The sequence below is a fragment of the Streptomyces sp. ML-6 genome, assembly GCF_030116705.1.
Classification (GTDB): domain Bacteria; phylum Actinomycetota; class Actinomycetes; order Streptomycetales; family Streptomycetaceae; genus Streptomyces.
Genome location: NZ_JAOTIK010000001.1, coordinates 1,500,747 through 1,556,956, shown reverse-complemented (window position 1 = coordinate 1,556,956; position 56,210 = coordinate 1,500,747). Strand labels below are relative to the sequence as shown.

49 protein-coding genes, 3 pseudogenes and 1 riboswitch (2 of these 53 cut by a window edge) are annotated in these 56,210 nt (G+C 72.8%); of the genes and pseudogenes, 20 read left to right on the top strand and 32 right to left on the bottom strand.

The window, feature by feature from the left end:
• Both OCT49_RS06890 and OCT49_RS06885 read left to right on the top strand, forming a co-directional pair.
• Positions 1-284, top strand: partial view of a DMT family transporter gene (locus OCT49_RS06890; RefSeq protein WP_283851003.1) — the 3' portion only. It extends 37 nt beyond the left edge of the window; 284 of the gene's 321 nt are visible here — the last part of the coding sequence; the start codon falls outside the window, past its left edge; the stop codon is at positions 282-284.
• Positions 284-820, top strand: coding sequence for a TetR/AcrR family transcriptional regulator (locus tag OCT49_RS06885; RefSeq protein WP_283851002.1), 537 nt, complete (start codon positions 284-286; stop codon positions 818-820). Before OCT49_RS06890 ends, OCT49_RS06885 begins: the two co-directional genes overlap by 1 nt.
• Positions 821-932: 112 nt before the next feature.
• Here the strand turns inward: OCT49_RS06885 and OCT49_RS06880 are convergent, their stop codons facing one another.
• The gene (locus OCT49_RS06880) at positions 933-1,820 is read right to left on the bottom strand and encodes a winged helix-turn-helix transcriptional regulator (RefSeq protein ID WP_283851001.1); all 888 of its coding nucleotides are present in this window, start codon (positions 1,818-1,820) and stop codon (positions 933-935) included.
• 81 nt (positions 1,821-1,901) lie between these two features.
• Positions 1,902-2,060: a hypothetical protein gene (locus tag OCT49_RS06875; RefSeq protein WP_283851000.1), complete on the bottom strand. Its 159-nt coding sequence runs from the start codon at positions 2,058-2,060 to the stop codon at positions 1,902-1,904.
• On the opposite strand from OCT49_RS06875, the gene dapD reads away from it, so the two are divergent.
• Positions 2,059-3,048 (top strand): 2,3,4,5-tetrahydropyridine-2,6-dicarboxylate N-succinyltransferase, encoded by a 990-nt coding sequence (dapD, locus tag OCT49_RS06870; protein ID WP_283850999.1) that lies wholly within the window; start codon positions 2,059-2,061, stop codon positions 3,046-3,048. The genes OCT49_RS06875 and dapD overlap by 2 nt on opposite strands.
• Before the next feature lie 35 nt (positions 3,049-3,083).
• Here the strand turns inward: dapD and dapA are convergent, their stop codons facing one another.
• A complete protein-coding gene (gene dapA, locus OCT49_RS06865; protein WP_283850998.1) occupies positions 3,084-3,974 on the bottom strand; it encodes a 4-hydroxy-tetrahydrodipicolinate synthase in 891 nt (296 codons plus the stop codon).
• 153 nt (positions 3,975-4,127) lie between these two features.
• Between dapA and OCT49_RS06860 the strand changes: the two genes are divergently transcribed.
• Positions 4,128-4,817 (top strand): DUF4232 domain-containing protein, encoded by a 690-nt coding sequence (locus tag OCT49_RS06860; RefSeq protein ID WP_502963341.1) that lies wholly within the window; start codon positions 4,128-4,130, stop codon positions 4,815-4,817.
• Positions 4,818-4,838: 21 nt separating this feature from the next.
• Here OCT49_RS06860 and OCT49_RS06855 read toward each other — a convergent pair whose 3' ends face one another.
• The gene (locus OCT49_RS06855) at positions 4,839-5,972 is read right to left on the bottom strand and encodes a lipid II:glycine glycyltransferase FemX (RefSeq protein WP_283850997.1); all 1,134 of its coding nucleotides are present in this window, start codon (positions 5,970-5,972) and stop codon (positions 4,839-4,841) included.
• Between the two features lie 135 nt (positions 5,973-6,107).
• On the opposite strand from OCT49_RS06855, the gene OCT49_RS06850 reads away from it, so the two are divergent.
• A complete protein-coding gene (locus OCT49_RS06850) occupies positions 6,108-6,818 on the top strand; it encodes an antibiotic biosynthesis monooxygenase (RefSeq protein ID WP_283850996.1) in 711 nt (236 codons plus the stop codon).
• Positions 6,819-6,863: 45 nt separating this feature from the next.
• On the opposite strand, the gene OCT49_RS06845 is transcribed toward OCT49_RS06850, so the two are convergent.
• The gene (locus OCT49_RS06845) at positions 6,864-8,711 is read right to left on the bottom strand and encodes a DUF8508 domain-containing protein (RefSeq protein ID WP_283850995.1); all 1,848 of its coding nucleotides are present in this window, start codon (positions 8,709-8,711) and stop codon (positions 6,864-6,866) included.
• Between the two features lie 282 nt (positions 8,712-8,993).
• Here OCT49_RS06845 and OCT49_RS06840 point away from each other — a divergent pair, with 282 nt between their 5' ends.
• From OCT49_RS06840 to OCT49_RS06825, 4 genes are all read left to right on the top strand, one after another.
• Positions 8,994-10,454, top strand: a complete 1,461-nt coding sequence (locus OCT49_RS06840; protein ID WP_283850994.1) for a hypothetical protein — start codon at positions 8,994-8,996, stop codon at positions 10,452-10,454.
• A 295-nt stretch (positions 10,455-10,749) separates the two neighbouring features.
• The gene (locus OCT49_RS06835; protein ID WP_283850993.1) at positions 10,750-12,216 is read left to right on the top strand and encodes an alkaline phosphatase PhoX; all 1,467 of its coding nucleotides are present in this window, start codon (positions 10,750-10,752) and stop codon (positions 12,214-12,216) included.
• Positions 12,217-12,724: 508 nt separating this feature from the next.
• On the top strand, positions 12,725-14,305 hold the full coding sequence (locus tag OCT49_RS06830) for a TROVE domain-containing protein (protein WP_283850992.1): 1,581 nt from the start codon (positions 12,725-12,727) through the stop codon (positions 14,303-14,305).
• 91 nt (positions 14,306-14,396) lie between these two features.
• Entirely contained in the window at positions 14,397-14,627 is a 231-nt protein-coding gene (locus tag OCT49_RS06825; protein ID WP_283850991.1) for a hypothetical protein, read from the top strand.
• An 82-nt stretch (positions 14,628-14,709) separates the two neighbouring features.
• Here the strand turns inward: OCT49_RS06825 and OCT49_RS06820 are convergent, their stop codons facing one another.
• The 3 genes from OCT49_RS06820 to OCT49_RS06810 form a co-directional block, all read right to left on the bottom strand.
• Positions 14,710-15,933 (bottom strand): TerD family protein, encoded by a 1,224-nt coding sequence (locus tag OCT49_RS06820; RefSeq protein ID WP_283850990.1) that lies wholly within the window; start codon positions 15,931-15,933, stop codon positions 14,710-14,712.
• Positions 15,934-16,093: 160 nt separating this feature from the next.
• The gene (locus tag OCT49_RS06815; RefSeq protein WP_283850989.1) at positions 16,094-16,324 is read right to left on the bottom strand and encodes a hypothetical protein; all 231 of its coding nucleotides are present in this window, start codon (positions 16,322-16,324) and stop codon (positions 16,094-16,096) included.
• 82 nt (positions 16,325-16,406) lie between these two features.
• Complete coding sequence (locus OCT49_RS06810; RefSeq protein ID WP_283850988.1) at positions 16,407-17,216, bottom strand: NAD-dependent epimerase/dehydratase family protein; 810 nt, start codon at positions 17,214-17,216, stop codon at positions 16,407-16,409.
• 343 nt (positions 17,217-17,559) lie between these two features.
• On the opposite strand from OCT49_RS06810, the gene OCT49_RS06805 reads away from it, so the two are divergent.
• Positions 17,560-18,519 carry a 5-dehydro-4-deoxyglucarate dehydratase gene (locus OCT49_RS06805; protein WP_283850987.1) on the top strand — a complete coding sequence of 320 codons (960 nt, stop codon included), beginning with the start codon at positions 17,560-17,562 and terminating at the stop codon, positions 18,517-18,519.
• Complete coding sequence (locus OCT49_RS06800; RefSeq protein WP_283850986.1) at positions 18,516-19,694, top strand: hypothetical protein; 1,179 nt, start codon at positions 18,516-18,518, stop codon at positions 19,692-19,694. The genes OCT49_RS06805 and OCT49_RS06800 overlap by 4 nt, the downstream gene beginning before the upstream one ends.
• A gap of 51 nt (positions 19,695-19,745) precedes the next feature.
• Here the strand turns inward: OCT49_RS06800 and OCT49_RS06795 are convergent, their stop codons facing one another.
• From OCT49_RS06795 to OCT49_RS06775, 5 genes are all read right to left on the bottom strand, one after another.
• A complete protein-coding gene (locus OCT49_RS06795) occupies positions 19,746-21,197 on the bottom strand; it encodes a peptidoglycan D,D-transpeptidase FtsI family protein (RefSeq protein ID WP_283850985.1) in 1,452 nt (483 codons plus the stop codon).
• A 64-nt stretch (positions 21,198-21,261) separates the two neighbouring features.
• Positions 21,262-21,936 (bottom strand): response regulator transcription factor, encoded by a 675-nt coding sequence (locus OCT49_RS06790; protein WP_283850984.1) that lies wholly within the window; start codon positions 21,934-21,936, stop codon positions 21,262-21,264.
• Complete coding sequence (locus tag OCT49_RS06785; protein ID WP_283850983.1) at positions 21,933-23,186, bottom strand: sensor histidine kinase; 1,254 nt, start codon at positions 23,184-23,186, stop codon at positions 21,933-21,935. Before OCT49_RS06785 ends, OCT49_RS06790 begins: the two co-directional genes overlap by 4 nt.
• The gene (locus OCT49_RS06780) at positions 23,183-24,211 is read right to left on the bottom strand and encodes a hypothetical protein (RefSeq protein WP_283850982.1); all 1,029 of its coding nucleotides are present in this window, start codon (positions 24,209-24,211) and stop codon (positions 23,183-23,185) included. Before OCT49_RS06780 ends, OCT49_RS06785 begins: the two co-directional genes overlap by 4 nt.
• Positions 24,212-24,381: 170 nt before the next feature.
• Positions 24,382-25,152: an IclR family transcriptional regulator gene (locus OCT49_RS06775; protein WP_283850981.1), complete on the bottom strand. Its 771-nt coding sequence runs from the start codon at positions 25,150-25,152 to the stop codon at positions 24,382-24,384.
• Positions 25,153-25,342: 190 nt separating this feature from the next.
• On the opposite strand from OCT49_RS06775, the gene OCT49_RS06770 reads away from it, so the two are divergent.
• Together OCT49_RS06770 and OCT49_RS06765 are read left to right on the top strand one after the other, a co-directional pair.
• A complete protein-coding gene (locus OCT49_RS06770; RefSeq protein WP_283850980.1) occupies positions 25,343-26,863 on the top strand; it encodes an aldehyde dehydrogenase (NADP(+)) in 1,521 nt (506 codons plus the stop codon).
• A gap of 163 nt (positions 26,864-27,026) precedes the next feature.
• Positions 27,027-27,383: a hypothetical protein gene (locus tag OCT49_RS06765; RefSeq protein WP_283850979.1), complete on the top strand. Its 357-nt coding sequence runs from the start codon at positions 27,027-27,029 to the stop codon at positions 27,381-27,383.
• Between the two features lie 186 nt (positions 27,384-27,569).
• On the opposite strand, the gene OCT49_RS06760 is transcribed toward OCT49_RS06765, so the two are convergent.
• The 3 genes from OCT49_RS06760 to OCT49_RS06750 form a co-directional block, all read right to left on the bottom strand.
• Positions 27,570-28,763 (bottom strand): type II toxin-antitoxin system HipA family toxin, encoded by a 1,194-nt coding sequence (locus OCT49_RS06760; protein ID WP_283850978.1) that lies wholly within the window; start codon positions 28,761-28,763, stop codon positions 27,570-27,572.
• A 10-nt stretch (positions 28,764-28,773) separates the two neighbouring features.
• A complete protein-coding gene (locus OCT49_RS06755; RefSeq protein WP_283850977.1) occupies positions 28,774-30,390 on the bottom strand; it encodes a DUF262 domain-containing protein in 1,617 nt (538 codons plus the stop codon).
• Positions 30,391-30,454: 64 nt separating this feature from the next.
• Entirely contained in the window at positions 30,455-30,865 is a 411-nt protein-coding gene (locus tag OCT49_RS06750; protein ID WP_283850976.1) for a DUF4357 domain-containing protein, read from the bottom strand.
• A gap of 215 nt (positions 30,866-31,080) precedes the next feature.
• On the opposite strand from OCT49_RS06750, the gene OCT49_RS06745 reads away from it, so the two are divergent.
• A complete protein-coding gene (locus OCT49_RS06745) occupies positions 31,081-31,803 on the top strand; it encodes a DsbA family oxidoreductase (RefSeq protein WP_283850975.1) in 723 nt (240 codons plus the stop codon).
• 128 nt (positions 31,804-31,931) lie between these two features.
• Entirely contained in the window at positions 31,932-32,993 is a 1,062-nt protein-coding gene (locus OCT49_RS06740) for an aminotransferase class V-fold PLP-dependent enzyme (RefSeq protein WP_283850974.1), read from the top strand.
• A 91-nt stretch (positions 32,994-33,084) separates the two neighbouring features.
• On the opposite strand, the gene OCT49_RS06735 is transcribed toward OCT49_RS06740, so the two are convergent.
• Complete coding sequence (locus OCT49_RS06735; RefSeq protein WP_283850973.1) at positions 33,085-33,600, bottom strand: MarR family winged helix-turn-helix transcriptional regulator; 516 nt, start codon at positions 33,598-33,600, stop codon at positions 33,085-33,087.
• A gap of 188 nt (positions 33,601-33,788) precedes the next feature.
• Between OCT49_RS06735 and OCT49_RS06730 the strand changes: the two are divergent.
• Positions 33,789-34,863 (top strand): annotated as a pseudogene (locus OCT49_RS06730) (alkene reductase).
• A gap of 148 nt (positions 34,864-35,011) precedes the next feature.
• On the opposite strand, the gene OCT49_RS06725 reads toward OCT49_RS06730, so the two are convergent.
• From OCT49_RS06725 to OCT49_RS06700, 6 genes are all read right to left on the bottom strand, one after another.
• Positions 35,012-36,046, bottom strand: a complete 1,035-nt coding sequence (locus tag OCT49_RS06725) for a VOC family protein (protein WP_283850972.1) — start codon at positions 36,044-36,046, stop codon at positions 35,012-35,014.
• A gap of 165 nt (positions 36,047-36,211) precedes the next feature.
• Positions 36,212-37,105 (bottom strand): ectoine hydroxylase, encoded by an 894-nt coding sequence (gene thpD / locus OCT49_RS06720; RefSeq protein WP_283850971.1) that lies wholly within the window; start codon positions 37,103-37,105, stop codon positions 36,212-36,214.
• A gap of 3 nt (positions 37,106-37,108) precedes the next feature.
• Positions 37,109-37,507: an ectoine synthase gene (locus OCT49_RS06715; RefSeq protein ID WP_283850970.1), complete on the bottom strand. Its 399-nt coding sequence runs from the start codon at positions 37,505-37,507 to the stop codon at positions 37,109-37,111.
• Between the two features lie 125 nt (positions 37,508-37,632).
• Positions 37,633-38,901, bottom strand: coding sequence for a diaminobutyrate--2-oxoglutarate transaminase (gene ectB, locus OCT49_RS06710; RefSeq protein WP_283850969.1), 1,269 nt, complete (start codon positions 38,899-38,901; stop codon positions 37,633-37,635).
• Positions 38,902-39,062: 161 nt separating this feature from the next.
• Complete coding sequence (gene ectA, locus OCT49_RS06705; protein ID WP_502963450.1) at positions 39,063-39,527, bottom strand: diaminobutyrate acetyltransferase; 465 nt, start codon at positions 39,525-39,527, stop codon at positions 39,063-39,065.
• A gap of 405 nt (positions 39,528-39,932) precedes the next feature.
• On the bottom strand, positions 39,933-41,039 hold the full coding sequence (locus OCT49_RS06700; protein ID WP_283850967.1) for a pyridoxal-phosphate-dependent aminotransferase family protein: 1,107 nt from the start codon (positions 41,037-41,039) through the stop codon (positions 39,933-39,935).
• A 134-nt stretch (positions 41,040-41,173) separates the two neighbouring features.
• On the opposite strand from OCT49_RS06700, the gene OCT49_RS06695 reads away from it, so the two are divergent.
• A complete protein-coding gene (locus tag OCT49_RS06695; protein WP_391730266.1) occupies positions 41,174-42,250 on the top strand; it encodes an amidohydrolase family protein in 1,077 nt (358 codons plus the stop codon).
• A 389-nt stretch (positions 42,251-42,639) separates the two neighbouring features.
• Complete coding sequence (locus OCT49_RS06690; protein WP_283850965.1) at positions 42,640-43,773, top strand: SCO1860 family LAETG-anchored protein; 1,134 nt, start codon at positions 42,640-42,642, stop codon at positions 43,771-43,773.
• A 205-nt stretch (positions 43,774-43,978) separates the two neighbouring features.
• On the opposite strand, the pseudogene cobC reads toward OCT49_RS06690, so the two are convergent.
• Positions 43,979-45,115, bottom strand: a pseudogene (gene cobC, locus OCT49_RS06685) (Rv2231c family histidinol phosphate aminotransferase CobC); the annotation flags it as partial.
• Positions 45,116-45,412: 297 nt separating this feature from the next.
• Positions 45,413-45,838, bottom strand: a pseudogene (locus OCT49_RS06680) (cobalamin biosynthesis protein); the annotation flags it as partial.
• Between the two features lie 123 nt (positions 45,839-45,961).
• On the opposite strand from OCT49_RS06680, the gene OCT49_RS06675 reads away from it, so the two are divergent.
• The gene (locus OCT49_RS06675; protein WP_283850963.1) at positions 45,962-46,684 is read left to right on the top strand and encodes a ZIP family metal transporter; all 723 of its coding nucleotides are present in this window, start codon (positions 45,962-45,964) and stop codon (positions 46,682-46,684) included.
• 157 nt (positions 46,685-46,841) lie between these two features.
• On the opposite strand, the gene OCT49_RS06670 is transcribed toward OCT49_RS06675, so the two are convergent.
• The 7 genes from OCT49_RS06670 to OCT49_RS06640 all read right to left on the bottom strand — a co-directional run bounded on the left by OCT49_RS06670 (position 46,842) and on the right by OCT49_RS06640 (position 55,630).
• A complete protein-coding gene (locus OCT49_RS06670) occupies positions 46,842-48,221 on the bottom strand; it encodes a cobyrinic acid a,c-diamide synthase CobB (RefSeq protein ID WP_283850962.1) in 1,380 nt (459 codons plus the stop codon).
• Between the two features lie 10 nt (positions 48,222-48,231).
• The gene (cobO, locus tag OCT49_RS06665) at positions 48,232-48,831 is read right to left on the bottom strand and encodes a cob(I)yrinic acid a,c-diamide adenosyltransferase (RefSeq protein WP_283850961.1); all 600 of its coding nucleotides are present in this window, start codon (positions 48,829-48,831) and stop codon (positions 48,232-48,234) included.
• On the bottom strand, positions 48,831-50,861 hold the full coding sequence (locus OCT49_RS06660) for a putative cobaltochelatase (protein WP_283850960.1): 2,031 nt from the start codon (positions 50,859-50,861) through the stop codon (positions 48,831-48,833). The genes cobO and OCT49_RS06660 overlap by 1 nt, the downstream gene beginning before the upstream one ends.
• Before the next feature lie 131 nt (positions 50,862-50,992).
• Entirely contained in the window at positions 50,993-52,519 is a 1,527-nt protein-coding gene (locus tag OCT49_RS06655) for a cobyric acid synthase (RefSeq protein WP_283850959.1), read from the bottom strand.
• Complete coding sequence (locus tag OCT49_RS06650) at positions 52,516-53,559, bottom strand: cobalamin biosynthesis protein (RefSeq protein WP_283855693.1); 1,044 nt, start codon at positions 53,557-53,559, stop codon at positions 52,516-52,518. Before OCT49_RS06650 ends, OCT49_RS06655 begins: the two co-directional genes overlap by 4 nt.
• 144 nt (positions 53,560-53,703) lie before the next feature.
• Positions 53,704-53,833: riboswitch (cobalamin riboswitch) on the bottom strand.
• A gap of 259 nt (positions 53,834-54,092) precedes the next feature.
• Positions 54,093-54,323, bottom strand: coding sequence for a hypothetical protein (locus tag OCT49_RS06645; RefSeq protein ID WP_283850958.1), 231 nt, complete (start codon positions 54,321-54,323; stop codon positions 54,093-54,095).
• A 35-nt stretch (positions 54,324-54,358) separates the two neighbouring features.
• A complete protein-coding gene (locus tag OCT49_RS06640; protein ID WP_283850957.1) occupies positions 54,359-55,630 on the bottom strand; it encodes an inorganic phosphate transporter in 1,272 nt (423 codons plus the stop codon).
• A gap of 348 nt (positions 55,631-55,978) precedes the next feature.
• Between OCT49_RS06640 and OCT49_RS06635 the strand changes: the two genes are divergently transcribed.
• Positions 55,979-56,210 carry the 5' portion of a class II aldolase/adducin family protein gene (locus OCT49_RS06635; RefSeq protein ID WP_283850956.1) on the top strand. 428 nt of this gene lie beyond the right edge of the window, so only the first 232 of its 660 coding nucleotides appear in the window; the start codon lies at positions 55,979-55,981; its stop codon lies off the right edge, out of view.

Here is a 56,210-nt window from a genome sequence, read left to right as displayed (position 1 = left end):
AGGTGGCCGGCACCACGGCCATGAAGTACAGCGAGGGCTTCACCCGGCTCTGGCCGTCGGTGATCACCGTCGCGGGCTACCTCCTGGCCTTCGGTCTGCTCGCCCGGACGCTGAAGACGCTGTCGATGGGCACCGCCTATGCCATCTGGGCCGGGATCGGCACCGCCGCGATCGCGGCCATCGGCATCCTCTTCATGGGGGAGACCGGCAGTCCGGTCAAGCTGGCGGGCATAGCGCTGGTCATCGCCGGAGTGGTGGTGCTGAATCTGGGCGGGGCCCACTGATGGCGCGCCGCTACGACCCCGGGCGGCGCGACCGGATCATCGACGCGGCGATCCGGGTGGTCGGCGCCGAGGGCATCGCGGGGCTCAGCCACCGCTCCGTGGCGGCCGAGGCCGATGTGCCGCTCGGCTCGACGACCTACCACTTCGCCTCGCTGGACGAGCTGTTGATCGCCGCGCTGCGCCGGTCGAACGAGAACTTCGCCGAAGTCATCCGGGGCAGCGGGGCGCTGGGCGACCCGGACGCCGACCTCGCCGGGGAACTGGCCGGACTGCTGGGGGAGTACTTCTCTGGCGGGCGCGGGCGGGCCGAGCTGGAGTACGAGCTGTATCTCGCCGCGCTCCGCCGGCCCGCGCTGCGCCCCGTCGCCGCCGAGTGGACCGACGGCGTCGCCGAACTGCTGTCCCGGCGGACCGACCCGGCCACGGCACGGGCGCTGGTCGCGCTGATGGACGGGATCTGCCTCCAGGTGCTGCTCACCGGCGGGGAGTACGACGAGGCGTACGCGCGGGAGATGCTCGGCAGGATCGTCGGCTGACCGGCTGACCGGCTGACCGGCTGACCGGCTGACCGGCTGACCGGCGGACTTGGCGGCCGGTCGGTGGGCCGGTGCGACCCGTGCCCCCGGCGTACGGGCCGCACCGCCTTCCTCACTCCTCGGGCGTGCCCCCGTTCCGGACGGCCGACAGCGCCTCCCGCACGCTCGCCTCGATGTCCGTGATCGGGTACAGCGCCCGGAGGACCGTCCGGTTCCGGTCCACCACCAGCGTCAGCCGCTTCAGCCGGCTCGTCCCGCCCGCCCGGAAGGTCGGCAGGCGCAGCGCCGCCGTCAGTTCCAGCTCCGCGTCGGACAACAGCGTGAAGCGCAGCCGCTCCGCCTCCGCGAAGGCCCGCTGCTCGTCCGGGCGCTGGGTGGAGATCCCGCGCACGGTCGCGCCCGCCGCCGCGAACTCGGCCAACTGGTCGCGGTAGGTGCAGGACTCGAGCGTGCAGCCGCGCGCGCCCGGGATCTCGGCCCAGTTCGGCGGATAGGCGTCCCGGCGGGCGTAGGCGCCGGGGAAGAGGTACAGGACGGTGTACGGGGTGCCGGCGACCGGATCGCGCGGCTCCCCCTCGTGGTCCGGCAGGCGCAGCTCGGGCAGGCGCGTGCCCACCAGGGCGTGCACCCGGGCCGCCTCCTTCGAGGTCTCCGCCGTCGTCGCCATCGTCTCTCCTTCTCCCAGTACCCAGGTGTCGCCCCAGTCCTGGAGCGCGATCAGTACGGGCAGCAGCGCGCGGCCGCGCGGGGTGAGCCGGTACTCGTACCGGGGAGGCCGGTCCTGGTACGGCTCCCGGGACAGCACTCCCGCGTCGACCAGCAGCCGCAGCCGCTCGGTCAGCACCTTGCGGGACACGCCCAGTTCCTGCTGGAGCGCGTCGAAACGGTGCACCCCGCGTGCCGTGTCCCGCACGATCAGCAGGGTCCACCAGTCGCCCACGACATCGAGTGCCTGGGCGATCGCGCAGTCGGCGTCGGCCAGGCTGGTGCGCTGGGGCATGGCTCCTCCGTCTCCCGTTCCGCCTCTTGCCGGATCGACCCGCAGGAGAACACGTTGCCACATTAAGTTCCCAAAAGAAACTCACTTGGGGGTGTCGTGGACGAAGACCTTCGGGGCGGGGCGGGACGTGCCGCGCACGGTACGGCTGACCTGGCAGGTCGGCTCTTCGGGGCCGGGCCGCGACCATCCGGTGGGACCGGTTGGCCCCGGTGGTGCCTCGGCGGTTAGGTTTCGTGTCATGACCGACACGACTCCTGCTCGCACCACCGGCGCCGTCGCCGCCGGCCTCGCCACCATCGCCGGCGACGGTTCCGTTCTCGACACCTGGTTCCCCGCCCCCGAACTCACCACGGAGCCCGGCCCGGCCGGAACCGAACGCCTCACCCCCGACCAGGCCGTCAACCTCCTCGGCGAGGGCGCGGCCAAGGCCGTCGGCGTGGACGCCCGCCGCGGTGTCGAGGTCGTCGCCGTCCGTACGGTCATCGCCTCGCTCGACGACAAGCCGCTCGACGCGCACGACGCGTACCTGCGCCTGCACCTGCTCTCGCACCGCCTCGTCCGGCCGCACGGCCAGAACCTGGACGGCCTCTTCGGCCTGCTCTCCAACGTCGCCTGGACCTCGCTCGGCCCGGTCGCCGTGGACGACCTGGAGAAGGTCCGGCTGAACGCCCGCGCCGACGGCCTGCACCTCCAGGTCACCTCGGTCGACAAGTTCCCCCGGATGACGGACTACGTCGCCCCGAAGGGCGTCCGGATCGCCGACGCCGACCGGGTCAGGCTCGGCGCGCACCTCTCCGCCGGCACGACCGTCATGCACGAGGGCTTCGTCAACTTCAACGCGGGCACCCTCGGCACCTCCATGGTCGAGGGCCGGATCTCCGCAGGCGTCGTCGTCGGCGACGGCTCCGACATCGGCGGCGGAGCCTCCACCATGGGCACCCTCTCCGGCGGCGGCAAGGAGCGCATCGTCATCGGCGAGCGCTGCCTGATCGGCGCCGAGGCCGGGGTCGGCATCGCGCTCGGCGACGAGTGCGTCGTCGAGGCCGGGCTGTACGTCACGGCCGGCACCCGCGTCACGCTGCCGGACGGCCAGATCGTCAAGGCCCGCGAGCTCTCCGGCGCCTCGAACATCCTCTTCCGTCGCAACTCGGTCAGCGGCGCCGTCGAGGCCCGCCCGAACAACGCGGTCTGGGGCGGCCTCAACGACGTCCTGCACAGCCACAACTGACCGAGCACCACCGGCGGGGACGCCCCGCCGCCCGGTCATGCCTCCCGGGTGGCCCGGAGCAGTTCCTCGTAGACCTCGCGCAGCCCGTCGGTCGCCCCGCGCCCGGCGGGCTGCAGCGGTTCGCGGACCGGCCCGGCGTCGAGCAGCGCCTTGGCCGTGACCGTGCCCGGCAGGCCGGACGCCATCATCGCCTCGGCGAGCGGGGCGTTCAGCAGGTTGAGCCGGGCGGCCCCGGCGGTGTCCCCGGCGTCGAAGGCGTCCAGGACCGCCCGCAGCTGACGGGGCGCCACATTGGCGACGGTGCTGACGTAGCCGGCCGCGCCCACCGCGTACAACGGCAGGTTCAGCTCCTCGCAGCCCGAGTAGTACGCCAGCGAGGTCGCGCCGATCACCTTCGTGGAGCCGAGCAGGTCGTAGGCGCAGTCCTTCACCGCCACGACGCGGGGGTGCTCCGCGAGCCGCAGCAGGGTCTCCGGCTCGATGCGGGTGCCGGTGCGGCCGGGGATGTCGTACAGCATCAGCGGGAGGCCGGTCGCGTCGGCGACGCGCCGGAAGTGCGCCTCGACGGCGGCCTGCGGGGGCCGGCTGTAGTACGGGGTCACCACCAACAGGCCGTCCGCGCCCGCCCGTTCGGCCTGCCGGGCGAGGTCGACGGTGTGCCGGGTGTCCGCGGAGCCGACCCCGGCGACGATCGGCACCCCGTCGCCCACCGCCGCCCGCACCGCCCTCAGCAGCGCGGACTTCTCGGCGTCGGTGGTGGTGGGGGACTCGCCGGTGGTGCCGCTGAGCACCAGACCGTCGCAGCCGTCGGCGACCAGACCGGCGGCGTGCTTCCCGGCGGCGTCCGGGTCCAGCTCGCCGTCGGCGGTGAAGGGCGTGATCATGGCGCAGAGCGCTCGGCCGAAGGGGGCCGCGGTTGCTGTCATTCCCCCAGTCTCAGCCGACCGGAGCATAAAGGTCCACTTAGCTTTGCTGGGCTCGGGGGGAAAGCAGAACTGAACAGTCGTGGGCGGCTGCCCCGGCTTCTGGCATGATCGAACGACTATGCGGCAGGTCGACATGGGGCGGGGTGCGTGGGCGTGCGAGGACCGACAGGGGCGGACACCGGGGCGGGAACGGCCGGACGCGGACCGGCGGCGGTCGCGCTCCTGGCCGGGGTCCTGGGCCTGACGCTCTCCGGCTGCGCCGGGTTCCTCGTGCCCGCGGGCGAGGGCGAGCCGGAACCCACCCCCAGCGGCTCCTGGCTCGTGCACGCCGACAAGCTGCCCACCCCGTTCCCGAGCGGCACCGCCGCCCTCCCCGACCGGCCGCCCGTACGGAGTCCCACGCCCACGGGCACCACCTCCCGGGCCGGCTGCCCCTCCTCCGGCGTCGTCGTGGACATGGGGGAGGTGGAGGCGGCGCTCGGCCACCGGGCCGTCGGACTCACCCTCACCAACTGCGGCAGCAAGCCGTACCGGGTCCACGGCTACCCCTCCGTCCGGGCCCTGGACGAGGCCGGCGACCCGCTGCCCGTCCCGGTGAACCCCGGATCCTCCTACATGGGCACCGACCGCGGACCGAAGGAGGTCGTGCTGAAGCCGGGGCAGACCGTGCGCTCCCTCCTGGCATGGGTCTCCACCCCCACCGGAGGCGACCTCATCGAGGGGGACGCCCTGGAGATCGCGCCGGCGCCCGGCCTGGAGGGGCGTACCTTCCCGCTCGAAGGAAGCGACGTACGGCTGCTCGACGAGCTCAACATGACCGCGTGGCGCACCGCCCCCGCATAGCGGCGCCGGGGCGCGGCGGGCTCAGCGGCGCGCCATGTACAGCGAGAACGCCTTGTGGAGCACCTTGTTGACCGGGAAGTCCCACTCGCCGACGTACTCGGCGGCCCGGCCGCCGGTGCCGACCTTGAAGCGCAGCAGGCCCAGCAGGTGGTTGCCCTCGTCCAGGGTGTCGGTGATGCCGCGCAGGTCGTAGACGGCCGCGCCCCGCTCGTGCGCGTCGCTCATCATGCGCCACTGGATCGCGTTGCTGGGCTGCACCTCGCGCCTGCGGCCGGTCGAGGCGCCGTAGGAGTACCAGACGTGGTTCCCCACGGTCAGCATCGTCGCGGCGGAGAGCGTCTCGCCCTCGTGCTGGGCGAGGTACAGCCGCATCCGGTCGGGGTCCTCGGCCCGCAGCGCGGTCCACATGCGCTGGAAGTAGCCGAGCGGGCGGGGGATGAAGCGGTCGCGCCCGGCCGTCTCGCGGTACAGCTCGTAGAAGGCCGGGAGGTCCTCGTAACCGCCCTCGACGACCTTGACGCCCGCCTTCTCCGCCTTCTTGACGTTGCGCCGCCACTGCTGGTTCAGGCCGCTGCGGACGTCCTCCAGCGACCGCCCGGCGAACGGCACCTGGAAGACGTACCGGGGCTGCCCCGCGCTGAAACCGTCCTCGCTCTCCTCCTCGCCCTGCCGCCAGCCCAGCGCGCGCAGCCGGTCCACCAGCTCGGCGGCCCCCGGCTCCACCTCGTCCGGCCGCACCTCGCGCAGCCGCCCGGCGGCCGGGTCGGCGATGGCGTCCTTCACCGTCCGGGCGTCCCAGCGCCGGGCGACCACCGGCGGCCCCATGCGCACCGTGAACGCGCCCCGCCCCTTCAGATGCGCCAGCATCGGCTCCAGCCACCGCTCCGGGGCCCCGTCGTGCCAGTCGATGACGGGCCCCTCCGGCAGGTACGCCAGGTAGCGCTTGACCCGGGGGATCGGCCGGTACAGGACGAGCCCCGCCCCGACGATCCGCTCCCGGCCCGCGCCGTCCCGCTCGAACCAGCCGATGCTCTCCGTACGCCAGTCGGGCTTCACGTCGCCCCATGACGGGACCTGCATGTGGCTCACGGCCGGCCGGCCCGCGACGAACGCCAGATGCTCCTCGCGGTCGATCGTCCTGAGGTGCGGCGCCATGCGGTACTCCGTTCGTCGTGCGGTCGGTGGGCCTGACGGCGCGGTGGGGCGGGCTGTTGACCTCAAGCGGACTTGACGTATCAGGGTGGGGGCAACGACGCGCCGCCCCGGCGCGCCGGTCAGGGAGGACCCGTCATGAGTGTGCGATTCGAATCCCGCCCCGATCTTGCCCGCAACGACGTCGGGCTCGTCAAGGCGAGCACCTGGGACGTGGGCACTCCCGAGCGCCTGGGAGCGACGGTCGGGGCGATCCGGCGGGCCTGGGCCGCCCGGGACTGGCCGCACCCGGGGCTGCTCTCGTACACCGTCCACGCGGGTGAGGACGGGAAGACCCTGTTCCACTACAGCCAGTGGAGCGACGAGCGGGCATACCAGGACTTCTTCCGGCACGGCAGGGACGAGCGCAACGCGGAGATCGACGCCGCCGTGCCCGGCATCCGGCGGCTCGGGCTGCACACCTACGAGCCGTACCGGTCCGGAACGGCGGAGGGCGACGAACGGGAACCGGGCTGCGTGGTGATCGTCGACGTCGAGTTCGACGGGGCGGACCCGGCCCGGCAGCGGGACTGGGTGGACACCGTGTTCGAGGCGCTCGGCACCGATCCGGCGCCCGCCCCCGGCGGCATCTCCGCGCACTTCCACGTGAGCACCGACGGGACGCGCGTGCTGAACTACGCCGAATGGGAGAACGCCGAGGCCCACGTGGCCGCGCTGGCCGCGCCCGGTGACGGGATCGGAGCGAGCACACCGCAGTGGGAACGGGTGCAGTCGTACCCGGGGATGACCGGCGGTGGCGTGCACCGCTACGCGCCCGCGCTGAGCCTGCGGCCGGCGACGGGCGCGTAGCGGTGCGGCGGTCCGCACGGAGCGGATCCGTGCGGACCGTACGGCCTACGGGCGGAAGCGGATCACCTGCGGGTCGTGGTCGCTGTTCTGGTCGGCGAACTCGGCGTTGATGTGCACGCTGTCGTAGTGGAAGCCGCGGATCGACGGGCTGGTCAGGATCTGGTCGAGGACCTGGCTGTTGCCCTGGTAGACGTACGAGTAACGCTCCGAGCGCGGCAGGGACTTGATCGCCGGGTACAGCACGTTCCCGGCCGTCAGCGCCTTCGTCGTGCCGGAGAACTCGAAGTCGTTGATGTCGCCGACGACCAGGACGTCCGCGTTCTTCTGGGCGTTCAGCAGCTTCTTGACGAAGGTGTTGACCGTTTCGGCCTGCGCGTGCCGCTGGACCTCCGAGGAGCGGGTCGGCGGCTGGTGCTGCGAGAAGATGGACTCGTCGCCGCCCTTGGACGCGAAGTGGTTGGCGACGACGAAGACCGGACGGCCGCGGAAGGCGAACTCGCCGACCAGCGGCTTGCGGCTGCTCTCCCACGCCGGGTTCGCCGGGTCGATCCGGCCGGGGGATACGGTGAGGGCCGCGCGGCCCCGCTCGCGCACGACCTCGGTCGCCGACGTCGCGTCGCCGCCGGCGCGGTCGGTGAAGGAGACCCGCTCCGGGTTGAAGAGGAACACCTGGCGGATGTTGCCGCCGGGCTCGCCGCCGTCCTTCTTGTCCTCCGGGTCGATGGAACGCCAGTCGTACGCCGGGCCGCCCGCGGCCCTGATCGCGTCGATGAACTTCTCGACCGTCCGGTCGGCGGCTACCGTGCCGTCGTCCTTCGGACCGTTGTTGTCCTGGATCTCCTCCAGGGCCAGGATGTCGGGCGAGGCGAGGTTGTCGACGACCGCCGCGGCGAGCGCGTCGAACTTCTCCTGCGGGTCGCCCGGGTCGAGGTTCTCGACGTTGTACGTCGCCACGGCCAGTTCGCCGTCGCGCTGCTTGCGGGTGGTCTCCCGGCGCAGCTCCCGGTCGACGACCGTGCCCATGGTGCGGGCGGTCAGCGTGTAGCCGCCGTACTGACTGAAGTCGAGCGGGCCCTCGGTCGTGCCGGAGAGCACGTCGCCCACGTTCGCCTTCGGGAAGGGCTGCTGGGCGAGCGGCACCAGCGACTGGATCTGCAGCCGTCCGGTGTTCTGCGAGGTGTACGAGCCGTAGACCGTGCCGCCGCGGCGGGCGTCGTTCTCGTGCGGCTTGACCGTCACCCACAGCTCGGCGTGCGCGTCGGTGGCGCCGACCACCCGCGAGGTGCCGACCTCGACGTTCATGCCTTCGAGGGACTCGTAGTGGTCCAGGGCGTAGCGGGACGGCCGCAGCGGGAGCGCGTTGATGGAGCCGCCCGCCGCCGGGTCGCCCTCGGGGGTGTACCGGGAGGGGACCGAACGCGAGGTGATCCGCACCGGCGCGGGCAGGGCGCTGCCGGAGGAGACCACGGTGACGGTGGGCTTGCTGATCTGGGTGAGCGACTGGTTGCCGGAGTCGAGGCCGCCCGGGACGTACTCGGTGACGGTGCCGGAGACGGTGACCGCGTCACCGACCGCGACCGTGGGGGCGGAGCCCGTGTAGACGAAGATGCCCTCGCTGGTGGCGGGGTCGGCGTCGGCCTGCGGGTCCTGGAACCAGAAGCCCTTCGAGCCGTACGTGCGCACGCCCGTGACGATGCCCGCGACCCCGTCGACCTGCCGGCCGGCGAGCGGGGATATCCGGGTGGAGCCCTGGATGTCGTGGATGCGGACCGGGGCGTCGGCGGTCGTGGAGGCGGACGCGGAGGTGGTGGCGGCGCCGGTGAGCAGGCCGGCGGCGAGCGCGGCGGTGACTACGGCGGAGACGGCGGTCGTTCTGGACGATGCGGCAGGCATCACGGGCTCCGGGGGCTCGAGGGTCGGGTGGAGACGTCTACGCGCGTCAATCTCTTGTGTGCGCAAGGGCGTTGTCAAGGTCTGGCAGGTGTACTGCTGCCGTCCTTCGCATGAACCGGGCGGCATGGGGCGAAATGCGTCTACGCTTGGGCCGCCCGATCCGTATTCCGGTACACCCGACCCGTGACTCCGGCCACGTCCGATCCGTGGTTCCGGTACGTCGACCCGTGACTCCGGCCACGTTCGATCCGTGGCTCCGGTACCCCCGAGGAGAACCGCCTGATGTCCGCAGAGCGCCCCACCCTGCCGCCCGTACGGCTGCGCACCGACGCCGAGCTGGCCCGGGACGCGCTCGCCACGCCGCTGCTCGCCCGCGCCGTCCGGCTCGCCCGCTGGGCGGGGCCGGGGAGCCGGGTCGGCGCCGGGGGCGAACTCGTGGAGGCGCAGCTGCCGGCGGCGGCCGAGCACCTCGGCCTGGAGCCGGACGAGGACGGTGCGGCGGAGGCCAGTGAGGCGTGGCGGCTCGCGGTCGACGCCGGGCTCCTCGACGTCGAGGACCCCGACGGGGCCGCCGGTCCGGACGCCGAGGGCACCGTGACCGCCGGTGGCAACCTTGCGCTCCTCACCGGCGGTTCACCGCAGGACGTCCTGGCGATCTGGCTCGAGGCCCTGGAGGCCGTCCACGCCGACGCCACCGCCCCCGCCTTCGACGACCTCGCCGACCTCGTCGCCGAGGACGGCACGATCGACTTCGAGTCCCTGGACTGGGACCCGGAGATCGAGGCGGAGTTCCTCGACGGGGTCCTCGGCAACCTGTACCTGCTCACCGTCGGCGACGGCGAGGGCGGCGCCGACCCGGTTCCGGTCCCGCTGCCCGCCCTCGCCGCGTCGATGGTCGTGCCCGACGACATGGGCGAGCCGACCGACGACGTCCTGGAGCAGGTGTCCGAGGTGATGATGCGCCTCGACGACCAGTTCCGGGTCCTCGAACCGATCGGGATCGTCGAATACCGCCCGGTGGACGAGGCCTTGCTGGTCGAGGAGGGCGAGGACGGCCCCGGACCGGCCGACGACGAGGACGTCACCCGGTACGGGATGGTGCGGCTGACCCCCCTCGGCCTGTACGGGCTGCGGGCCCGGATGCTGGAGGCCGGGGTGGACGCCCCGGCCCTCGGCGACCTCGCGGACAAGGGCGCCGACGCGCTCCTCGGCGGCATCGCGTACTACCCCGAGGCGGGGGCCCGTGCCGAGGTCGGACTGTGGCTCGCCCGGCGCGGTACGGAGGGCGCCGGGGGCGAACTCCTGGCGGCGGCCCGCGGCACGGACCGGCAGGCCCCGCTGCGCAGGCTCCACTGCCAGCAGGCCCTCGCCCTGGTCGGCGCCGCGGCGGAACCCGAGGTGCGCGCGGTGCTGGACGACCCCGAGCTGGGCGGGCTGGCCCGGGTCTGGCTCGCGGAGCTGGGCGCGGCGGACGTGCCCGCGCCGCCGGAGCAGATGATCTTCTGGCTCACCGTCGACACGATCGCGGCCCAGCTGGAGGCCGACGGCGACCTGGACGAGCTCCAGGACCTGGTCGAGGGCCTGGCCGGACAGCACAGCGGCTTCTTCGACGAGGCGTGGCGGGTGGAGCACCCGGCGACGGCGGAGGTCCTCGAAGCGATGGGCCGGCTGCACAGCGACAAGAAGAAGGCCAAGGAGGCCCGCAAGGCGGCGTTCAAGGCCCGGTCGCGCGCGGGCTCCTGAGACGGTTCCCCGCCCCGTCGGCGGCCGGTGGCTCCCCGGCCCCGGCGGGGCGCGCCGTCCGTTCACGCGGCCGGCCCCGGGGGACGGGCGGTGCGGGCAGCACAGGATGACGAGCGGCGCGGCCGGCGCGAACGAGCAGGTCCGCGGCGGTGGGTGGCACCGGGCCGGACATCCGTTTTCGGCCAAGTGCACAGGAAGGATGCCCCCCGGCGTCGCCCGCAGTTCAACTTCCGTTGGCGCGGGGGCGCGACTGTGGGCCCGCAAGCAACCCGTCCAGTCGCCCCAGGAGTACGTGATGCCCATCACGCGCAGGGAATTCACCAAGCAGTCCGCACTCACCGGTGCCGGCATCGCCCTGACCGGCACCGTCGCCTCCCTGGCCACCGCGCCCGGTGCCCTGGCCGCCGACGACCCGAAGCACGGCAACGGACACGACAAGGGGCACGGTCATGGCCACGGTCACGGCCGTGAACCCGGCTACGGACCGCTGATCGCCGACCCCGAGGGCATCCTCGCGCTCCCCGCCGGCTTCTCGTACAAGATCATCACCCACTGCGGTGTCACCAAGCTGGAGAGCGGTGAGCACACCCCCTCCAACCACGACGGCACGGCCGCCTTCGAGGGCCCGCGCGGCGTCACCCTGCTCGTCAACAATCACGAGCTGGCCGGCACCCGGGCCGGCTGGGAGCACCCGGTGCCGCTCACCGAGGGCCTCGTCTACGACCCGGTCGCGGCCGGCGGCTGCACCGTCGTGGAGACCCGCCGCGACGGCCGGGTCGCCGAGTGGGTCGGCATCGCCGGCACCTCCACCAACTGCGCCGGTGGCACCACCCCGTGGGGCACCTGGCTCACCTGCGAGGAGACCGAGGACAAGGCCGGCAAGAACGGCCTGCTCAAGGACCACGGCTACGTCTTCGAGGTCGACCCGTACGACCGCGGGGCCAACCGCGACCCGCACCCGATCAAGGCATTCGGCCGGTACGCCCACGAGGCCGTCGTGATCGACCCCAAGCGCGGTCACGCCTACCTGACCGAGGACGCCGGCAACCCCAACGGGCTGCTCTACCGCTGGGTCCCGCCGCAGGGCTTCCGGCACGGCCGCGGCAAGCTGCGCACCCTCGCCGACGACGCCGGTGTCCTCCAGGCCACCAAGTGCTTCGACCGCAACGGCAAGTTCGTCGACGACCTGGCCCGCGCCACGAAGATCGGCACCGTGTACGGCGTGGACTGGGTCGACGTGCCCGACCGCGACGCCAGGACCGTCTCGGTGCGCAAGCAGTTCGCCGACGGCGAGATCACCCGCGCCCGCAAGCTCGAAGGCATGTGGTGGGGCGACGGCGGCGCCTACGTCGTCTCCTCGTTCGCCCGCTCCGAGAGCCCCGCCCAGCACGACGGCCAGGTCTGGTTCTACGACCCCAAGCGCCGCACGCTGACGCTGAAGGTCCTCCTCGGCGTGAACCCCGACCCGTCGAAGGACGGCGCCTTCGACGGCCCGGACAACATCACCGTCTCCCCGTACGGCGGCCTGGTCATCTCCGAGGACGGCGACGGCATCCAGCACCTCTTCGGGGCGACCGAGAGCGGCCGCACCTACCCCATCGCGCGCAACGAACTGAACATCGGCACCGAGGAGGAGCCGGAGTACAGCGAGTTCACCGGTGTCACGTTCTCGCCCGACGGCCGGACCCTGTACGCCAACATCCAGACGCCGGGCATCATGCTCGCCATCACCGGCCCGTGGAAGCGCCAGCCGAAGAAGTAGCAGTAACTCGTACGGGTGAACCGCTCGGGCGCGTAATTCCCTCGCGCACCGGGCGGTTCCTCTTTTAGAGTCCTGTCCGTGCCCAGGTGCGCAGGCAGGACCTACTTCCACTCTTAATGGGGATGTCGCGGGTTCGAGTCCCGCCGCCGGATCTCGATCCGGCGTAGCTCAGTGGGTAGAGCACCTTCGTCGGTTCCGCCGAATCGGATCTCTGGGCACCACAACTTCATCAGCAGCGATGGCTGCACGCACCTCCCGGTGCGAGGGCCGCGGCTCCTTCTTGTCCAGATACCGCCGCGGCCGAAAAGATCTCGGGAGGCACGGACGCCGGGGGGTGCCCGGTGCGCAGGCAACGGTTACTTCCTTTGTACTGAGGGTTGCGGGTTCGAGTCCCGTCCGGCTCCGGCCGGTAGCTCAAGTGGGTAGAGCATCAGTGAGTCCGTCGCCGACCCTGATCTCGGGCACCCTTCCGGCTGTGCCTTCTCCCAATGAATTCGGGGGAATTCACATGGCACGCTTCAACCACCGCACCACCCGGCCCCGCGCGGTCTCGCCCGTGAAGTCCACCGGGCGCACCGCGCCGACCCACCAGGGCGGGCAGGGACACCTGCGCGACGAACGCTCCGAACTCTTCCTGCTCGCGGTCGCCAACTTCGTCTCGCAGCAGACCTTCTACGAGGACGGAGCGCAGCGCGACGGCCGCTTCTCGGCCCTGGTGCGGACCCTGGCCGTCACGGACCCGGAGTGGACCGCGGGCCTGCTCCACTGGCTGCGCCGCGACGGACAGATGCGCACCGCCTCGATCGTCGGCGCCGCCGAGTACGTCAAGGCACGGCTGGAGGCGGGCGCCGAGGACGGCCCCTCCAACCGCCGCGTCGTCGACTCCGTGCTGCTGCGTGCCGACGAGCCCGGTGAACTCCTCGGGTACTGGACCTCACGTCACGGCCGGGCCGTGCCCAAGCCGGTCAAGCGCGGCATCGCCGACGCCGTGCGCCGGCTCTACAGCGGCAAGTCGCTGCTGAAGTACGACACCGCGTCCAAGGGTTACCGCTTCGGCGACGTCCTGAACCTGACGCACGCCTCGCCCGACCCCGAGAAGCCGTGGCAGGGCGAGCTGTTCCGGTACGCCCTCGACCGCAGGCACCACCCCGAGACGGCCGTGCCGCCGGCCCGTGACCGCGTCCTGACCGCCCACCGCGCACTGATGGAACTGCCGGTCGAGCAGCGGCGGGCCGTGGTCGAGAGCGCCGACGGGGCGGACCGGCTGGCCGCCGCGGGCATGACCTGGGAGGCGCTGGCGGGCTGGCTGCAGGGGCCGATGGACGCCACGGCCTGGGAAGCGGTGATTCCGTCGATGGGTGTGATGGCCCTCATCCGCAACCTGCGCAACTTCGACGAGGCGGGCGTCTCGGACGAGGTCGCCGCGCGGGTGGCGGCGAGGATCAGCGACCCGGCCGCGGTCGCCGCGTCCCGGCAGTTCCCGTTCCGCTACCTCGCCGCCCACCAGCACGCACCCTCGCTGCGCTGGGCCCACCCGCTGGAGAAGGCGCTCGGCCACTCGCTGGACAACGTGCCCGCCCTGCCGGGGCGGACGCTGGTCCTGGTCGACCGCTCGGGCTCGATGTGGTCGCCGCTCTCGGACCGTTCGCAGCTCAACCGGGCCGACGCCGCCGCGATCTTCGGCACGGCGCTGGCGCTCCGGGCGGCCGACGCCGACCTGGTCCAGTTCGGTACGAGCAGCGCACCGGTGAAGTACCGCCGCAGCGAGTCCGTGCTGAAGGTCCTGGAACGCTTCGGCGACCTCGGCGGGACCGACACGGCGGAGGCGGTGCGCCGGCACTACCGGGGCCACGACCGGGTGCTGATCGTCACCGACGAGCAGGCGACGTTCTCGTACGCCGGGGACGCCACCGCGGCGGTGCCGGACACCGTGCCCGTCTACACCTGGAACCTGGCCGGCTACCGGGTCGGGCACGCCCCGTCCGGGGAGGGGACACGCCACACCTTCGGGGGGCTCTCGGACGCGGCGTTCCGCATGGTGCCGCTGCTGGAGGCGGGCCGGAACGCGGACTGGCCCTGGAAGAAATGACGGCGGATCCGGTGCCGCATCCGCCTCCGCGAGGGACGGATGTGGCACCGGGTGTTCCCGGGAACCGCCTGCGGGGCGCATACTCACGGTGATGAAACAGTCAGCCGGATCCCGGCGCCACCTGCCCTCCAGTCCCTTCAACCACCCGGCCCAGGAGGCCCCACCGGTCGAATCGTTCGACGCGGGCGACCGGGTGTCGCACGATCAGTTCGGCCTCGGCCGGGTCCTCGCCGTCGAGGGCGACAACGACGCGGTGCTCATCGACTTCGCCGGGCGGCAGGGCAGGATCCTGCGCCCGTACTCCAAGCTGACCAAGCTCTGAGCCGACCGGGCTCCGAGCGGGACACCGACCACGACCGGGGCCCCGGGACACGTCCGCGGACGCGTCCCGGGGCCCCGCCGCGTCACAGGGCCTGGGCCGCGGGCTTCACCATGCCGCGGACGGTGCGCGACTTCACGAAGTCGCCCATGGCCGTCATCTCCCACTCGCCGGAGAACTGCTTGATCAGCTTGGCCATCATCACGCCGGTCTGCGGCTCGGCGCCGGTCAGGTCGAAGCGGACCAGCTCCTCGCCGGTGGCCCCGTCGATCAGCCGGCAGTAGGCCTTGGCGACCTGGGTGAACTTCTGGCCGGTGAACGAGTTGACCGTGAAGACCAGGCCGGTCGCCTCCGGCGGGATGCGGCCCAGGTCCACGATGATCACCTCGTCGTCCCCGGCCCCCTCGCCCGTGAGGTTGTCGCCGGAGTGCTTGATCGCGCCGTTCAGGATGGAGAGCTTGCCGAAGTAGCAGCTGTCGATGTGATTGCGCTGCGGGCCGTAGGCGATCACCGAGGCGTCGAGGTCGATGTCCTTGCCGCGGAAGGCGGGCTCCCAGCCGAGGCCCATCTTGACCTGGGAGAGCAGCGGCCGGCCGCCCTTGACCAGGGAGACCGTCTGGTTCTTCTGGAGGTTGACCCGGCCCTTGTCGAGGCTGATCTTCCCGGTGGCGGCCGGGGCTGCCGGGGCGGGCGGGGCGGGGGGCATCGGGGGCGCGGCGATCCGCGGGTCCACCGGGCCGGTGGGCGGCACCGGGGGCGCGGCGGTCACGGGGGCCGGGGTGGGCACGGGAGCCGGGGCGGCGGGCTCGTCCTCGACCGAGACGCCGAAGTCCGTGGCGATGCCGGCCAGACCGTTGGCGTAGCCCTGACCGACCGCGCGGGCCTTCCAGGCGCCGTTGCGGAGGTAGACCTCGATGACCACGAGCGCCGTCTCGGTGCCCAGCCGGGGCGGGGTGAAGGTGGCGAGCACGCTGTTGTCGTCGGCGTTGCGCACGGTCGCGGTGGGCTCGATGCCCTGGAAGGTCTGGCCCGCCGCGTCCGGGCTCGCCGTGACGACGATCTTCTCGATGCCGGGCGGGACCGCCGCGGTGTCCACCAGGATCGAGTCCGGCGCGGTGCCGCCGCCGGAGCGGTAGGTCACGCCGGGGCCCGCGGGCTGGTTGTAGAAGATGAAGTCGTCGTCCGAGCGCACCTTGCCGGCCGAGGTGAGCAGGAGGCCCGAAACGTCGAGCCGCACCGGGGCGGCGACCTCCACTGCCACGCGGGCGGCGGAGAGAGGGATGTTCGAGCCGGGGGTCATAGCGGTCATGTCCGGAGTAACGAACGACCCCGCTTTGCCGTTCCCTTACCTTTGCCGCCCCCGCCCCCGCCGCCGCCCCGTCAATCTTCGCGGGCGCGCGGGCGTGCCAGGCGCGCGGGTCCGGGCGTGCGGAGGCGCGGAGGCGCGCCGGGCGTGGGCGCGGCGCCCCTCAGCGTCCGCGCGACCGGTTGCGCGGATGATCGCGGGCGGTGCGCTCGTTGCCGTGCTTGTACGCCCCGGTCCAGCGGGCCATCACCAGTTGGGCGTCCCCGGCCTCCACCTCGGCCAGGAACTTCTCCGCCCGGCTGCCGCGCAGCGTGCCCGCGGGGCGGCCGTGGTGGGTGAGGGTGACGCTCGCGTCGCCGTGCTGCTCGTACAGGAATCCGGAAGGTCTCGGCATGACCCCGCATCCTGCCCGGCGGCGGACGTGCTGTCGCGCGGTTTTCCGCGTGGGGTGCCGGCTGGCCGTCGGCGGGGGCCGGTCAGTGCGGCCAGATCGGTGGGGTGGTGCAGAAGTGGCCGCCGAGGCGGGTGTGGTCGGGGTTGTCCGGGTCCAGTTCCCCCTGCTCGGCGACGAGCCGCGCCGCGTACGGCTCCGAGTCGTCCTGCGGCTCGTAGCCCAGCGCGCGGGCCGAGCTCAGGTCCCACCACAGCCGGGTGTTGGCGGAGGAGCCGTGGACGACGGTGTGCCCCACGTCCTTCGCGGTGAGCGCGGCGTGCAGGAGCCGGGCGCCGTCCGCCGGGCTCAGCCAGAGCGACAGCATCCGCACCGAGGTCGGCTCGGGGTAGCAGGAGCCGATGCGCACCGAGACGGTCTCCATGCCGTGCCGGTCCCAGTACAGCTGGGCGAGGTCCTCCCCGAAGGACTTGGACAGGCCGTAGAAGGTGTCGGGGCGGCGCGGGGCGTCGACGGCGATCGGCGGGTCGCCGGGCAGCGGGCGGGGGGTGTGGCCGACGACGTGGTTGGAGGAGGCGAGGACGACGCGCCGGACGCCCTCCTCGCGCGCGGCCTCGTAGAGGTTGTACGTCCCCTCGATGTTGGCCCGCAGGATCCTGTCGAAGGAGGACTCAAGGGAGATGCCCGCGAGGTGGATGATCGCGTCCACGCCCCGCACGGCCTCGCGCAGCGCCGCCCGGTCGCCGAGGTCGGCCGTGATCGCGCCGGGCTCGCCCTCGACGGGGCGGACGTCGAGGAGCCGGAGCGCGTAGCCGTACGCGGGCAGGAGGCCGCGCATCAGGGTGCCGAGGCCGCCGGCGGCGCCGGTGAGCAGGACGGTGCGGGGAGCGGGCATGCGCGGATCTCCTCGGTGCGTGGGTGCGTGGGTGCGCGAGTGCGCGAGTGCGCGGGCGCACGACGGGCGCGCGGCACGGCCCTGCGGTGGCTGCGGAACATGTCCGTCAGAAGCCAAAGCCATGGACGTCATTCATATGTGTGGACACGCTAAGAAGTGCCGGCGAATCGAGTCAAGGGCTCCGCCACCGCGTCGGCGGGGAGGGTGGTCCGGAACGCGTGCCCGGAGGTCCTGCGCGTTCTTCTCCTTGACCCGTGCCGGGCGGCTGCCTTAGCGTGCAGATGTTCACGAATGTGGACGGCGATCATAATTGTGCACGCCTGAACCTGCTCAGGGAGCGCCAGTGACCTCAGCCCCTCTTGCCGCCCGACTCCACCGCGCGACCGGGCCGCTCTTCTTCCCCGTCACCGCGTACGGCCCGGACGGCGCCGTCGACCTCGACGCCTTCCGCGCCCATGTGCGCACCGGTGTCGACGCCGGTGCGGCGGCGGTCTTCGCCTGCTGCGGCACCGGCGAGTTCCACGCGCTGACGCAGCGGGAGTTCCGCGCCGTCGTCGCCGCGGCCGTCGAGGAGACCGCCGGACGGGTGCCCGTCGTGGCGGGGGCCGGCTACGGCACCTCGCTCGCCGTCGAGTACGCCCGGATCGCCGAGGAGGCCGGCGCGGACGGGCTCCTCGCGATGCCCCCCTACCTCGTCGTCGCCTCCCAGGAGGGGCTGCTCGGCCACTACACCGCGCTCGCCGCGGCCACCGGCCTGGAGACGATCGTCTACCAGCGCGACAACGCCGTCTTCACCCCCGAAACCGTCGTGGCCCTGGCCCGGACCCCCGGCGTCATCGGCCTCAAGGACGGCTACGGCGACCTCGAACTGATGCAGCGCATCGTCAGCGCCGTCCGCACCGAGGCGCCGGGAGAGGACTTCCTGTACTTCAACGGGCTGCCCACCGCCGAACTCACCGGCCCGGCCTACCGCGGCATCGGCGTCACGCTCTACTCCTCGGCCGTCTTCGCCTTCGCGCCCGACATCGCGCTCGCCTTCCACCGGGCCCTGGACGCCGGCGACGCCGCCCTGACGGACGAACTCCTCGACCACTTCTACCGGCCGCTCGTCGAACTGCGCGCCAGGGGCCGCGGCTACGCCGTCTCGCTCGTCAAGGCCGGGGTCCGGCTCGGCGGCCTGGCCGTCGGCCCGGTCCGCACCCCGCTCACCGAGCCGCCCGCCGCCCACGTCGAGGAGCTCGCCGGGATCATCGCGCGCGGTCGCGCCGTCCTGGAGAAGCACGGGCAGGAGCCGCGCGGGTGAGGGCCTCCGTCTTCCTCTACCCCTGGGACGTCGTCGGCGACCCGGACGCGCCCGCCCGCATCGCGGACCTGGGCGTCCGGCAGGTGACGCTCGCCGCCGCCTACCACTCCACCCGGGCGCTGACCCCGCGCCACCCCGCCCGCCGCATCGTCACCGCCGAGCACGCGGCGGTGCTCTACCCGCCGGACGAGGAGCGGTGGGCGGGGCGCGCGCTGCGCCCGTACCCGCAGGCGTGGGTGGCCGCCGACGACCCGTACGCGCAGGCGGCCCGGGCCCTCGCCGCCGCCGGGCTCCAGGTGCACACCTGGGTGGTCCTCGCGCACAACTCCCGCCTGGGCGCCGAGCACCCCGGGACCTCCGTCGTCAACGCGTACGGCGACCGCTACCCCTGGGCGCCCTGCATCGCCCGGTCCGAGGTCCGCGCGTACCTGATCGACCTGGCCGCCGAGGCCGCGGTGCGCGACGGCGCGGGCGGCACCGAGCTGGAGTCCTGCGGCTGGTACGGCTTCGCGCACCTGCACGCCCACGACAAGACCACGGGCGTCGGGCTCGGCGACGCGGCGCAGTACCTGATGTCGCTCTGCTTCTGCTCCGCCTGCCGCACCGGGTACACCGGCCAGGGCCTGGACGCCGACGCCCTGGCCGCCGCCGTGCGCCGGGCCCTGGAACCGTGCTGGGCCGGCTCCGGCAGCGCGGGGGCCGGCTGGGAGGCCGTGCGGGAACTCCTCGGCGCCGGCCTCGCCGACGCCACCCTCCAGTGGCGCGGCACGGTCGCCCGCACGCTCCAGGAGGACGTGGTGGCCGCCGTGCGGGCGGCGGCGGAACCGGGCTTCCAGGTACTGCTGCACGCCGACCCCGCGCCGTACCGCACCGGTGCGAACACGGGCGTCGACCCCGGGCACGTCCTGTCCGTCGCGGACGGCGTGGTGCTGCCCTGCACCGGCGCCGACGCGGCGCGCGAGGCCGTGCTCGGCCCGTTCGCCGGGCGGGAGGGGGTGCTCGCGGCCAACTTCTGCGTGGTCACCGGCATGGGCGGCAGCCCCGCCACCCTGGAGCGGGACGCCGCGCACGCGGCCTCGCTCGGCGCGAACCAACTGCGCCTGTACCACGCCGGGCTGGCCTCGGGCCCGGACCTGGCGGCCGTCGCCGGGGCACTGGCCCGCCTGGGCCGCTGACGGAACCGCGCCGGGCGGGGGCGTACGGCCACCCGCCCCCGCCCGGCGCGTTCAGCGCTCCAACGCTGCCTCCATCATCTTCTGGGCGACCGGCGCCGCCAGACCGTTGCCGCTGACCTCCGAGCGGGCCGCGCCCGAGTCCTCGACGACCACCGCCACCGCGACCTCCTTGCCGGTCGAGGCGTCCTTCGCGTACGAGGTGAACCAGGCGTACGGGGTCCTGCTGTTGCCCACCCCGTTCTGCGCGGTGCCCGTCTTGCCGCCGACCTCGGCCCCGGCGATCCGGGCGTTGGTGCCCGTGCCCTGTTCGACGACGGTCACCATGGCGCTGCGCAACTGCTCGGCGGTGTCCGGCGAGACGACCCGCTCGGTGTCCCCGTCCGGGTACTCCCGCAGCGTGGTGCCGTCGGAGTCCGTCACCCGGGACACCATGTGCGGGGCGGCGAGCTCCCCGCCGTTGGCGAGGGCGGCCGACACCATGGCCATCTGCAACGGCGTCGCGGTCACCTCGAACTGGCCGATGCCCGTCAGCGCCGTCTGCGGACGGTCCATGCCGGACGGGTAGACGCTCTCGCTCGCCCGCACCGGCACGTCGAGCTTCCCGGTGTTGAAGCCGAACCTCTCCGCCATCGCCCCGACCTTGTCCTGGCCGAGGTCGACGGCGGCCTTCGCGAAGACGTTGTTGCAGGAGTACTGGAGCGCGGTGCGCAGCGTGGCGTTCTCGCAGGGCGCGGTGGCGCTCTCGTTGCGCAGGACGGTGCTGGTGCCGGGCAGGGTGTACGGGTTGGGGCTGGCCGTGCGCTCGTCGACCGAGCCGTACAGCCCGTCCTCCAGCGCCGCGGCGGCCACCACCAGCTTGAACGTCGAACCCGGTGCCAGCGGCTGCCGGATCGCCCGGTTGACCAGCGGTTTGTCCTTGTCGTCGAGCAGCTTCTGCCAGGCGTCGCCGTCCGTCGTCCCGCTGATCGTCGACGGGTCGTACGAAGGGGTGGAGACCAGGCCCAGGATCCGTCCGGTGCCCGGCTCGATCGCGACGGCGGCGCCCTTGTCGTCGCCGAGCGCCTCGTACGCCGCCTTCTGCACGGCCGGGTCGATCGTCGTCAGGACGTCGCCCGGCTCGGCCTGCTTGTTCGTCAACGTGTCCAGCGGGTTCTTCAGCCGGTCGTCGGTGCCGTCCAGCACATGGCTGTAGATGCCTTCGAGCTGGGTGGAACCGTACGCCTGCGAGCCGTAGCCGGTGACGGCCGCGTAGAGCTCGCCCTCGGTGTAGGTGCGTTTGTACGCGAGATCGCTGCCCACCGTCCTCTTCGATCCGGTGACCGGGTTCCCGGCCACGATGATGTCACCCAGCGGCTGCGCGTACTGCGCGATGGTCTTCCGCCGGTTGTGGTCGTTGTCCGCGAGCGCCTGCGCCTGATACGCCTGCAGCCAGGTCGCCCGCACCAGAAGGGCGAGAACCAGCAGCAGGCAGAAGACGGACGTGTGCCTGATCGTTCTGTTCATCCCGCTCGGGGGACGAGCGGGGCCTCACGGGGCGTTCCCGGTTGTGCCGATTCTCACCGATTCCTCATGATCGGCCGGAATCCCCGGGAGCGATGAACCCCGACTCGTACGCCGCGATCACGGCCTGGGTGCGGTCCCGGGCACCGGTCTTCGCGAGCACCGCCGCCACGTGCGTCTTGGCCGTCGCGGGCCCCACGGCCAGCCGCTCGGCGATCTCCGCGTTGGTCAGCCCGGCCGCCATCAGCCGCAGCACCTCCGCCTCCCGCTCGGTGAGCCGGGCCACCCACGGCGGCGGGACGGCCCGCCGCCGCGCCAGGTGCTCGGCCGCCAGGGTCCGGACCGCCGACGGGAACAGCAACGTGTCGTTGCGGGCCACCAGCCGCACCGCCTGCACGAGGTCCTCGGCCGCCGAGCGCTTCAGCAGGAAACCGGCCGCCCCGGCGACGAGCGCGTCGTACACGTAGGAGTCGTTCTCGAAGGTGGTCACGACCACGATCCGCGGTGGGACGTCGAGCGAGCCGAAGATCTGTTCGGTGGCGCGGATGCCGTCGATCTCCGGCATCCGCACGTCCATCAGCACCACGTCGGGCCGCAGCTCGCGCACCACGGACACGGCCTGCGCACCGTTCGCAGCCTCGCCGACGACCTCCAGATCGGGTTCGGCGTCCAGGATGACGCGCAGCGCCGTGCGCACCATCCGCTCGTCGTCGGCCAGGACCACCCGGACCCTCGTGCTCACTTCTTCTCCTGTCCGTCCGTACGCAGGGGGAGGCGCGCGGCCAGCCGCCACGCGCCGTCGTGCGGCCCGGCCTCCGCGCGGCCGCCGAGCAGCACCGCCCGCTCGGCGGCCCCGCGCAGTCCGCGCCCGCCCCCGGGCCGCACCGCTGCGGGCCGCTCCGGCAGCGGGTTGTCCATGACGATCTCCACGTCCGTCGCGCGCACCGCGATCCGCAGCTCCACCGCCACTCCCGGCCCGCCGTGCCGCAGCGCGTTGCTCAGCCCCTCCTGCACGATCCGGTACGCCTCCCGCGACACGGCGGCCGGGACCGGGCCCGGCCCGCCCTCCACGGTGAGGGAGACCGGCACCCCGCAGCGTTTCAGCAGCCCCTCCAGCGCGTCGAGCGCCGGGCCGGTCGTCCCGGCCGCCCCCTGTTCCTCGCCGCTGCGCAACAGGCCGAGCACGGAGTCGAGTTCGCCGACCGTGCGCCGGGTGGTCTCCTCGATCGCGGCCAGCGCCTCGCGGACGAACTCCGGGTCGCTGTCCAGGACCCGGCGGGCCGCGCCCGCCTGGAGCGTGACGGCGCTCAGCGCGTGGCCCACCGAATCGTGCAGCTCCCGGGCGAGCCGGTTGCGCGCCGCCAGATCGGCCGCCCGGCGTTCGGCGGCGGCCAGCCGGTCCTCCGGGGTCGGGCCCAGCAGCACCGGGGCCCGGCCGGCGAGCAGCGCCCCGGCCAGTGCCGCGCAGGCGGCCACCGCCAGCAGGGTCACGACCCCGGCGAAGGGGGCCAGGGCGAGGACCCAGGGCCGGTCCAGCTCCCGGGCCGGAACGACGACCAGGGAGCCGCGCACCGTCTCCGAGAACGGCAGCACCACGAGGGCCAGCGCGAACGGGAACAGGGCGAGCGTCAGGGCACTCACGACACCGCCGAGCGCGAGGTGCGTCGTGTACCAGGCCGCGGTGCGCACCCGGGCCTGCCGGGTCCTGGCGGGCCCCTCGGCCAGCTGCCGGCCGGCGGGCAGGCCGCACAGCGCGCGGGCCGCGCCCGCCGAGAGCGGCCGGGCCGGTGCGAAGAGCGCGGTGACCGCGGCCATGGGCAGGGCGCAGACGAACCCGACGAGCTGGTGGGGGAGGGACGCGAAGAGGGTGCTGCTCGGGCGGAGCGAAGCGATGACCACCATGGCCGCCAGGAAGTACGGCATCAGCAGCGCGCCGCCGAGGATCAGGTGCAGCCAGCGCAGCCGGGCCCGCCGCCCGAACAGCGGGGTCACGCGCGGGCGCCGGAGGACGGGGCGGACGGCACGGGGCCGCGGGAGCCGGGGGCCGCCGCGCGTTCCGAGAAGAAGTATCCGCCGAGGGTGACCACCAGCGCTCCGAGCAGCATCTGGACACCGTAGATCACCACCATGATGGGGGTGGGCTGTTCGGAGACCTGCTGGGTCCCGGTCAGCGAGGCGACGCTCAGCCAGCCGCCCCAGCAGCCCGAGGCCCCGGAACCGCACCAGGCCAGGGCGAGCGGAACCGCGAGGGGGAGCGCCGAGCGGCGGAAGGCGAGCAGCAGCACCCCGACGGCGGTGACGACGGCGAAGAGGACGTTGAACGCCTCCATGACGTGGAAGGGGCCGTCCCGGTCCGCGATCCTGGCCGCGTTGAGCCCCGCTGTCGAGCCGCCGGCCCACACCAGGTGCATGACGGCCGGTACGGTCGCGAGCAGCGAGACGAGGACCGCGGTGACCCGCAGGGCGGGCGCGGTGGGGCTCTCCGGCAGCTCCCGCAGGGTGCCCTGCCAGAGATGGCCCCAGCGCTCCCGGGCGTACAGCGCGAACAGGGTGCCCAGCGCGAGGCCCTGGACGGTGAAGCCGCCGTAGACGACGCCGAAGACCCACTCGTCGAGGAAGGGATCGCCGCCCCCGCCGCCGACGCCCTCGCCCCGGAACAGGCTCACCACCAGCTGCGTCGGATACCCGGTCATGATCGGCAGCAGCAGTCCGGACGCCACCCACACGGGCAGGACGAGCAGCCAGGCGGGCACCCGCCGGCCCCAGGGCCGGGTGAGCAGCAGGGCGAGGACCACCACGGCGCTGTCCATCAGGATCGTGACGCCGTTGGCGACGATCATCGTGGCGCGGTGTTCGAGCAACGGGCTGCCGTCCGGGATGCCGATCCGACTGCCCGCGATCCAGGCGGTCTTGAGCGCGATGTACGGCAGGGTGGAGGCGATCGCGAGCGTACGGAGCAGGGCGCGGGCTCCGGACCGTCCCGCGGCGGCGGCCGGGTCGGGCGAGGACTGTGTCATGGCACCCACCCTTCCGTGCGGCCCGGGCGGGCACGTCGTGCCCGGTGACGATTCGTCTCCGCCGCGCGGCGGAGACGAATCGTCACCGGGTCGTCCCGGCGGGTCGGGCGGCGGCCCGGGGGCCGCCCCGCCGCGGGCGCGCGTCACGACGCGGGGAGAGTTCCGAGAGGTCAGAGCCTCCGGGTGGCGAGGGTCAGCCGGTCGCGCGCGTCGAACAGCGCGTCCTTGACCATCTGTTCGTGCGCGGGCGTGAGCCGGGCGACCGGCACGGAGCAGCTGACCGCATCGCGGGCGGGGGTGCGGTAGGGGATGGCGATGCCGAAGCAGCGCAGCCCGAGGGTGTTCTCCTCGCGGTCCACCGCGTACCCCTGCTCGCGGACCAGATGCAGCTCCTCGATGAGCTTCTCGCGGTCGGTGATGGTGTGTTCGGTCAGCGCGGGCAGCGTCTCGGGCAGCATCTTGCGGACCTGCTCGTCGCTGTGGGTGGCCAGGAGCGCCTTGCCCAGGGAGGTGGAGTGGGCGGGCAGCCGGCGGCCGACGCGGGTGAAGGGGCGCAGATAGTGCTGGGACTGCCGGGTGGCGAGGTACACCACACTCGTCCCGTCGAGCCGGGCCAGGTGGATGGTCTCCGCCGTGTCGTCGGAGAGCCGGTCCAGGGTGGGCCGGGCCGCCGCGACGACCTCGTCCCCGTCGATGTACGAGGTGCCGACCAGCAGGGCCCGCACCCCGATCCCGTACCGGGTGCCCGTCGCGTCGGTCTCCACCCAGCCCAGCTCCACCAGCGTGCGCAGCAGCATGTACAGGCTGGACTTGGGATAGCCGACGGCCTCCTGCACCGCGGCGAGCGAGTGCATGCCCGGTCGCCCCGCGAAGTACTCGAGCAGCTCCACCGTACGCACGGCGGACTTGACCTGTGCCCCCCCGGACTCGGCAGCGGACATCGACCTACGCTCCTTCCGGCCCGTTCACGGACCCTGCGACCCCTCGAACTCCCGTGTCCGGCCGGTCCGATGGCACCTTGCCAAGGTCGGACAGCCGGAAATAGAGTCGCTTCATATTCACGATCGAGAACTTTGTTCAGAATACCGAACAAATTCTGATGTGCGGCAGTGGAGCGGAAGGAAAAGCACGGTGGCAGCAACACCAGTCTGGAGCGTCGACCCCCGCACCGGGAACCCGCGTGAGCAGGTCGCGGTGGAGGCCACGGCGGAGGAGGTCGACCGCGCCGTCCGGGCCGCCCACGCGGTACGCGACTCGCTCGCCGACCGCACGGTGCGCGCCGCGTTCCTGCGCACGGCCGCCGATCTGCTCGCCGAGGCCGGGGAGCACGTGGTCGAGGCGGCGGACGCGGAGACCGCGCTGGGCCCGGCCCGGCTCACCGGCGAACTCGCCCGCACCGCAGCCCAGCTGAGGGCCTTCGCGGAGGTCGTCGACGAGGGCGCCTTCCTGGACGTCCACATCGACCACGCGGACGACACCCGCACCCCGCCCTGGCCCGACCTGCGCCGCTACAAGATCCCGCTCGGGGTCGTCGCCGTGTACGCGGCCAGCAACTTCCCGCTCGCCTTTTCCGTCCCCGGCGGCGACACCGCGAGCGCGCTGGCGGCCGGCTGCCCGGTCGTCGTCAAGGCCCACCCCGACCACCCCGCCACCTCCGAGCTGTGCGCCTCCGTGCTGCGCCGGGCGGCGGCCCGGGTCGGCCTGCCCGAGGACGTGCTGACCCTGGTGCACGGCTTCGGGGCGGGCGTCGAACTGATCAAGCACTCGCTGGTCGCCGCCGCCGGCTTCACCGGCTCCGTACGCGGCGGACGCGCCCTGTTCGACGCGGCGGCGGCCCGGCCCGTCCCGATCCCCTTCCACGGCGAGCTGGGTTCCCTCAACCCCGTCGTGGTCACCGAGGCCGCCGCCGCCGAGCGCGGCGAGCAGATCGGGGCCGGGCTCGCGGGCTCGATGACCCTGGGCTCGGGCCAGTTCTGCACCAAGCCCGGTTTCGTCCTGGCCCCGGCCGGCGAGAACGGCGACCGGCTGCTGAAGGCCCTCACCGACGCGGTCAGCGACACCGAGGCGGGCGTCCTGCTCGACCACCGGATGCGCGACGCCTTCGTCGCCGGGGTGCGCACCCGGGCCGCACTCCCCGACGTGGAGGCCCCCGTCACCCCCGGCGCGGGCGGCGAACATACCGTCTCGGCCGGCTTCCTGACCGTACCGGCCGCCCTGCTCACCGCCGAGGGCCCGCACGACGAACTCCTGGAGGAGTGCTTCGGCCCCGTCACCGTCGTGGCCCGTTACACCGGCACCGACGAGATCACCGCCGTCCTCTCCCGGCTCCCCGGCAACCTCACCGCCACCCTCCAGACCGCCACCGAGGAGACCGACGCCGACGCCCCCGGCCTCCTCGCCGCCCTCACCCCACTGGCCGGCCGGGTCCTCGTCAACGGCTGGCCCACCGGGGTCGCCGTCGCCCCCGCCCAGCACCACGGCGGCCCCTACCCGGCCACCACCTCCACCTCCACCTCGGTCGGCGCCACCGCCATCGAACGCTGGCTGCGCCCGATCACCTACCAGACCACCCCCGAGGCCCTGCTCCCGCCCGAGCTCCACGAGGACAACCCCCTGGGCCTGCCCCGCCGGGTGGACGGCCGCCCCGCCTGACCGGGGACGTCCCCGAACCTCCCTTCCGGTGGGGCCGGGTTCGCGCGGTGACCGGACGGGCGATCCGGTCTCCGGACGGTCGAACGAGTGAGCGCGGATACTCAGCGGAACCGAGTACCACCACCCAACCCTCCGGTGCCCACCGGAGGGTTGGGTGGACCGCATGGACACCACTCCCGACACCGCGGACCGGCGCCGGGCCGACCTCGAGCGCACGGACCGCAACATCCGTTCGGCCTCCTGGTTCGGTCTCATCATGCTGGTGCCGGTGTGCTTCGGCTCTCTTCTCGTCACCCTGAGCTCGCCCCGGGCATCCGGCTGCGTGACCTATGGCATGCGGTGCTCCGACGTGCCCGAGGGCTCGATCCCCGGGTGCTTCCTGGCCGCACTCCTTCTCGGCATCGCAGCGGTGGCGTGGCCGAGGAAGCTGCTGCCGTTCCCCTCCGCGCGGGGCTGGCTGCTGGGCCTGCACATCGCGGCGCAGCTCATGACCGCGTTGCTGATCCTCAGCTACATCTGACGACCGGGGCCGACGGGCACGGCGGGTGCTCGGAGCGCCGGCGTTCCACCCGAAGTATCCGCCGGGCCCGTGAACGACCTCACCGATCGTGCGACAGAGGGTGTCCCTTTCGGTGATGTGTCGATGGCTCTGCTGCCGGAGGGCAGGAACTGGCATCGGGGTACCACCCGCGTCTGCTGCCCGCACTCAACCGCGTACCAGTGGAAGCGAGGCGAGACGGCGGTCGATGGCCACAGCCACGAACTCCGGTACTTCGAAGTCGTGCTTGACGGCGGACCACGAGACGGTCAGTGCTTCCACCGTCTCCCGCACGGTATGCGTGATCAACTCCGGTGCCAGTCCGAGTGCCGCAGAGAGCCCGCGGAAACTCTCCGTGGTGATCAGCTCGGTGTTCGTGTTGCCACCGAGAGGGAACGCGAGCTTGTGGTCGGCCTTCGGGTACGCGGTGACACACACCAGGTCGTACGCCGGAGACAGTCGTGCTTGACGGCCGGTGGGGTAGCGCAGAGTCCAGTTCTTGAGGTGTGCGTCGGCATTGCCCATGAGGATGAAAGCAACGAGACGGCGAAGGTACTCGACGGCATCGTCAGCAGGGCATACCGTGCTGACGACACGTCCGATCCCTTCGTAATTGGCCTTGTCGTACTTGGCCTCAGCGGATACCTCGCGCACCTGGGCGAAGTCTTCCTGATGCACACGCCCGTGGTCCGTACGGTCGAACCGCCGGATTGCGAGAGCGTGTTCATCCGGCCCGATCGTGCCCTCGGGCAGATTCCGGATGAGGGTTCCCGGTACGAGATGGGAATCGGGAACGTCGATTCCGGCCCTCTTGGCCCACTGGAGCATGGCGAACTCGTTCTCCGGGACGGCGGGAAAACGTTGATCGGGTAGTTTTACGATCCAGTCGCCCCCACTGCCTGTGGCAGGGAGTACGAGGGCCTTTCCCTCGTATCGCATCGAGAACTTCGGCTGGACGCCGGCCAGCGAGAAACGCAGAGCGTGTTCGTGCTCACACACACTGGTGGGTTCATGGTCCGGGAGTCCGTCGAGCGGGACATCGGGAACCACCCGGACCGCGCCCGGCAGGTCCTCGCCCAGGTGGCTGAGCAGCACGAAGTCGTGAAGCTTCTTTTTTCCGAGTTCCGTGGCGATCATGTGCCGCAGGCCACTGCCGGGCTCGGGCAGCAGGTTGGCAAACCATTCCGGGACGCTTCCGCTCCCCGAACGGCGTTTGCGTGGATCCCGCTCGAACCCTTGCCCCAGCACCGGGTGTTCCGTGCTCAGGTCGGTGTAATCGAACCAGGTGTTGCCGTCGTGATATCCGAGAACCCCCACCTGTCGGTTTTCGAGAAAAACCGAGGCTGTCACATCGCGTTGCATGGATTTCTCCTCAGGCTTCGAACCATGATTCAAGTTCCGGACCATCCGGAAATCCCCAGAGCGCCATGCTCTGTACATGCCGGGCGATGGTCGATCCGGCGAGCTCCGCACGGTGAGAGATGAAGTCGTCGTCATCCCATTCACCCCGTTCCAGTGCGTGCACGCTTTTTATGTCGAGGCAGTGCGAACGCAGCTCCGCCTCGCCCGTTGTCTCGCGGATCGCCGTCCAGGGGGGCAGGTCCATGGCTGGATGGACCAGTTTGCTGGCAATCGTCCGATCCCCGGTCAGGATCGGCAGCAACGGTGAACTTCCGCTGTCGAGCATCTCGTTGAGAAGCCTTGTCCGGTCGAGGCGTGTGCCTGCCGGGTAGTGGGTTCCGTCCTGCCCGTGCGCCGGAGTGAGGAGAACCGGCTTGGCTGAGAGCAGTCCGAGTACGTTGAGCTTTGCCTGGGCGCGGTTCAGGGCGGTCTGCGTCAGATCGGGCGACCAGCGCTCGCCGCCCGGCGGCAGGATCTCCAGCAGTCGGCCTGCACTGGCCGCAGGGTCGCCGTACACTGCGCTGGCGTTACGGCGCAGTGCGACCGTATTGCCCTGCGGGGCCGCTCCCACTGCGGAACCTCGCCAGATCCAGCGGCGCAACAGCTCTGCGGCTCTGCCTTCGGGGGAGCCGAACAGGGCGGCGTAGCGGGTGAGCACGGGGATGAACAGGGCATAGGGCAGGAGGCGGATGTGAGGGATACCGGCATATTCTCGTAGGTATTCAACGACGACTCTCAGGGCTTTCTCCGTCGTGGCGAAAGACGCGCGTCGGTCCTCGTCGCTCCTGAATTCATGTCGGAAGTCGCGGTCCACTTTCCCTCCGCGTACCGCCATCACGCTCTGCATCAATGTCTGCTCTGTGAAATCCCCGAAGTCGAGCGCAGTGATTCTTTCGTGCAGTGCGTCGAGATCCGAGGGCTGGACATCGAGCGGGCCGGAATGAAGGGCTCGGAAGATCTCGGACCGCTTGAGCGACTTCCCGAATGTGTTCATCCGGTCGAAGATCTCGGTAAGGGCCTTTTCGTCATCGCCCTCGATCTCGTACATGGGGATCTCGTAGGTGCGGATTGCTGTGCCGACGGTGTCGCACAGGTCGTATTGCGTCTCGGTCAGCCAAGGGCGGTCCCGTTGCCAAGCGATCAGCCGGCGATTGTCCTGGGCGACCCAGACGGGAAGCCAGTATTCGCGAGGCCGCTGGGAGTGGGGGGCGGAGACAAATTTTTCCGCCTGCAGGTCGAAGAAGATACGGAACCGCCGGTCCACCGTTTCCTCGGACGCCGTGAGGGCGCCGATGAGCGTGGTGAGCCGCTGCTGGCCGTCCACCACCCACAGGGCGTCAGAGTGTTCCGGTGCTTCGATCTGCAATTCGCCCACGGTGATATCGGCTGCAGGTGCGGGTTTGCGCCACATGAGGAGATTGCCGATCGGGTATCCGCGCAGGATGCTGTCGAAAAGCCTCTCCGCGTCCGACGCGTCCCATACGTAGGATCGTTGAAAATGAGGGATGCGGATGCGTCCGGTCCTTGCCCACTCGGTCAGCCTGAGCGGATCGACACGGCTCACCTTCGGTTGGGTCACGCCTGCCATGTTCCACCTTCCGGGACATGTGTGGTGTGGGCCGGCCGTGGCCGCATGGCGGCGCTCATGGGGGTCACCGGAGGTCCTTCAGCAGCGTGCCGTCCTCAGTGGCGAAGACCTTCCAGCCGTTCTGCTGGTTTCCTGCGATTGCGGTGGCGGCACCGGACGGTGTCGCGTGGACGCTGCCGTCGTCGAGCCTCAGGCCTCCGCCCTCGATCACGACAGCATGGTGCACCTGTTTGAGGTTGCGGCGGCGCCATACCAACTGCTGCCCCACGTGCAGCCGTCCCTCGGCGATCAGGGCTGCCAGGGGGAAGTCGTCAGCGGATGAACTTGCAGGGGGCGCCGGGCATCCGGCCCGTGCCGCCGGGGCCGCCAGGCCGAGCAGCCTGCGGATGACGCTGTTGGGCGTGTCGGTGAAGGGTTCCGCGAGGCTCTGCAGCCTGGCAAACACGTCGTCGTCCACCCGGATCGTGCGACTCATTCGACTTCCACTCTGACTGGAATGTTTGTGACAGTCGATAGTGTAACGCTGGGGCGGTGTCCGTCGCGCCGAATTGTCCGCTGCCCACAGCGGCAATGCGTATCCAGGGACGATGCTGTGCCCCAACGGCGGGAATGAGTGGGTTCGTCGCCCTGTTCGATCTCTTGTACAGAGGGTCACCTCACACTGTCCGCGAACTTGGAGAGAAGAAGGACATGCGCGTCGAGATCTGGAGCGACATCGCCTGCCCCTGGTGCTACATCGGGAAGGCCCGCTTCGAGAAGGGCCTGGCGGAGTTCGCCCACCGCGACGAGGTCGAGATCGTGCACCGGTCCTTCGAGCTCGATCCCACGTACGCCGGGGACGAGCCCGTCCAGGTGGTCGACATGCTGGCGCGGAAGTACGGGCGCACCCGTGAGGAAGCGCAGGCCATGGAGGCGAACGTCGCGGCCAACGCGCGGGCCGAGGGACTCGGCTACCTCACCGAGGGACGCGACCACGGCAACACCTTCGACATCCACCGCCTGCTCCACCTGGCCCGCGCCCGGGGCCGCCAGGACGAGCTGCTGAACCTCGCCTACCGGGCCAACTTCGCCGAGGAGCGGTCCGTCTACGACGGCGAGGTGCTGGTGGAGCTGGCCGTGGAGGCCGGACTCGACGCCGGCGAGGCGCGGGCCGTGCTCGCCGACCCGCAGGCGTACGCGGACGAGGTGCGGGCCGACGAGCGGGAGGCGGCCGAGCTGGGCGCCAACGCGGTGCCGTTCTTCGTGTTCGACCGGCGGTACGGCATCTCCGGCGGCCAGCCCGCCGAGGTCTTCACCCAGGCGCTCGAACAGGCGTGGAAGGACCGTCCGATGACCATGATCGGCGAGGACGCCGGGGCCTGCGGCCCGGACGGCGCCTGCGAGGTCCCCGCGGTGGGCGGCACGAACGCCTGAGCCCGCGGTGGGCGGCCCGTGCGCCCGAGCCCGCTCCGGCGCACGGGCGGCGCGCCCGTGAGGATCCTTCGGGCGCGCCCCCGATTCCTGTGATTGACCATGAATGCGGGGCACACCAGGCTGGGCGCATGGAGACCACTTCGCTCAGCCGGGCCCTGCACGGCGAGTTCGCGCCGGAGACCACCTACCTCAACACATCCACCTGCGGGCTGCTGCCCCGTCGCACCGTGACGGCGGTGCGGTCGCTCGCCGAGCGCGTCGCCTCGGGCCGCAGCATCGGCTCCGGCGACTTCGCGACGGTGGAGGCCGCCCGGTCCGGCTTCGCCCGTCTCGTCGGGACGGACGCCGACCGGGTGGCCGTCGGCAGCTCCGTCTCCGTGCACGTCGGACTGATCGCGGCCGCGCTGCCGCCGGGGGCCGAGGTGCTGGCGCCCGAGGGGGAGTTCAGCTCCGTCGTCAGCCCGTTCGCGGTCCGCGGCGACCTGCGGACCCGCTACGTCCCGCTGGACGGCCTGGCCGACGCCGTACGTCCGGACACCGCGCTCGTCGCCCTGTCCGCCGTGCAGTCGTCCGACGGCCGGGTCGCCGACCTGAAGGCGGTGCGCGCGGCGGCGGCCGCCCACGGCGCCCGGATCCTGCTCGACATCACGCAGGCGGCCGGCTGGCTGCCGCTGGACGCCGGGGAGTACGACTTCACCGTCGCCGGCGGCTTCAAGTTCCTGCTCTGCCCGAGGGGCGCGTCCTTCCTCACCGTCACCGAGGAGGCGCAGCGCACCCTGCTGCCGGTCTTCGCCGGCTGGGTCGCCGCCGAGGACCCGGGGAACAGCACGTACGGCCCGGTCGAACGGCTCTCCCCGTCCGCCCGCCGCTACGACGAGCCGCCCGCCTTCCTGTCGTACCACGGCGCCGAGCGGTCGCTGGCGCTGCTGGGCGAGGTCGGCGTGGAGGCCGTGCACGCCCATGCCACCGGGCTCGCCGCCCGCCTGCGGGCGGGGCTGGCCGAGCTGGGGCACGAGGCGGTGCCGGGAGATTCGGCGATCGTGGCCGTGCCCGGCCTCGGCGTACGGGAGGCCGAACTGGCGCGGGCCGGGGTGGTGGTCTCCAACCGGGCGGGGAGCCTGCGCGCGGCCTTCCACCTGTACAACACGCGGGCCGATGTGGACCGGGTCCTGGACGTGCTCTCAGCCTGAGTCACCGCCCGATGCCGCCCGGTGTCACCCGCCCGGTGCCGTTCGGGTGGCATTGGGCGGGTGACACCGGGCGGGCACCGGGCGTCGGGGATCAGCAGCCGGGGGAGTGGTGGCGCTCGGGGCAGTCCTCGGTCTCCCGGCGGAGGTTCTTCTCGATCTTGGCGAGCAGCCGGGCCAGCTCCTCGCGCTCGCCCCGGTCGAGGCCGGCCAGGGTGTGCTCCTCCAGGTCCGTCCAGGCCCGTTCGACCTCGGAGTGCAGCGCGCAGCTGTCCTCGGTGGCGTCGACCAGGACCGCCCGGCGGTCCTCCGGGTCGGGGCAGCGCCTGACGTGCCCGGCCTGCTCCAGGCGCTGGAGCATCTTGGTGACGGTGGAGGGGTCCAGGTCGACGGCCTTGATCACCTCGGACTGGCGCACCGCGCCCGTGTCCCACAGGTACATCATCAGGAACTCCTGGCCGGGGTAGATCCCGGCCCTCTTGAGCAGCTTGCCCGCGGCGATCCGGTGCAGCCGGGCCACCCGGGAGAAGGCGTGGCTGACGGGGCCGCCCCGGGCGGCGCTCGGCAGCTCGGTACAGGCGGGGTCGGGGCCGGCGGGACCTGACGTCATCGGGACTCCTCGGACGGTGGGGGGCGGGCCCCGGCGAGCGTTCCCGACAGGTCCCGGGTGGATTCCGGCCGGTCGGCAAGCGGGCGGGGACCGCTTTCCCCCACTTTACCTTGGTCGGCCAAATAGATGGGCTGCAGTGGCGGCGCACGCAAATACTTGGCCGACCACATATTTCTTCGGGAGCTCCCATGACCACCGCGTTCGACCCGATCGATCTGTCCGGCATCCGACTCGCCAACCGCATAGCGATGGCCCCGATGACCCGCAGCCGGGCCGGCGAGGGCGGTGTCGCCACGGACCTCGTCGCCGAGTACTACACCCAGCGCGCCTCCGCCGGCCTGATCATCACGGAGGGCATCCAGCCGTCGGTGGTGGGCCAGGGCTACCCCTTCACCCCCGGACTGCACAGCGCGGAGCAGGTCGCCTCCTGGCGCGAGGTGACCGACCGGGTGCACGCGGCGGGCGGCCGGATCTTCGCCCAGCTCATGCACACCGGCCGCATCGGCCATCCGGACCTGCTGCCGGACGGACTCACCCCGGTCGCCCCCTCCGCGGTGAAGCCCGCCGGGCAGCTCTTCACCGGGGACGGGATGAAGGACTTCACCACGCCGCGCGAACTGACCGGCGACGAGATCCGGCAGACCGTGGCCGACTTCGCGACCGCCGCCCGCAACGCGATCGACGCCGGCTTCGACGGGGTCGAGCTGCACGGCGCCAAGGGCTACCTCATCCACCAGTTCCTCGCCCCCAACTCCAACCTGCGCGACGACGAGTGGGGCGGGTCCGACGAGGGCCGCATCAAGTTCGCCGTCGAGGTCGTCAGGGCCGTCGCTGCCGAGATCGGCGCGGAGCGCACCGGGCTGCGCATCTCGCCCGGAAACCCGTACAACGACATCGCCGAGACCGGTCCGGAGGCCGTGTACACCGCGCTGGTGCGGGAGATCGAACCGCTCGGTCTCGCCTACCTGCACGGCCTGGAGGCGCTGGAGATCCGCGAGCTGACCCGCGCTGCGCAAGCAGTTCTCCGGCACCTTCATCGTCAACCTGCTGACGGACGGGCCGACCGGGCCGGACGACCACAGGGCGATCGACGAAGGGCTCGCCGACCTCGTCTCCTACGGCGCGCTGTTCATCGCCAACCCGGACCTGCCGGCCCGGCTGAAGGCCGGCGGCCCGTTCAACACCCCTGACCCCTCCACCTTCTTCGGCGGTGACGCGAAGGGGTACGTCGACTACCCGGCGCTGGACGCCGCGCGGTCCTGAGAGCGGGGACTTCGGAAGGCCGGGGATCTTGACGGGTCCGGGGATCTCGAAAGGGCGGGGATCCCGACGGGGCCGGGCCCCGACGGGTCCGGGCACCCCGGTGGGGGCGCCGGGCGGTCCGCCCCACCGGCTCCGCCGCTCCGTTCCGCTACCCCCGGCCGGTCCTGTCCAGCGGCGCGCTGTGCCACTTCCACGACGTGACCCGCGGCCGGCCGGGCAGTTCGGCGCGGCCGGTGGCCCAGAGCAGGACGGCCCACCGGTCGGCGTCCCCGGGGGCGTCCGGGAACAGCCGGGCCAGCACCCGGTCGCAGAGATCGACGGGCGGCGCCCAGGCCACGTCCAGCCCCGCGGCGAGGTCCCGCATGTGCACCAGGGTCTCCACCACGCCCATGGCGGCGAAGCCCTCCGGGTCGGAGACCCCGTAGGAGTGGTACGAACGGACCCCGGGCGACGAGGTCCGCACCATCGCGGCGAGCAGGGCGCCGTTCGCCTCCATCGTCCGCAGCAGCCCGGCCGGGCCGGCCGCCGGGTCCGCGAAGACCGCGTTCCTCGGACCGTTCTCGCGGTCGGCGGCCCAGCGGTACGGGAGGTAGGTGTCCGACGGGGCGCCGGGTGCGTCGGGCGCGCCGAGCTGGGCCGCGTAGGAGAACAGGTCGTCGCTCAGGTGCTCCGCGGTCTCCCAGCAGTTCCACTCCAGCGTCCCGGCCGGGACCAGCCAGTCGTCCACCGGGGATTCCCGGAGCGCGGCGGTCGCGAGCCGGACCGCGGTGGTCACGTCGTCCGCCGTGACCGGCAGCCGGGCCCCGGTCAGGGCGGCCCATTCGGCCGCACCGCACTCGACGCAGAACTCGTTGCCCTCGGGGTCGGCGAGCGTCGCCCAGCCCCGCCCGTTCGGTTTGCGGTGGTCGGCGACGAGGGTGGCACCCAGGCCGAGCAGCCGCTCGACCTCCTCGTCCCGGCTGCGGTTCTGCGGCTGGAGATCCAGGTGCAGGCGGTTCTTGGTGCTCTTCGGCTCCGGCACCGTGATGAACAGCATTCCGGCCCCGGGGGCCTCGACGAGCGCCTCGGGGTCGCCGGGGGAGTCCTCGTCGGAGACCGGGGCGTCGAGCACCTGCGACCAGAAACGGGCGAGCCCGTAGGCGTCGGCGCAGTCGACGGTGATGTGACGGATGAGAGAGGTCATGTCCCCACTGTCGCCGCCGACGGCCGTGCGGGTCCAACGACTTGAACCGAGTCCCGCCCGGCCGGCCGGTCCTCGGTCCGGCCGCGGGCGGGAGCGCGGACGCGGGCGGGGCGGGGACGGCGAACACGCCACCCCCGCCCCGCCCGTCACCGGCGTGGTGTCATCTCACCGCACGGGGGTGAAGTCCCGTGCCCCGATGAACTCCGGGCGTCGTGCCGGTGCCGCGAACGGCTCCTCGGCCGCGTTCTCCACGCTGTTGAAGACGATGAAGACGTTGCTGCGCGGGTACGGGGTGATGTTGTCGCCCGAGCCGTGCATGCAGTTGCAGTCGAACCAGGTCGCCGAACCCGCCCGGCCCGTGAAGAGCTTGATGCCGTGCCGGCCGGCCATCTTCGTCAGGGCCTCGTCGGACGGCGTCCCGGCGTCCTGCATCCGCAGGGACTTCTTGTAGTTGTCCCGGGGCGTCTCGCCCGCGCAGCCGAGGAACGACTTGTGCGAACCGGGCATGATCATCAGCCCGCCGTTGGTGTCGTGGTTCTCGGTCAGCGCGATCGACACCGACACGGCCCGCATGCGCGGCAGCCCGTCCTCGGCGTGCCAGGTCTCGAAGTCCGAGTGCCAGTAGAAACCCGAGGCGCCGAAGCCCGGCTTGACGTTGATCCGGGACTGGTGGACGTACACGTCCGAGCCGAGGATCTGACGGGCCCGGCCCACCACGCGCTCGTCGGCCACCAGCCGGGCGAAGACCTCACTGATCCGGTGGACCTCGAAGACCGACCGGACCTGCTGCGACTTCGGTTCGATGATCGAGCGCTCGTCGGCCCGCACCGCCGGATCGGCGATCAGCCGGTCCAGTTCGGCGCGGTACACGGCGACCTCGTCGGGGGTGATGAGCTGGTCGACGGTGAGGAAGCCGTCGCGCTCGAAGCCCTGGAGGTCCTGGGCGGCCACCGGGCCGGGGGCGCCGGGCGCGGACCAGATCACCGGGTCCTGGCGGGGCGTGGTCAGCTCGGCCGTGCCGCGCGTGGGGTAGAGATCGACGCGTGCGTCGTGGGTCATGGTTCAGCCCTCCTCGGTCAGCAGCGGGTAGACGCCGTTCTCGTCGTGCTCCTCCCGCCCGGTGACCGGCGGGTTGAAGACGCAGACGCAGCGGAAATCGGTCTTCGGCCGCATGGTGTGGCGCTCGTGGCCGTCCAGCAGGTACATCGTGCCCGGGGTGATCAGGTACGTCTGTCCGGTCTCGTCGTCGGTGAGCTCGGCCTCGCCCTCGACGCACAGGACGGCCTCGATGTGGTTCGCGTACCACATCGACGTCTCGGTGCCCGCGTACATCGTGGTCTCGTGGAGAGAGAAGCCGACGTTCTCCCGGGCGAGCACGATGCGCTTGCTCTCCCAGGTGCCGGAAGCGGCCTTCACGTGCCGGTCGGTGTTCTCGATGTCGCTGAACGATCGGACGATCACGGTGGGTCGGTGCCTTTCTCTCCGCGGTGTTTCCCGCTGTGGTGTTTCTCGTCTTGGTGTTCTCGTCGGGGTACGACTCGTCGGGGTGCGACTCGTCGGGTCCGCCCCCGGTGCGGGCCGGTGGCTCAGACGGTGTCGCGGATCGCGCGGGCCAGCGTGCGCAGGCCCTCGTCCAGCTCGTCGGGGGTGACGGTCAGCGGCGGCAGCAGCTTCACGACCTCGCTGCGCGGGCCGGACGTCTCCACCAGCAGGCCCAGTTCGAAGGCGCGGGCGCAGACCGCGGCGGCGCGTGCCTCGTCCGTGAACTCCAGGCCCCAGACCAGGCCGCGGCCCCGGTAGCGCGCGCCGAGAGCGGCGTGCTCGTCGCAGATCGAGAGCAGCGCCTGTTCGACCTGTTCGCCCCGGACCAGGGTCTGCCGCTCCATCTGGCCGTCCGCCCAGTAGGCGTCCAGCGCGGCGGCGGCGGTGACGAACGCCGGGTTGTTGCCGCGGAAGGTGCCGTTGTGCTCGCCCGGCCCCCAGATGTCCAGCTCCGGGTTGAACAGGCAGAGGGACATGGGCAGTCCGTAGCCGCTGATGGACTTCGACAGGGTGACGATGTCGGGGGCGATGCCGGCCTCCTCGAACGAGAAGAACGACCCCGTGCGTCCGCAGCCCATCTGGATGTCGTCCACGATCAGGAGCATGTCGCGGCGGCGGCACAGGTCGGCCAGCGCCCGCAGCCACTCGGGTCGCGCCACGTTGATGCCGCCCTCGCCCTGCACCGTCTCGACGATCACGGCGGCGGGTTTGTTGAGCCCGGAGCCCTGGTCCTCCAGGAGCCGTTCGAACCAGAGGAAGTCGGGCACCCGGCCGTCGAGGTAGTTGTCGAACGGCATCGGGGTGCCGTGCACCAGCGGGATGCCGGCCCCGGCCCGCTTGAAGGCGTTGCCGGTGACGGCGAGCGAGCCGAGCGACATGCCGTGGAAGGCGTTGGTGAAGGACACGATGGACTCGCGCCCCTTCACCTTGCGGGCCAGCTTCAGCGCGGCCTCGACCGCGTTGGTGCCGGTCGGTCCGGGGAACATCACCTTGTACGGGAGGTCGCGCGGGCGCAGCACGTTGTTCTGGAAGGACTCCAGGAAGGCGCGTTTCGCGGTGGTGGCCATGTCGAGGCCGTGGGTGATGCCGTCGCGCTCGATGTAGTCGATCAGCGCGCGTTTCAGCACCGGGTTGTTGTGGCCGTAGTTGAGCGATCCCGCTCCGGCGAAGAAGTCGAGGTAGGTGTGGCCGTCCTCGTCGGTCAGCCGGGCGCCCTGGGCACGGTCGAACACGGCGGGCCAGCCGCGGCAGTAGCTCCGTACCTCCGACTCCAGGGTCTCGAAGACACTCAGCGCGGGCGGGGTGATGGTCACGGGGAATCTCCTGCTCGGGAGGGGGTTCGGGCAGCCGGGGGTCGGACGGCTCGGAATTGGGGTGGCCGGGGTCCGGACGGGTCGGGTCCGGGCGGCTCGGGGTTCGGGTGGCCGGGGTCCGGGCGGCTCGGGGTGCCCGGAGGCGGCGGGGCGCGGGCCGCTCAGGCGTGGAACGGACCGATGCGGTACAGGACTTCGGGCAGGTGCGTCCCCTCGGGGAACAGCTCGCCGTCGAAGAGCACCTCGCGCTCCAGGGCCACGTCGTGGCGCCGTGCGTAGGAGGTGAACAGCCGGTCCGATGCGGTGTTGTCCGGGGTGACGGTCGTCTCGACCGAGGCCAGCCCGTGACCGGCGGCGACCCGGGAGGTCAGGGCGTCGAGCAGCTCCCCCGCGAGCCCGGTCCCGCGGTGGCCGTGGTCGACGGCCACCTGCCAGACGACGAGGGTGCCCGGACGGTCCGGCCGGAGGTATCCCGTCACGAAGGCGACCGGTCCGCCGGTCTCGTCGCGGGCGACCACGGAGGTCGCCGCGAAGTCACGGCACCACAGCAGGTAGCTGTACGAGGAGTTGAGGTCCAGGACCTCGGAGTCGCGGGCGATGCGCCAGATCGCGGCCCCGTCCTCCACTCGTGGGGTGTCGATGGTGATGAATTCGCTTCGGGCACTTGCAAAATCTGCTGGTGCGGCGGTCATGTGAATTGAATTTACCCAGCAAATTTCCAAATTGCATCGACGCAAGGGGTTGGGTGGGATGCCTGTTTGTGTTATCACGCGGGCGCGTGCCCTGGCGCGACCCGGCTGCATTTTGTTCTGGTTTGGGTGCTATTTATCAGGCATAACGGTCGCCCTGTGGAGTAGGTCACATGGTTGTAACTCTCGTGCGACGCAACGGAATTGTGTGGATCGGGCTCTCGTCGGGGCTTCGGAAACTCGGGTGTTTAGGCTCGGGGAAAGCGGGCAGAAGAATGCGGGGAGCTGCTCTGGATAAAGCAGCTCCCCGCATTTGTGGAATATTCGTCCGCCGGTCCGGATTTATTCGCTCGGCCAGGTTTCCGAAACTGCCTTGCGGGCAGCTTCGAAGTCGACCTGCCGGCCCGCATCGGCCAGCGCCGCCCCCAGAGCCGCGAGCGAGGACAGCACCGCGCCCCGCGTCGCATCCACACCGTAGTGATTGACCCGGATCATCTCCTTGGACAGCGCACCCCCGCCCGCGATCAGCGGCAGCGCGGGGTCGGCCGCGAGCGCCCGCGCGACCAGTTCCGCGGCGTCGACGCCCTCGGGGGCGCGCAGCGTCGTGGCGACCGGCGCCGCCTCCGCGGCCTCGTGCACGTACGGCGACAGCCCGCCGCCGAGCGCCTCCGCGCCCGCCCGGGTCGCCGTGGCGGCGGCGGAGTGACGGGCCATCAGCGTGGTCAGGCCCTCGGCCTCGATCCGCTCCACACATGCTTCCAGCGCCAGCATCTCCAGCTGGGCGGGGGCGTGCAGCAGCGCCTTGCGGCCGCCGTCGATCCAGCGCTCCTTCCAGTCCAGCAGGGAGAGGTACGAGCGGCGCGGGGCCCGGGGGTTGGCGGCGATCCGCTCCCAGGCCCGGTCGCTCACCGACACCGCGGACACCCCGGCCGGCCCGCCCATCGCCTTCTGCGCCCCGATCACGCACAGGTCGACGCCCCACGCGTCCGGCAGCAGCGGCTCGGCGCCCACCGACGCGACGGCGTCCAGCATGAACAGCGCCCCGTGCGAACGGACCACCTCGCCGATCCCGGCGACGGGGTTGGTGTTGCCGGTGGCCGCCTCCGCGTGGACCAGGGAGACGAAGTCGATCTCCGGGTGTTCCTCCAGCGCCCGTGCCACCTGGTCGGCGGTGACCGCGGTGTGGAAGGGGACCACCAGGTCGATCACCTCGGCACCGCAGTCCCGCAGCCAGTTCCCGAAGGTCTGCCCGTACGGGCCCGTGACGACGTTCAGCGCGGTCGAGCCGGGCCGGGCGGCGCCCCGGATGCAGCCTTCGAGGGGGAGCAGTGCCTCGCCCTGCATGATGACGACGTCCTGCTCGGTGGCGAGGAGGCCGGCCACCCGCTGCTCGATGGCCGCGAAGCGCGCGGCGGTGAGCGGGGCGAGGTCGAGGAAGGGGTGCGTCACGGTGGTGCTCTCTTCGGATCGGTCGGGTCGGTGCGCGCTCGCGGCGTACGGACGGGGCTTCCGTCGAAGCGTACCCAGGGCCCCGGGCGGGGCCTCGTACAGTGCTGCCCATGAGTGATCACAAGGCATCGCAGGTGCTGCACGTGAAGGGGCGGGTGCTGGTCGGGCCCGAGGAGGTGCGGGACGAGCTCTGGGCGGTCGACGGGCGGATCTCCTACAGCCGGCCGGCCGGTGCGGACGGGGCGGTGACCGTCACCGGCTGGGTGCTGCCGGGCCTGGTGGACGCCCACTGCCACGTCGGGCTCGACCACCACGGCGCCGTCGACGCGGCGACCAGTGAGCAGCAGGCCCTCGCCGACCGGGAGGCGGGCGCGCTGCTGCTGCGGGACGCGGGCTCGCCGGCCGACACCCGGTGGATCGACGACCGCGAGGACCTGCCGAAGATCATCAGGGCCGGGCGGCACATCGCCAGGCCCCGCCGGTACACCCGGAACTACGCCCACGAGATCGAGCCGGACGAACTGGTCGCCTATGTCGCGCAGGAGGCGCGCCGCGGCGACGGCTGGGTGAAGCTCGTCGGCGACTGGATCGACCGGGAGGTGGGGGACCTGACCGCCCTCTGGCCGCGCGAGGCGGTCGGGGCGGCCATCGCGGAGGCGCACCGGCTCGGCGCCCGGGTCACCGCGCACTGCTTCGCCGAGGACTCGCTGCGCGATCTCGTCGAGGCCGGGATCGACTGCGTCGAGCACGCCACCGGGCTCACCGAGGAAACCATTCCGCTCTTCGCCGAGCGCGGGGTGGCGATCGTCCCCACCCTGATCAACATCGCCACGTTCCCCTCGCTCGCGGCGGGCGGCGAGGCCAAGTTCCCCCGCTGGGCGGACCACATGCGGCGGCTGCACGAGCGGCGCCACGACACGGTGCGCGCCGCGTACGACGCGGGCATCCCGGTCTTCGTCGGCACCGACGCGGGCGGGGTGCTCGCGCACGGCCTGGTCGCCGACGAGGTCGCCGAGCTGGTGAAGGCGGGCATCCCGGCCCTGGACGCGCTGTCCGCGACGACCTGGGGCGCGCGGCGCTGGCTGGGCCGGCCGGGCCTGGAGGAGGGCGCCCCGGCGGACCTGGTGGTGTACGACGAGGACCCGCGGGCGGACGTACGGGTACTGGCGGGGCCGCGCCGAGTGGTGCTGAACGGGCGGATCATCGGCTGAGGCCGAGGCCGAGTCCAACGCTGAGGTTGAGGTTGAGGTTGAGGCCGGGGCCGGGGCCGGGGTGGGGACGGCGGCGGTGGCCGGGACGGGCCGTGTTGACGGGCAGTTACCGAGGCTCCGTCGGCTCGTTGGAGCACTTCTGCGCGCACTCCGGCCCAGTCGGCCCCGGTGAAGCCCGCACTGGGCGGATCGGGTGACGAGAGGAGAACGAACGTACCGAGATATTCGAATACAGGCACGGAAACCCCCCTTTGGGGTGAACTCGCTTCAGGTGTCCACGAGTTCACCCTTCGTGCGCAAAGCTTTCGGGGTCGAGGCCACCGGAGCGCTCGATGTCCCCCATTGGAGGGCGCCGGTGGCTCCATGTCTCTTGTGGGGGTTCCACCATCTTGAACAGCAACACCTTCCGCCTGGCCGCCCTGGCGGTGGCCGCCGCTCCCGTGGCCCTGCTGGTCGCCGCCCCGGCGCACGCCGACGGCGCGGCCACCAGGACCACCGGCGACGGGAAGGCGAGCGCGGTCGTGCTCCGCACCGCACTCGACGTCTCGCTCCTGAACAAGACGATCGACGTGCCGCTCAGGGCCGCGCTCAACGAGGTGCAGGCGCCCGCCGACGCGAAGAAGACCGCGCTCAGCGTGCGGCTCGACGGAGTGGAGGGCGGCCGGCCGGTCAACGTGCTCAGCGCCGACGTGGCCACCTCGAGGGCGACCGTGGACGAGCGCCGGGCCGAGGGTCACAGCAACGTGGTGAAGGCCCGGGTCCATGTGCCGGGCCTGCCCGCGCTGTCGCTCGTCGAGGTCGAGAAGGTCACGTCCCGGGCGGTCTGCGTGACGGGCCGCAAGCCGGTCGCCGAGTCGAACGTCCTGGGGCACGTGACGGTGCTCGGCAAGCGCGTCGAGCTCACCGCGAGCGGCACCACCCGGGTCGAGGTCCCGGGCGTCGGTGACGTGACCCTGGACCTGTCGCGGACCAGCACCACCTCGAACACCGCCGCGGCGACCGCCCTGCGGCTGAAGGTCTCCGTCAATCCGCTCAAGCTGAACGTCGCCGACGTACGGGGCGAGGTCACGCTCGTCGAGGCGACCTGCCGGACCCCGCGGACCACCGACCCGGGCGGCAGCAACGGCGGTACGAGCAACGGCGGTGCGAGCAATGGAGGTACAAGCAACGGAGGTGCGAGCGACGGCGGCACGACCAACGGCGGTACGAGCGGCGGAGGTTCCGACAACGGGGGTTCCGGCAACGGCGGTTCGGACAGCGGCGGCACGAACGGCGGCACGAGTGGCGGCGGTTCGGACAACGGCGGTACGAGCGACGGGGGCGCCTCCGGCAGCGGCGGGAGCACGGCCGGTTCCACCAGCGGAACCACCGGCGGCGACGTGAAGCCCCAGACCGGCACCGGCGGGGACCTCGCGGAGACCGGCAGCAGCTCCACGACGCCGTACCTCGCGGGCGGCGCGGCCGTGCTGCTCGCGGCGGGCGCGGGGGCGACGGTCCTGGCCAGGCGCCGCGCCCGGGGCTGATCCCGGCGAGGCCCCGAGGGCGCCCGGTGCCGGTCCCGTACCGGCACCGGGAGGGGGGAGCGGGGAGCGGCGTCCCGTCGTGCGGACGCCGCTCCCCGCGGATGCGTACCGGGTGCACCGGGCACCGGCTACCGGTCCGGGCACGGGACGCCGCTGCCCGCGGGCGGACACCGGCCGGCCGGGCGGGCCCCCGGTGGGCCGGCCGTCAGCGGACGGGCGTGCTCAGTGTCTGCAGTGCCTGGTCGAACGCCTGGAGGAAACGATTGGTCGTGACCCGGTCGCGCACCGCCAGCCGCAGCCACTCGGGGCCGAGCCCGGGAAACGTGTCCCCGCGCCGCGCCGCGAACCCCAGCACCCGCAACTGCTCCCGGACCTCGGCGGCCCGGTCCAGCCGTATCAGGACGAACGGCCCCTCGGCCGGCTCCATGACCCGGACCTCGGTGAACTCCCTGAGCCCCGCGACGAGATGGGCCCGGTCCACCGCGATCCGCGCCGCGGCGCCGGACGCCTCCGCCAGGGACCGCGGCTCCATGCACGCCTCGGCCGCCGCCAGTGCCGGGGACGACACCGGCCACAGCGGCTGGGTCTCCTCCAGGGCGCGAACGGTCTCCGGGGCGGCCAGCACGTACCCGATCCGCAGCCCCGCGAGCCCCCAGGTCTTGGTGAGGCTCCGCAGCACGACGAGTCCGGGGACGTCCGTGCGCCCGCACAGCGTCTCGCGCTCGTCCGGCACCGCGTCCATGAACGCCTCGTCGACCACCAACGTCCGCCCGGGACGGGCCAGTCGCTCGACGACGGCCGCCGGATGCAGCACCGACGTGGGGTTGGTCGGATTGCCGACCACCACCAGATCCGCGTCCTCGGGCACGGCCGACGGATCCAGCCGGAAACCGTCCTCGGCCCGCAGCAGCACCCGCCGCACCTCGTGCCCGGCCGCGCGCAGCGCCGCCTCCGGCTCGGTGAACTGCGGATGGACCACGACCGGACGGCGGGCCGGCAGGGCCCGTGCGATCAGGACGAACGCCTCCGCCGCACCCGCCGTCAGCAACACCCGCTCCACGGGCAGCCCGTGCCGGGCCGCCACCGCCGCCCGCGCCGCACGGCCGTCCGGGTAGGCGGCGAGCGCGCCCAAGGAGTCGGCTATCCGGGCCTTCAGCCAGGCCGGGGGCGTACCGGTTCGTACGTTGACGGCGAGATCGGTCAGATCCCGGCCCTGTCCCCGTACTTCCACGTCACCGTGGTGCCGCAGATCGTGCGCGCCCGCGCCTGCCGCGTCGGGACTTTCGATGGGAGTGTGCATGACCGCCGTGGGGGGTGGTGGTGACGGCCGGAGTCGTCGGGGCGGAAGCGCGGCCGCGATGGCGGCCCCACGCCGTCCTCGAACGGGGTTCCGGTGGGAAGGGAGTACGGCAGAACGACTATGCGCCCGGCACCCGGCTTCACGCAACGGTCGGGGCGCACGTCACACCGGCTCCACGGGCGGACCGGCTCCGCGAACGGGGCCGGTTTTGTCGAACGGACCGGCTCCGCGCGGCCGGGGTCCTCAGGAGCCGGTCGCGTCGCCCGGTAACTCCTCGGCGGTCGAACCGGATGTACCGGACGTACCGGTCGTGTCGGCCGTACCGGCGGCATCGGGCGTACCGCCCGGGCCGCGGCGCGCCACCGCGCAGGTCGCCCTCGCCGCCCGCCCCGCGGGCGCCGACTTCCGCTTCGGCACGAGGAGCTCGCCCCCCGCGGCGAGCGCGGCGGCCTCCGCCACGGACGGCGTCCCGACGGCGGCCAGCGACGCGCCGGACGGGCCGGGCACCTCGATCCGGGCCAACGCCTCGGCCGGGTACGTCCGCAGCGGCACGCCGAGCCGCGCGGCCGCCTCGACGATCCCCGGCTCGTCGGCCTTCGCGTCCACGGTCGCCAGCTCCACGACGTCCGACGGAGCCAGGCCGGCCCCGCGCAGGGTGTCCCGGACCAGCCCCAGCACCTCCTCGGCAGGTACGCCCCTGGACGCGCCGACGCCCACGACGAGCCGCGCGGCCGTCGTCCGGTCGTCCGTTCCGGTTCCGTACACGGGTCGGGCTCCTCCGGGCGGTACGGTCCCCCGCCGGGAGACGGGGGAGACCAGGGAGACGAGAGAGACGGGGGAGGGGAGGCCGGGATGCGCGCGAGGGGGCCGATCGGCTAGCAAGAGCGCATGGCGGTGTTCGTCGCGCTCGGCGCGTTCCTGATGACCCTGGTGGGCGGCTGGGTCGCCCAACGCGTCACCGACCGCCGCCACCTGGTGCTCGGTTTCGCCGGCGGACTGATGCTCGGCGTGGTCGGCCTGGACCTGTTGCCGGAGGCGATCGAGGCCGCGGGCGAACCCGTCTTCGGCGTCCCGGCCGCGCTGCTGCTGTTCGTCGGCGGCTTCCTCCTCGCCCACCTCGTGGAACGGCTGCTCGCCGTGCGCCGGGCGGCACACGGCGCGGGCGAGGAACGGGCGCCGCAGGTCGGACTCACCGCGGCGGCGGCGATGGTCGGCCACAGCCTGATGGACGGCATCGCGCTCGGCGCCGCCTTCCAGGTCGGCGCGGGCATGGGCGCCGCCGTCGCCCTCGCCGTGATCACGCACGACTTCGCCGACGGCTTCAACACCTACACGATCACCAGCCTGTACGGGAACGCCCGCCGCAAGGCCCTGATCATGCTGTTCGCCGACGCCGCGGCGCCGCTCGTGGGCGCCGCGACGACCCTGGTGTTCACCCTTCCGGAGCAACTGCTCGGCTGCTATCTCGGTTTCTTCGGCGGTGCCCTGCTCTATCTCGCCGCCGCCGAGATCCTGCCCGAGGCGCACCACGAACACCCGGCCCGCTCCACGCTGCTGTGCACGGTCGCCGGGGTGGGCTTCATCTGGCTGGTGGTGGGCATCGCGGACTGACCGCCGCCCCGCCCCCGGGCACCTTGCGGCCGTGGGACGGCACACCGCACCAGGGCACAGGGCGAGGCCCGTACGGCACGCCGCACCAGGGCACAGGGCGAGGCCCGGACGGCACGCCGCCCCCGCCCGCCTCACAGGTCCCCGCCCCGGCCGTGGTTCATCCCCCGCACCTCTCGACGAACCGGCGGGCCATGCCGGGCACCGCGGCCCAGTGCGTGTGCAGATAGCTCGCGTGCACGCCCCGGTGCACGAAGCCCTCGACCCGCCGCTCGGGCTGGTGCATGCCCCACGCCGGAACGGGCCCGGCCCCCGGCTCCAGTACGGTCCGGTGGAACTCGTGCCCGCGCACCCGGGTGCCGGACGCGGCCAGCACACTGTCGGAGACCGCCACCGCCTCCCGGTAACCGAGCGTCAGCCGCTCGGACATCCGCGCCTCGGCGTCGAGGACCCCGCACATCGGCAGCCCGTCCAGCGAGCGCGCCAGGTACAGCAGCCCCGCGCACTCGGCGGCCACCGGCGCCCCGGACGCCACCAGTTCGACGACCGACCGGCGCAGCGCCGCGTTGGCGGACAGCTCCGAGGCGTACACCTCGGGGAACCCGCCACCGATGACCAGCCCCCGCGTCCCCTCGGGCAGCGCCTCGTCCCGCAGCGGATCGAACGGCACGACCTCGGCCCCGGCGGCGGTGAGCAGTTCGGTGTGCTCGGCGTAGGAGAAGGTGAAGGCCGCACCGGAGGCGACGGCGATCCGCCGCGGTCCCGCCCGGTCACCGGCGGGCGGCACGACGGCTCCACCATGGCCGGCCACCTCCGCCGCCGCGTCCCACGCCCCGCCGCCCACCGGAGGCGCGGAGGCGGCCAGCGCCAGCAGCGCGTCCAGGTCGCACCCGGCCACCACCTGCGCCCGCATCGCCGCCACCGCGTCCACCGCGTCGCCCCGCCGCTCCGCCACCGGGACCAGGCCCAGATGACGTGACGGCACGGCCAGTTGCCCGGCCCGCCGCAGCACCCCCATCACCGGCACGCCGGACTCCTCCAGCGCCTCCCGCAACAGCATCTCGTGGCGCTGGGAGCCGACTTTGTTCAGGATCACCCCGCCCAGCCGCACCCGCGGGTCCCACGAGGCGAAACCGTGCACCAGCGCGGCCACGGAACGCGACTGCGACGACGCGTCCACGACCAGCACCACGGGCGCCCGCAGGAGCTTGGCGACCTGGGCGGTCGACGCCAGCTCGCCCTGCCCCGACGCACCGTCGTACAGCCCCATCACCCCCTCGACCACCGCCAGGTCGCAGCCCCGCGCCCCGTGCGCGAACAGCGGCGCGATCCGGTCGGGGCCGCACATGTACGCGTCGAGGTTGCGCCCCGGCCGCCCCGTGGCCAGCGTGTGGTAGCCGGGATCGATGTAGTCGGGCCCGACCTTGTGCGGGGACACGGCGAGGCCCCGCCCGGCGAAGGCTGCCATCAGCCCCGTGGCCACGGTGGTCTTGCCGCTGCCCGACGAGGGCGCGGCGATCACCAGTCGAGGAACGTTCACCGGGGTTCCCTCACCATTCGATGCCCCGCTGGCCCTTCTGACCGGCGTCCATCGGGTGCTTGACCTTCGCCATCTCGGTCACCAGGTCCGCCGCGTCCAGCAGCTCCTGCGGCGCGTTGCGGCCGGTGATCACCACGTGCTGCGTGCCGGGACGGGACCGCAGCACCTCGATCACCTCGGCGGTGTCGACCCAGCCCCAGTGCATCGGGTACGCGAACTCGTCGAGCACGTACAACCGGTACGTCTCGGCGGCCAGGTCGCGCTTGACCTGCTCCCAGCCCTCGCGCGCCGCCTCTTCGTTGTCCATCTGGCCGTCGCGCTGCACCCACGACCAGCCCTCGCCCATCTTGTTCCAGACGACGGACCCGCCCTCGCCGCTCGCGCCGAGGACCTTCAGGGCGTTCTCCTCGCCGACCTTCCACTTGGCCGACTTGACGAACTGGAAGACCCCGATCGGCCAGCCCTGGTTCCAGGCGCGCAACGCCATCCCGAAGGCCGCCGTCGACTTCCCCTTGCCGACGCCGGTGTGCACCATCAGCAGCGGACGGTTGCGGCGCTGACGGGTGGTCAGCCCGTCGTCGGGCACGGTGGTCGGTTGTCCCTGCGGCATCAAGCAGCCCTCCTGTTGGTTTCCTGAACATCCTTGACGAGCCCGGCGATCGAGTCGGCCCGCAGCTCGTCGAGCGTGACGGCGCTGCCCCCCAGCTCACGCGCGAGGACCCCCGCGAGACCGAGCCGCACCGGCCCCGACTCGCAGTCCACGACGACGGACGCGATGCCCTGCGCCTCGTGCAGCCGGGCCGCCCGCGCGGCCAGCGCCACCGCGTCGGGGCCCCCGGTCGCCCGGCCGTCGGTCACCACCACCAGCAGCGGCCGGCGCGACGGATCGCGCAACCGCTCCACCCGCAGCACCTCGTGGGCCTTCAGCAGCCCGGCCGCGACCGGGGTGCGCCCCCCGGTCGGCAGCAGCTCCAGCCGGGCCGCCGCCGCGTCCACCGACGACGTCGGCGGCAGCGCCACCTCGGCCTCCCGGCCCCGGAAGGTGACCAGCCCGACCTTGTCCCGCCGCTGGTACGCGTCCAGCAGCAGCGAGAGCACCGCACCCTTCACCGCGCCCATCCGCTGCCGGGCCGCCATCGAGCCGGAGGCGTCCACCACGAAGAGCACGAGATTGCCCTCGCGCCCCTCCCGCGTCGCCTGCCGCAGATCGTCCCGCCGCACCACCAGCCCCGGCCCCGAACGGCCGCGCGCCCGCTGGTGCGGGGCGGCGGCCTGCACGGTCGCCGCCAGATGAAGCTTGGTCAGGGCGCCCCGCGGCTGCCGGGAACCGGTCGTGCGCCCGTGCTCGGTACGCGCCCGGGACCGCCTCCCCGCCGCGCCCTCGCCCAGGCCGGGCACGCTCAGCATCCGGGTGCGGAACGGCTCGGTGGCGCCCACCGGTTGTTGCTCCCCGCCCCCGGCCGGCCGACCCCGCCCCTGCTCCTGCTCCTGCCCCCGGTCCTGCTCGGGCACGGACGGGGCGGGCGTGTCGGTGGCCTCCCCCTCGGGCTGCGGCGGCGTGTCGGGGCCGCCGTCGTGCGGGGGCCGGCCGCCGCCACCGGGGCCGTCCGGATCCGGGTCCTCGTCCCCGCCGCCGTTCTGCTCCAGCGTGTCGTCGAGCTTGTCCTCGTCCAGCCCCGGCGCGTCGAACGGGTTGCGCCTGCGGCGGTGGGGGAGCGCGAGCAGGGCGGCCTGCCGCACGTCCTCGGCCAGCACGTCCGTGCGGCCCGCCCACGCGGCCAGCGCGGTGGCGGTCCGCGCCATGACGATGTCCGCGCGCATCCCGTCGACCTCGAAGGCCGCGCACGTCGCCGCGATCTGCCGCAACGCCCCGTCCCCGAGCCGCACTTCGGGCAGCAGCGCCCGCGCGGCGGCGATCCGCTCCCGCAGGGCGCCCTCCTCGGCGGCCCACTCGGCGGCGAAACCCCCCGGGTCGGCGTCGTACGCCAGGCGCCGCCGCACGACCTCGACCCGCTGGTCGGTGTCGCGGGACGCGGCGACCTCGACGGTCAGCCCGAACCGGTCGAGCAGCTGCGGACGCAGCTCGCCCTCCTCGGGGTTCATCGTGCCGACGAGCAGGAACCGCGCCGCGTGCCGCACGGAGACGCCCTCGCGCTCCACGTACGAGGCGCCCATGGCGGCGGCGTCGAGCAGGACGTCGACCAGGTGGTCGTGGAGCAGGTTCACCTCGTCGACGTACAGGATGCCCCGGTTCGCGGCGGCCAGCAGGCCGGGCTCGAACGCCTTGACGCCCTCGGCGAGCGCCCGCTCGATGTCGAGCGCCCCGACCAGCCGGTCCTCGGACGCGCCGACGGGCAGCTCCACCATCCGGGCCCCCCGCGACACGCCGTCCCCGGCCTCGTGCGGGCCGTCCGGACACGCCGGGTCGGGCGACGCCGGGTCGCACGAGAAACGGCACCCGGGGACCACCGGGACGTCCGGCATGAGCGCGGCGAGCGCCCGCACGGCGGTGGACTTGGCGGTGCCCTTCTCGCCCCGCACCAGCACCCCGCCGACGGCGGGCGACACGGCGTTCAGCAGCAGCCCGAGCCGGAGGTCGTCCTGTCCGACGATGGCGGTGAAGGGGTACGGCGTACTCACGGTGCCTCCTTGGGGGAACGAGGGGGTGGCGGTCCCGCCGGTGTCCGGGGAGCCGGGGCCGGGGCCGGGGCGGCGGCCCGGACCGACGGCACCGCCCGGGGCGTTCCCGGTGCGGTGCCCGAAGGGATGGTTCATGCGCGCGTCCCGGATGCCGCGGGCGCGCCCGGCGGGAGGAAGGGCAGGCCCGACGGCGCGCCCGACTCGATGAGCCGCAGCAGCGCGTCGGTGTCGGCGTGTTCCTCGATCAGGTCGCCGAGCCGGTCCAGCTGCTCCTCCCGCAGCACGCCGAAGACGGTGTCGGGGGCGGGCACGAAACGCCGGCCCGCAGCCCGCGCCACCTCGGCCAGGAAGCGGCGGCGGAACGCGTCGCTCTCCAACGAGCCGTGCCAGTGGGTGCCCCACACGGCGCCGACCCGGCACCCGTCCAGGAACGGCTCCCCGCCGCGCACGTCCGCGACGCCGTGGTGGATCTCGTACCCCTCCACGGGCGCGCCGAGCGCCTCGCCGACGGGGCGGGCGAGGGTCTTCTCGCGGTCGAAGCGGATGCGCACGGGCAGCAGGCCCAGGCCCTCGACCCGGCCCGCACGGGACTCGACCTCGTCCTCGATGTGCTCGCCGAGCACCTGGAAGCCGCCGCAGATGCCGAGGACCGGCAAGCCCTCGGCCGCGCGCCGCACCAGCGCGTCGGCGAGACCGCGCTCGCGCAGCCAGGCCAGCGCCTTCACGGTGCCGCGGGTCCCCGGCACCACCACGAGGTCGGCGTCGGACAGCTCCTCGGCCCGGTCCACGAACCGGACGACGACGCCGGGTTCGGCGGCCAGCGCGTCCACGTCGGTGAAGTTCGACATCAGGGGCACCGCGCACACCGCGACCCGCAGCACGTCCTCGCCGTGCGGCGGGGCGACGACCGACTCGCGCACGGCGCCGCGCAGCGAGACCCGCAGGCCGTCCTCCTCGTCGATGCCGAGGCCGTGGGCGAAGGGCAGCACCCCGTACGTCCCCCGCCCGGTGAGCCCGCGCAGCATCTCCAGGCCCGGCTCCAGCAGCGACACGTCGCCGCGGAACTTGTTCACCAGGTAGCCCGCGATCAGCGACTGGTCCTCGGGGGCCAGCAGCGCCGTCGTGCCGAAGAACGAGGCGAAGACCCCGCCGCGGTCGATGTCGCCGACCACCACCACGGGAAAGCCCGCCGCCCGCGCGACGCCCATGTTCACGATGTCCGTGCGCCGCAGATTGATCTCGGCCGGACTGCCCGCCCCTTCGCAGATCACCGCGTCATACGTGCCCCGCAGCTGCTCCAGGCAGTCCACGACCGTGGAGAACAGCGCCTCCTGCCGGCCGCCGTGGTAGCCGCGCGCGCTCATCTCGCCGACCGGCCTGCCCATCAGGACGACCTGGCTGGAGCGGTCGCCGCCGGGCTTGAGCAGGACCGGGTTCATCAGCGCGGACGGCTCCACCCGGGCGGCCCGGGCCTGCATGGCCTGGGCCCGTCCGATCTCGGCGCCCTCCTGGGTGACGAACGAGTTCAGCGACATGTTCTGCGCCTTGAAGGGCGCCACCTTCACGCCCCGGCGCACCAGCCAGCGGCAGATGCCCGCGGTGACGACGCTCTTGCCGGCGTCGGAGGTGGTTCCGGCGATCAGCAGCCCGCCGCTCATGGGTTTCTCCGTCCTGGAGTGCGAGATCCTGGGGTGCGAGGGCCGAGGACGCGAGGTCCTGCCACGTCCGGCACGGCCGTCCGGCGGCCCGCGATCCGCCGGGCGGCGAGCGACACGCCGAACCGGCCCGCCACGCACACGCCCAGGGCCAGCACGCCCACCCGGCGCGACAGCCGCACCGCGCGCTCGATGTCCGCGCCCTCCACCGCCCGGCCGGCCTCCCCGTTGAGCACGGGACGGTGCTCGACCCGGCCGCCGTACGCGAGGGTCCCGCCGAGCCGTACGCCGAGCGCGCCCGCGAACGCGGCCTCCACCGGGCCCGCGTTGGGGCTCGGGTGCCGGCCGGCATCGGCCCGCCAGGCCCGTGCCGCCGCACCCGGACGGCCGCCCGCGGCCACGGCGAGCAGGGCGGTGAGCCGGGCGCCGGGCCAGCCCGCGAGGTCGTCGAGGCGGGCCGAGGCCCAGCCGTAGCGCCGGTACCGGGGCGACTTGTGGCCGACCATGGCGTCCAGGGTGTTGACGGCCCGGAAACCGGCCAGCCCCGGCACCCCGCCCAGCGCGCCCCACACCAGGGCGCCGACCACGGCGTCGGAGGTGTTCTCGGCCACGGACTCCACCACGGCGCGGGCGATCTGCGGCCCGTCGAGGGACTGCGGGTCGCGCCCGCACAGATGCGGCAGCCGTTCGCGGGCCAGCTCGATGTCGCCGGCCGCCAGGGCGTCGCCGATGGCCCGTGCCTCGCGGCCCAGGGACGTGCCGCCGACGACGGACCAGGTGGTGGCGGCGGTCAGCGCGAGGGAGGCGGCGGGGCGGTCGCGCAGGGCGCGGGCGACCAGCGCGGCACCGCCCGCGACGCCTCCGGCGCAGACGAGGGCGTGCAGCGCGCCCCACCCGCGGTGGTCGTGCCACAGACGGCGCTCGACGTTCGCCACGGCCCGCCCGAACCCGGCCACCGGGTGCCCCCTGCGGGGGTCACCGAGCAGCAGGTCGCCGAGCAGACCGGCGGCGGCGCCGTACGCGAAGACGCGGTCGGCTCGCACGCTCAACCGGCCGTCGTGCCTCGGAGGATCCCGGTACGGGCGGCTCTCGGCGAGAGCGCCCCGACGACGGACGCACGGCAGCCAGGCATGGCGATATGTCCTCACTCAGGGTCCGCGCCCTGGTTCGACGTGACCGGCGACGAGAGTCTCCTGGCTCCCGGATCCGCGGTTCCCCCGGCCTTCCAGCCCGCTCGCGCGTGCCGTGACTTCCGGTGTTGGGGGACCGCTCCCCGGTGACAGTGGCGGGACCGCGCCGGATTCGCACCGGCTTCCTCTGCTGTCGCCGTGATTGGCTCCGGCAGTCCACCACGCCCCGCGAACGCCCGTCAACCTGCCGTTGACCTGCGGCGGCGCAGTGTGCTGAGACCCACATCGCCCCGGGCGCACGGCGAAGGGCCGGACACCTCGCGGGTGTCCGGCCCTCCGTGACGCGCGTGCTCGGACGTCACGTATGCGCTCGGACGTGATGCGTGCGCTCGGGCGTCACGTAGGCGCTTGAACGTCACGCATGTGCTCGGGCGTGACGCGTGTGCTCAGGCGACGATGAGGAAGATCCCGTACGCGACCGCCGCCACGCACAGCGCGAAGCAGACGTACGCCCCGGCGCGGGCCAGCAGCACCGAGCCGCCGGAGCCGCCCTGCGCCGCCGGTTCGGCCTGCTTGGAGAGGCCGACGATGCCGAGGGTGAAGAGGCCCACCAGGGCGACGGTGACCACGAGGGAGACGCCGAACACGGAACCGAGGGCTGCCCAGTCGATTTTCATGCTGATTCCTTAGACGGCCGGCCTGGACGGCCCGCTCAGACGGTGGCGGGTCGCGCCGGGTCCTGGGTGGTGGTGGTTGCGGCCGGGGCCACGATGGTGGCCGTGAGGTTCTGGACCGGTGCCTGGGCCGTGGTGGGCGGCGGGCTGACGGCGGCGATGGCCGTGGTGACGACGCCCGCGGGCTCGACGTCGCCGTCCGACGGGGCGACGTCGCCGTGGCCGACCGGCTTGCGGCGCGAGATCAGCCAGATCGAGCCGGAGCCCGCGACCAGCAGCGCCGCCACGACGACGACACCCCAGGTGCCCTGCTTGGTGAGGAGTTCGGCGCCCGCGCCGACCAGGCCGGCGGCCGGGAGGGTCAGGCCCCAGGCGACGAACATCCGGGTGGCGGTGGACCAGCGGACCACGCCGCCCTGCCGGCCGAGGCCCGCGCCCATCACGGCGCCGGAGCAGGACTGGGTGGTGGAGAGGGAGAAGCCGAGGTGCGAGGAGGCCAGGATGACCGTGGCCGCACTGGTCTGGGCGGCGAAGCCCTGCGGCGGCCTGAGGTCGGTGAGGCCGCTGCCCATGGTGCGGATGATGCGCCAGCCGCCCAGGTAGGTGCCGAGGGCGATGGCCAGACCGGCGGACACGATCACCCAGACCGGGGGGTTGGAACCGGGGCTCAGGACGCCGCCGGTGACCAGGGCCAGGGTGATGATGCCCATGGTCTTCTGTGCGTCGTTGGTGCCGTGGGCGAGGGAGACCAGTCCGGCCGAGGCGATCTGACCGGCGCGGTAACCCTTGGCGGTGGCCTTTTCCTGGGCGTCGTTGCGGATCTTCCCGCCGATCCGGTACGTCAGCCTGGTGGCCAGCAGCGCGGCCAGTCCGGCGACGATCGGGGCGGCGACCGCGGGGAGCAGCACCTTGGTGACGACGGTGCCGCCGTTGACGGAGGACCAGCCGGCCGACATGACGGCCGCGCCGATCAGGCCGCCGAACAGGGCGTGCGAGGAGCTGGACGGCAGTCCGACCAGCCAGGTCAGCAGATTCCACAGGATGGCGCCGACGAGAGCCGCGAAGATCACTTCTGTGCGCAGCCCGTCCTCGTTGATGATCCCGCCGGAGATCGTCTTGGCGACCTCCACCGACAGGAACGCGCCGACGAGATTGAGAACGGCGGACATGGCCACCGCTGTCTTCGGTTTGAGTGCACCGGTCGAGATGGTCGTCGCCATCGCGTTCGCGGTGTCATGGAAACCGTTCGTGAAATCGAACACTAGAGCTGTCACGATCACAATCGCGAGGAGCAGCGTGATGTGTTCCATTTACCCAGGCAATCGTTCGACGTTATTGGTGCGTAAACCGTAGGCAACCTTGGTGAACGGAAGGTGAACTGGGCAGGGCGCTGTGGTGTTGCCAAGCGATTGGTGTCATTCCGCTTGTTTCCTTGTGCGGGCGACGGCGGGGCCCTGTCATCCGTTCGACAGTACGTGCGGCCTCCGGGCGGGACCGGCCCCCGGCCCCACCCGGAACCTCTCGCTCCGCCGAGGCCGCCCCCCGGGCCGCGAGCCGCCCGCCCGCGGGGGAAAGGAATGGGCCATCGACCGGGCCCCGGAGCGTCCGTCCCGGCCGATCGCATGTCCGTCCGCCCTCCGGCCTGACAGGATCGGCGCATGAGCGATCAGCAGCGGGACGCGATAGGGCGGGCCTGGGACGGTGTCGTCGCCACCGCCCGCAGGACGGCGGCCGAGGGCCTCGTCGTCGGGACCTCGGGAAACGTGTCGGCACGGGTCGGCGACACGGTCCTGGTCACACCGAGCGGAGTGCCGTACGACCGGCTCGGCCCGCAGGACGTCGTCGGCGTCGACCTGGCGGGCCGCCGCGTCCTGGGCGAACTGGCCCCGA

Coding starts and splice junctions, on each gene's coding strand:
- OCT49_RS06775 (WP_283850981.1), bottom strand. CDS start 25,152: ATGTCCGCTGCCGAGTCCGGGGGGGCACAGGTCAAGTCCGCCGTGCGT.
- OCT49_RS06780 (WP_283850982.1), bottom strand. CDS start 24,211: ATGACACAGTCCTCGCCCGACCCGGCCGCCGCCGCGGGACGGTCCGGA.
- OCT49_RS06750 (WP_283850976.1), bottom strand. CDS start 30,865: ATGAGTCGCACGATCCGGGTGGACGACGACGTGTTTGCCAGGCTGCAG.
- OCT49_RS06840 (WP_283850994.1), top strand. CDS start 8,994: ATGTCCGCAGAGCGCCCCACCCTGCCGCCCGTACGGCTGCGCACCGAC.
- OCT49_RS06810 (WP_283850988.1), bottom strand. CDS start 17,216: ATGCCCGCTCCCCGCACCGTCCTGCTCACCGGCGCCGCCGGCGGCCTC.
- OCT49_RS06675 (WP_283850963.1), top strand. CDS start 45,962: ATGGCGGTGTTCGTCGCGCTCGGCGCGTTCCTGATGACCCTGGTGGGC.
- OCT49_RS06845 (WP_283850995.1), bottom strand. CDS start 8,711: ATGCCTGCCGCATCGTCCAGAACGACCGCCGTCTCCGCCGTAGTCACC.
- OCT49_RS06765 (WP_283850979.1), top strand. CDS start 27,027: ATGGACACCACTCCCGACACCGCGGACCGGCGCCGGGCCGACCTCGAG.
- OCT49_RS06655 (WP_283850959.1), bottom strand. CDS start 52,519: ATGAGCGGCGGGCTGCTGATCGCCGGAACCACCTCCGACGCCGGCAAG.
- OCT49_RS06875 (WP_283851000.1), bottom strand. CDS start 2,060: ATGACACGAAACCTAACCGCCGAGGCACCACCGGGGCCAACCGGTCCC.
- OCT49_RS06835 (WP_283850993.1), top strand. CDS start 10,750: ATGCCCATCACGCGCAGGGAATTCACCAAGCAGTCCGCACTCACCGGT.
- thpD (WP_283850971.1), bottom strand. CDS start 37,105: ATGACCCACGACGCACGCGTCGATCTCTACCCCACGCGCGGCACGGCC.
- cobO (WP_283850961.1), bottom strand. CDS start 48,831: ATGCCGCAGGGACAACCGACCACCGTGCCCGACGACGGGCTGACCACC.
- OCT49_RS06795 (WP_283850985.1), bottom strand. CDS start 21,197: ATGAACAGAACGATCAGGCACACGTCCGTCTTCTGCCTGCTGCTGGTT.
- OCT49_RS06645 (WP_283850958.1), bottom strand. CDS start 54,323: ATGAAAATCGACTGGGCAGCCCTCGGTTCCGTGTTCGGCGTCTCCCTC.
- OCT49_RS06885 (WP_283851002.1), top strand. CDS start 284: ATGGCGCGCCGCTACGACCCCGGGCGGCGCGACCGGATCATCGACGCG.
- OCT49_RS06830 (WP_283850992.1), top strand. CDS start 12,725: ATGGCACGCTTCAACCACCGCACCACCCGGCCCCGCGCGGTCTCGCCC.
- OCT49_RS06820 (WP_283850990.1), bottom strand. CDS start 15,933: ATGACCGCTATGACCCCCGGCTCGAACATCCCTCTCTCCGCCGCCCGC.
- OCT49_RS06745 (WP_283850975.1), top strand. CDS start 31,081: ATGCGCGTCGAGATCTGGAGCGACATCGCCTGCCCCTGGTGCTACATC.
- OCT49_RS06825 (WP_283850991.1), top strand. CDS start 14,397: ATGAAACAGTCAGCCGGATCCCGGCGCCACCTGCCCTCCAGTCCCTTC.
- OCT49_RS06855 (WP_283850997.1), bottom strand. CDS start 5,972: ATGGCGCCGCACCTCAGGACGATCGACCGCGAGGAGCATCTGGCGTTC.
- OCT49_RS06850 (WP_283850996.1), top strand. CDS start 6,108: ATGAGTGTGCGATTCGAATCCCGCCCCGATCTTGCCCGCAACGACGTC.
- OCT49_RS06725 (WP_283850972.1), bottom strand. CDS start 36,046: ATGACCTCTCTCATCCGTCACATCACCGTCGACTGCGCCGACGCCTAC.
- OCT49_RS06755 (WP_283850977.1), bottom strand. CDS start 30,390: ATGGCAGGCGTGACCCAACCGAAGGTGAGCCGTGTCGATCCGCTCAGG.
- dapA (WP_283850998.1), bottom strand. CDS start 3,974: ATGACAGCAACCGCGGCCCCCTTCGGCCGAGCGCTCTGCGCCATGATC.
- dapD (WP_283850999.1), top strand. CDS start 2,059: ATGACCGACACGACTCCTGCTCGCACCACCGGCGCCGTCGCCGCCGGC.
- OCT49_RS06740 (WP_283850974.1), top strand. CDS start 31,932: ATGGAGACCACTTCGCTCAGCCGGGCCCTGCACGGCGAGTTCGCGCCG.
- OCT49_RS06815 (WP_283850989.1), bottom strand. CDS start 16,324: ATGCCGAGACCTTCCGGATTCCTGTACGAGCAGCACGGCGACGCGAGC.
- OCT49_RS06735 (WP_283850973.1), bottom strand. CDS start 33,600: ATGACGTCAGGTCCCGCCGGCCCCGACCCCGCCTGTACCGAGCTGCCG.
- OCT49_RS06640 (WP_283850957.1), bottom strand. CDS start 55,630: ATGGAACACATCACGCTGCTCCTCGCGATTGTGATCGTGACAGCTCTA.
- OCT49_RS06760 (WP_283850978.1), bottom strand. CDS start 28,763: ATGCAACGCGATGTGACAGCCTCGGTTTTTCTCGAAAACCGACAGGTG.
- OCT49_RS06880 (WP_283851001.1), bottom strand. CDS start 1,820: ATGCCCCAGCGCACCAGCCTGGCCGACGCCGACTGCGCGATCGCCCAG.